Annotated in this window: 25 protein-coding genes and 4 pseudogenes; 15 read left to right on the top strand and 14 right to left on the bottom strand. The window is 68.3% G+C overall.

All coding sequences use genetic code 11. The features are described 5' to 3' along the window. The 5 genes and pseudogenes from ACIO5D_RS37705 to ACIO5D_RS37685 all read left to right on the top strand — a co-directional run. On the top strand, positions 1 to 192 hold a 192-nt coding region (locus tag ACIO5D_RS37705), incomplete at its 5' end, for a hypothetical protein (protein ID WP_400800784.1). 28 nt (positions 193 to 220) lie between these two features. Then, positions 221 to 1,795 carry an ISL3 family transposase gene (locus tag ACIO5D_RS37700; RefSeq protein ID WP_400800781.1) on the top strand — a complete coding sequence of 525 codons (1,575 nt, stop codon included), beginning with the start codon at positions 221 to 223 and terminating at the stop codon, positions 1,793 to 1,795. Positions 1,796 to 1,849: 54 nt separating this feature from the next. Continuing rightward, positions 1,850 to 2,209: pseudogene (locus tag ACIO5D_RS37695) on the top strand (transposase); the annotation flags it as partial. Positions 2,210 to 2,369: 160 nt separating this feature from the next. After that, positions 2,370 to 3,758 (top strand): IS4 family transposase, encoded by a 1,389-nt coding sequence (locus ACIO5D_RS37690; RefSeq protein WP_400800778.1) that lies wholly within the window; start codon positions 2,370 to 2,372, stop codon positions 3,756 to 3,758. A gap of 285 nt (positions 3,759 to 4,043) precedes the next feature. Continuing rightward, positions 4,044 to 4,826 carry an IS5 family transposase gene (locus tag ACIO5D_RS37685; RefSeq protein WP_400763962.1) on the top strand — a complete coding sequence of 261 codons (783 nt, stop codon included), beginning with the start codon at positions 4,044 to 4,046 and terminating at the stop codon, positions 4,824 to 4,826. On the opposite strand, the gene ACIO5D_RS37680 is transcribed toward ACIO5D_RS37685, so the two are convergent. Both ACIO5D_RS37680 and ACIO5D_RS37675 read right to left on the bottom strand, forming a co-directional pair. Next, a complete protein-coding gene (locus tag ACIO5D_RS37680; protein WP_400763961.1) occupies positions 4,792 to 5,343 on the bottom strand; it encodes a hypothetical protein in 552 nt (183 codons plus the stop codon). The genes ACIO5D_RS37685 and ACIO5D_RS37680 overlap by 35 nt on opposite strands. Positions 5,344 to 5,773: 430 nt before the next feature. After that, complete coding sequence (locus tag ACIO5D_RS37675; RefSeq protein WP_400763959.1) at positions 5,774 to 10,006, bottom strand: ricin-type beta-trefoil lectin domain protein; 4,233 nt, start codon at positions 10,004 to 10,006, stop codon at positions 5,774 to 5,776. Positions 10,007 to 11,379: 1,373 nt separating this feature from the next. Between ACIO5D_RS37675 and ACIO5D_RS37670 the strand changes: the two genes are divergently transcribed. Then, a complete protein-coding gene (locus ACIO5D_RS37670) occupies positions 11,380 to 17,982 on the top strand; it encodes a polymorphic toxin-type HINT domain-containing protein (RefSeq protein WP_400763957.1) in 6,603 nt (2,200 codons plus the stop codon). Positions 17,983 to 18,317: 335 nt separating this feature from the next. Continuing rightward, positions 18,318 to 18,644: a hypothetical protein gene (locus ACIO5D_RS37665; RefSeq protein WP_400763956.1), complete on the top strand. Its 327-nt coding sequence runs from the start codon at positions 18,318 to 18,320 to the stop codon at positions 18,642 to 18,644. Between the two features lie 178 nt (positions 18,645 to 18,822). Here the strand turns inward: ACIO5D_RS37665 and ACIO5D_RS37660 are convergent. Then, a pseudogene (locus ACIO5D_RS37660) lies at positions 18,823 to 19,089 on the bottom strand (tyrosine-type recombinase/integrase); the annotation flags it as partial. Positions 19,090 to 19,723: 634 nt separating this feature from the next. Between ACIO5D_RS37660 and ACIO5D_RS37655 the strand changes: the two are divergent. The 3 genes and pseudogenes from ACIO5D_RS37655 to ACIO5D_RS37645 form a co-directional block, all read left to right on the top strand. Continuing rightward, positions 19,724 to 20,533 (top strand): annotated as a pseudogene (locus ACIO5D_RS37655) (reverse transcriptase domain-containing protein); the annotation flags it as partial. Between the two features lie 594 nt (positions 20,534 to 21,127). Continuing rightward, positions 21,128 to 22,423 carry a group II intron reverse transcriptase/maturase gene (gene ltrA / locus ACIO5D_RS37650; RefSeq protein ID WP_400800775.1) on the top strand — a complete coding sequence of 432 codons (1,296 nt, stop codon included), beginning with the start codon at positions 21,128 to 21,130 and terminating at the stop codon, positions 22,421 to 22,423. Further along, positions 22,420 to 22,860, top strand: a pseudogene (locus ACIO5D_RS37645) (group II intron maturase-specific domain-containing protein); the annotation flags it as partial. The gene ltrA and the pseudogene ACIO5D_RS37645, both read left to right, overlap by 4 nt. On the opposite strand, the gene ACIO5D_RS37640 reads toward ACIO5D_RS37645, so the two are convergent. From ACIO5D_RS37640 to ACIO5D_RS37630, 3 genes are read right to left on the bottom strand one after another with little or no spacing between them, the layout of a single operon-like run. After that, complete coding sequence (locus ACIO5D_RS37640; RefSeq protein WP_400800773.1) at positions 22,859 to 24,241, bottom strand: tyrosine-type recombinase/integrase; 1,383 nt, start codon at positions 24,239 to 24,241, stop codon at positions 22,859 to 22,861. The pseudogene ACIO5D_RS37645 and the gene ACIO5D_RS37640 overlap by 2 nt on opposite strands. Continuing rightward, on the bottom strand, positions 24,241 to 24,465 hold the full coding sequence (locus tag ACIO5D_RS37635) for a helix-turn-helix domain-containing protein (protein WP_400763758.1): 225 nt from the start codon (positions 24,463 to 24,465) through the stop codon (positions 24,241 to 24,243). The genes ACIO5D_RS37640 and ACIO5D_RS37635 overlap by 1 nt, the downstream gene beginning before the upstream one ends. Next, positions 24,465 to 24,803, bottom strand: a complete 339-nt coding sequence (locus ACIO5D_RS37630) for a replication initiator (RefSeq protein WP_400763760.1) — start codon at positions 24,801 to 24,803, stop codon at positions 24,465 to 24,467. Before ACIO5D_RS37630 ends, ACIO5D_RS37635 begins: the two co-directional genes overlap by 1 nt. On the opposite strand from ACIO5D_RS37630, the gene ACIO5D_RS37625 reads away from it, so the two are divergent. The 4 genes from ACIO5D_RS37625 to ACIO5D_RS37610 all read left to right on the top strand — a co-directional run bounded on the left by ACIO5D_RS37625 (position 24,793) and on the right by ACIO5D_RS37610 (position 30,192). Then, a complete protein-coding gene (locus ACIO5D_RS37625) occupies positions 24,793 to 26,361 on the top strand; it encodes a polymorphic toxin-type HINT domain-containing protein (protein ID WP_400763763.1) in 1,569 nt (522 codons plus the stop codon). The genes ACIO5D_RS37630 and ACIO5D_RS37625 overlap by 11 nt on opposite strands. Continuing rightward, positions 26,358 to 26,837, top strand: a complete 480-nt coding sequence (locus tag ACIO5D_RS37620) for a hypothetical protein (RefSeq protein WP_400763766.1) — start codon at positions 26,358 to 26,360, stop codon at positions 26,835 to 26,837. Before ACIO5D_RS37625 ends, ACIO5D_RS37620 begins: the two co-directional genes overlap by 4 nt. A gap of 1,896 nt (positions 26,838 to 28,733) precedes the next feature. After that, positions 28,734 to 29,210: a hypothetical protein gene (locus ACIO5D_RS37615; RefSeq protein WP_400763769.1), complete on the top strand. Its 477-nt coding sequence runs from the start codon at positions 28,734 to 28,736 to the stop codon at positions 29,208 to 29,210. A 178-nt stretch (positions 29,211 to 29,388) separates the two neighbouring features. After that, positions 29,389 to 30,192: an SAM-dependent methyltransferase gene (locus ACIO5D_RS37610; protein WP_400763772.1), complete on the top strand. Its 804-nt coding sequence runs from the start codon at positions 29,389 to 29,391 to the stop codon at positions 30,190 to 30,192. A 9-nt stretch (positions 30,193 to 30,201) separates the two neighbouring features. Here the strand turns inward: ACIO5D_RS37610 and ACIO5D_RS37605 are convergent, their stop codons facing one another. The 6 genes from ACIO5D_RS37605 to ACIO5D_RS37580 form a co-directional block, all read right to left on the bottom strand. After that, positions 30,202 to 31,095, bottom strand: coding sequence for a helix-turn-helix domain-containing protein (locus ACIO5D_RS37605; protein ID WP_400763775.1), 894 nt, complete (start codon positions 31,093 to 31,095; stop codon positions 30,202 to 30,204). Between the two features lie 148 nt (positions 31,096 to 31,243). After that, complete coding sequence (locus ACIO5D_RS37600; RefSeq protein ID WP_400763777.1) at positions 31,244 to 31,435, bottom strand: DUF397 domain-containing protein; 192 nt, start codon at positions 31,433 to 31,435, stop codon at positions 31,244 to 31,246. 527 nt (positions 31,436 to 31,962) lie between these two features. Continuing rightward, complete coding sequence (cas3, locus tag ACIO5D_RS37595) at positions 31,963 to 33,783, bottom strand: CRISPR-associated helicase Cas3' (protein WP_400763780.1); 1,821 nt, start codon at positions 33,781 to 33,783, stop codon at positions 31,963 to 31,965. Between the two features lie 887 nt (positions 33,784 to 34,670). After that, the gene (locus ACIO5D_RS37590; protein ID WP_400763782.1) at positions 34,671 to 35,195 is read right to left on the bottom strand and encodes a hypothetical protein; all 525 of its coding nucleotides are present in this window, start codon (positions 35,193 to 35,195) and stop codon (positions 34,671 to 34,673) included. Between the two features lie 141 nt (positions 35,196 to 35,336). Then, positions 35,337 to 35,666 carry a hypothetical protein gene (locus ACIO5D_RS37585; protein WP_400800770.1) on the bottom strand — a complete coding sequence of 110 codons (330 nt, stop codon included), beginning with the start codon at positions 35,664 to 35,666 and terminating at the stop codon, positions 35,337 to 35,339. A gap of 279 nt (positions 35,667 to 35,945) precedes the next feature. Beyond that, the gene (locus tag ACIO5D_RS37580) at positions 35,946 to 36,356 is read right to left on the bottom strand and encodes a DUF6924 domain-containing protein (RefSeq protein ID WP_400763785.1); all 411 of its coding nucleotides are present in this window, start codon (positions 36,354 to 36,356) and stop codon (positions 35,946 to 35,948) included. Between the two features lie 186 nt (positions 36,357 to 36,542). Between ACIO5D_RS37580 and ACIO5D_RS37575 the strand changes: the two genes are divergently transcribed. Beyond that, entirely contained in the window at positions 36,543 to 37,085 is a 543-nt protein-coding gene (locus ACIO5D_RS37575) for a hypothetical protein (protein ID WP_400800768.1), read from the top strand. Between the two features lie 1,078 nt (positions 37,086 to 38,163). Here ACIO5D_RS37575 and ACIO5D_RS37570 read toward each other — a convergent pair. Then, positions 38,164 to 39,108, bottom strand: a complete 945-nt coding sequence (locus ACIO5D_RS37570) for a C40 family peptidase (RefSeq protein ID WP_363610541.1) — start codon at positions 39,106 to 39,108, stop codon at positions 38,164 to 38,166. Positions 39,109 to 39,365: 257 nt separating this feature from the next. Then, a complete protein-coding gene (locus ACIO5D_RS37565) occupies positions 39,366 to 40,787 on the bottom strand; it encodes an acyl-CoA synthetase (RefSeq protein WP_400800765.1) in 1,422 nt (473 codons plus the stop codon). Between the last annotated feature and the right edge of the window lie 261 nt (positions 40,788 to 41,048).

Genomic DNA, 41,048 nt, shown 5'->3' with positions numbered 1-41,048 from the left:
TGCCGAGTACGAAGCCGCCTACTACAGCCAACAGCAGCCAAACCTGCAGGTCACAGCAACAATCTAGAGTCTCTGCAGAACCCGCAGCGGTTCACCTGGGGAATTACGGGCTCTGGCGCTGATCTTGTGATCGAGCCGGTGATGTCAGTGGCGGGTGTCATCGTATCCCGGGTGTACTTCGGGGAGTTTTGAGACGCTTCTGCCTCATCTGACCGGTGTCATGGTGGAGTTGGTCGAGCGGACCATCGGCGGGATCACGATGCATGCCCGCGCGCGGGCGGCCGATGCGGCGTGCCCGCACTGCGGCAGCGCCTCGGGGCGGGTGCACGGTCGGTACCTGCGGAGACTGTCCGACGCAGCGATCAGCGGGACGAGGGTGGTGATCGAGCTGCTGGTGCGCCGGTTCCGGTGTCTGGACACCTGTTGCCCGGCGGTGACGTTCGTCGAGCAGGTCGCCGGGCTGACCAGCCCGCACGCCCGCTTCACCCCGCTGCTGCGCGGGATGCTGACTTCGATCGCGGTGGCGCTGGCCGGGCGACCTGGCAGCCGCCTCTCGGTGGCACTGGGAGTCCCGGTGGCGAAGGACACCCTGTTACGCCTGCTCAGGGCACTTCCTGAGAAACCCGCAGGGCCCGTCAGGGTGCTCGGTGTTGACGATTTCGCTCTGAAGAAGGGCGACTCGTACTCGACGATCTTGGTGGACCTGGAACGGCGATGCCCGGTCGATGTACTGCCCGGACGCGACGCGGAACCGCTGGCCGCCTGGCTCAGAGACCACCCCGAGGTGGAGATTATTTGCAGGGACCGCGGCGGCGCCTACGCCGAGGGTGCCCGCGCCGGCGCCCCGCAAGCGGTCCAGATCGCCGATGGCTGGCATTTGTGGAAGAACCTCGGCGAGGCGGTGGAGAAGACCGTCGGAGCCCATCATGCCTGCATCCGGACCGCGTTCGCGACCACCACGCCGGTGATCCCGCCGCCCGGGAACGACATCTGGCAGCTGGCGCCGCCCACCACTGACACGATGCTCGATGTGTGCGGACGAGAACGCCGCCTGGTGGCCCGCACCAAAGAGCGGTATGCCGCTGTGCAGCAGCTCCTGGGCGACGGCGGCACACTGGAGCACATCTGCCGCACCCTGCGACTGGACCGCTCCACCGTGCGCCGCTTCGCCCGTGCCTCCGGCATCGACGAACTGCTGGTCAACGCAACGAACCGGGTCAGCATCCTTGACCCGTACACCACCCACCTCCACCAGCGGTGGAACGAAGGCTGCCGCGACAGCGCGCAACTCCACCAGGAAATCCGGGCCTTGGGCTTCCAGGGCAGCATCCAGACCACCCGGCGCTACCTGCGCCCCTTCAAGTCCTCCACCACTGCCGCACCGGCGGCGCCCCGTCCGGCTCCGCGCCCCCGCCGCACCGTCCGCTGGATCATGACCAACCCCGACAACCTCCCGGACGAGGACGCCCTGGCCCTCAAGGAGATCCGGGCCGGCTGCCCCGAACTCGACGCGGCCACCCGCCACGTCCGCGACTTCGCCACGATGATGCGCGACCGCAGCGGCCACCAACTCCCCGCGTGGATGGAGCGCGTCGAACACGATGCCCTGCCTGCACTGCACTCCCTGGTCAACGGCCTTCGCCGCGACCAAGACGCCGTCATCGCCGGCTTGTCCAGCCCCTGGAGCTCCGGCCAGGTCGAGGGCCAGAACACCAGAGTCAAACGGATCAAAAGGGACGGATACGGCCGCGCGAACTTCGACCTCCTCCGCACCCGCATCCTGTGCCGGACCTGACCGGCTCGATCACAAGATCAGCGACAGAGCCGAAATCGCTGACCGTCCACACTCAAGGGCACCCTGGGCTGGACCGCGCCGCACTTCCGCGCACCGGACACCGCCGACCTGTGGACCTGGCTGGTCATTGTTGCCCACACCCAGCTCCGCCTGGCCCGCCCGCTGGCCGCCGACTTGCGCCGTCCCTGGGAACGCCCCTTGCCCACAGCAAAGTTGACCCCGGCCCGGGTCCGCCGCGGGTTCCGCAACATCCGCGCGAAGGTCCTCACTCCGGCTGGCGTGCCGAAACCCTCCCGGCCGGGCCCAAGACGGCCACCAGGTTCGAAGAACCGCAAGCCGGCACCCCGCCACGACGTCGGCAAGACCGTCAAACGCGAACCCACGCTCCAAGCCCACCTCGCCGCGCGAGGTTAAAGAGCAAGATGAGAAGCTGTTCAACGCTGCTGCGTTATGGCGTGAGCGTGCTGGTCAAGGGGGTTGAACGAGGCAACGGGACTCCTGTAGATCAACGATCGGCGAAGAAAGTCGATCAAGCACAGGGGTCCCGTTGCAGGAGAAGTCTGTCATCACACGGGTGGTCACGGTAGCGGCGGGAGTGTTCGCGCCGGGCCATCTGGGCGAGCTGACGCAGTTGGTGGACTTCGCGCTGGTGGACGCGGTGCTTGAGGAGAGCAGGACGGTACAGCGGCGGATCCGGCTGCTGCCCGCGCGAGTGGTCGTGTACTTCGTCCTCGCGCTGGCGCTGTTCGGGGACTGCTCGTACCGCGCGGTGTGGGACAAGCTCACCGCCGGTCTGGGTGCGCTCGTTCCGGTGCGCCCGCATTCCTCCTCGCTGTCGCGGGCCCGCCGGCGGCCGGGGCCGGAACCTCTGCGGCTCGTGTTCGAGTCCCTGGCCGGGGCGGTGGCCTGGACGGACAGGCCGGGGGCGTTCTGGTCCGGGATGCGAACGGTCGCCGTGGACGGCACCAGCCTGCGGCTGCCCGACCGCGACCCGGTCACCGCCCGCTTCCCCAAACGGCACGGGCCCCAGTACGAGTTCGCCTACCCCGTGCTGCGGCTGGTCACCCTGGTCGAGACCGGCACCCGCGCGGTGATCGCAGCCGCGTTCGGCCCCGAAGCCGAGGGCGAACTCGCCTACACCACAAGACTACTGAGCTGCCTGAGTGCCCGGATGCTGCTGCTCGCGGACGCCGGCTACGACGCGGTCGCCTTCCTGCGCGACGTCCACGCGACTGGCGCCCAGTTCCTGGTGCGCTCTTCGGCCAGCCGTCGCCCGACCATCGGGCAGCGCCTGCCGGACGGCTCCTACCTGACGCGTCTGGCCGGCCCCTACCGGGCCGGCCAGGGCTACGGAACCCTGACGGTACGCGTGGTCGAGGCCTGGATCACCGTCACGCTGGAGGACGGCACTACCAGGCGCGAACCCTGGCGACTGCTCACCAGCCTCACCGATCCCGAACTCCACCCGGCCGACCGACTCGTGGCCCTCTACCACGAGAGGTGGCAGGCGGAGACGACATACGCGAGCCTGAAGGCCACCCTGCTGGACGGCCGGGTCCTGCGCTCCGGGCACCCCGCCGACCTGGAGCAAGAGATCTGGGGCCTCCTGGCCGTCTACCAGGCGCTGATCCGCACCGCCGCAGACGCCACCGCCAACCTGCCGGGACTGGACATGGACCGGCTCAGCTTCACCATCGCCCTCCACACCGCCCGCGACCAGGTCACCACCGCCAGCGACGTTCTGCCCGACGGGCCGGTCCGCCTGGTCGGAGCGATCGGCCTCGCCCTGCTCGGCGGCCTCCACCCCGCACGCCGACGGCAACGACTCAAGGCCCGCAGCCTCAAGAGCGCCAGCAAGTACGTCCCCAACACCGGCAAGCACCCCGCCACCGCCCAGGAGTACACCCTCCACACCGAGATATCGATCATGGAAGACGGGCTTGCATCCCGCTCGCCACGCTAAACGCAGCAGCGTTGGAGAAGCTGTTGTCATACCGATCATGGTGGACATCGGTTCGAGTGTGGCGACTCTGTCGGGTGATCTCTCGCTTGTGCGCGCATGAAGGCAGGGCCTCCGGTTCAGCTCATGGTTGTCGAAGCCGGAGCGCACCAGGAGGCCCTGTTGTTGCAGTCTTACGCTCTCGTGCGGGTGGAGTCCAACTGGGCTGCCCCATCGTGTGATTGCCTCGCTCACCGGTTCGGGAACGCGGGTGATCGCCCTGGACGTGCACCGCGCTATCCGTCGGACATGACGGACGCGGAATGGGCCCTCGTGCGCGACTGTCTGCCGGTGCCACTGTGGCTGGAGGGGCGGGGCGGGCAGCCGGAGGCGTACTGCCACCGACAGATGTTGGACGCTGTTCGCTATCTGGTGGCGGGCGGCATCACCTGGCGAGCGATGCCGGGCGACTTCCCGGCGTGGGACCGCGTCTACGCCTTCGCGCGGCGGTGGCGTGTGAAGGGCTTGCTCGCGGAACTGCACGACCGGTTGCGCGGCCTGGTCCGCGAGGAGGCCGGCCGCGATCCGGAGCCGACCGCGGCGGTGATTGACGCGCAGTCACTGCGGGCGGCGGCCACGGTGCCGGCGGCCACCCGCGGCTACGACGGGGCCAAGAAGGTGCCGGGGCGCAAGCGGCACATCGTGGTCGACTGCCTGGGGCTGCTTCTGGCCGTGATGGTCACCGCGGCGAACGTGACGGACCGGGACGCCGCGATGCCGCTGCTGGAACGTGTCCGGGCCCGCTGTCGCAGGATCGTCCTGGTGTGGGCCGACGGCGGCTACGCGGGTCGTCTGGTCGGCTGGGCGAAGCAGCAACTGGGGCTCGCTCTGGAGATCGTCAAGCGCAGCGACGACGCCTCGGGGTTCGTGGTGCTGCCCAGACGCTGGGTGGTGGAACGCGCGCTGAGCTGGCTGATGCGCTCGCGGCGCCTGGTGCGCGACTGCGAGAGGCTGTCCGCCGTGCATGAGCGGATGGTGCTGTGGTCGATGACGATGCTCATGAGCCGCCGGCTGGCCCGGCGGCGAGCGTGAACCGTCCCGGGGTGGGCTCGTCGGCCCAGCCCCGGTCGGCCAGCCGCTTCATCTTCGATCGAACTCCTTCCACATTAGCCGGAACCGGCTCCAGTCCGAGTACGGCAGTGATCTCCTGACAGGACATCACTGGCTTCCCGCCGGATGCTTGTTCGGTGAGCGTGGCGAGGATGCGCTGGTAGTGGGGAGCGAGCGCGTCCGTGGAAAGCGCGGGACGCCACACCGGGACGATCGAGCCCGATCGCGCGGCCCTCGGCAGGGGAACCTCGGCGGGCGCGTTCGTCGCGGGCTCCGACCCGGAAGACTCACCGGCTTCCGGGCCAGCTTCACCTGCCTGTCCGGGCCGCGGCCCGGACAGAACCTCGCCAACGCGCTGCCGGGCGATCAGCCACTCGTGCCAGGCCGTCTCCGCTTCGGCGAGCTCAGCGAGTACCCGGTCCGCCACCTCCCGAAGCTCCTCCACGCGCTCACGCGCGGCCAGCTCCCGCTCCTCCAGGAGACCCACCACCGACGCCATCCCGGCACCTCCACCAACGAGACAACCCAACGGCCCGAGCATGCCTCGCCATGCCGGCATCATGCCTGAACTGCGGAAACCCGCCGATCAAGTTCGGTACGACAACGGCTTCTGAACCCCTCAACTGGGGCGTTCGGGGGTCCTCGTTTCACCCGTTGCCGACACGGTCTTGAACTTCGGAGTGAACGAACGGTGAGGGCACGGCTCCTTCCTTTCCATGCTCTCCACGATGGACATCATTCTTCCGGGCGCCGAAGCCCTTGATCTCAGGTGTCCGTGAAAGCGGATCAGGCTCAGGCGAGGCTGACTCTCTCTGGCGGCGCCTTGCCTCAAAATGATCACACGATCGGGTGGCGAACATCTGCATGATCAGGCGGGCGGGGCCCACAGCGCACTTCGCGCTGTGGGCCCCAGTGGGTTGTTCGGCAGGTCAGGGGTTGACGGGGAGGGCGGGGGTCTTCAGGGCGGGGATGCTCCAGGTCTGGGCGGGGGTGGCGTTGCAGTTGAAAGCGATGAGGCGGGTGCCTGGGGTGATGTCGTTGCCGGGCAGGTCGAGGCAGTGGTTGGAGCCGGGGTTGTAGAGGCTGCCGTCGGCGCGGGGGATCCAGACCTGGTTCCAGGATCCGGGGGTGCAGTTCCAGAGGCCGACGGCGGCGCCGTTGGCGGTGCTGGCTCCGCCGATGTCCAGGCACATGCCGCGCAGGCTGACGGTGGCGTTGGCGGGGTTGACGGTGAGGCTCTGGGCGGGGCCGTTGTTACAGGTCCAGATGGCGATGCCCTGGCCGGTGTCGTTGTTGGGGACGTCGAGGCAGCGGTCGCTGGCGGCGTGCCGGACGGCGGTGGCGGTGGCGGGGGGGTTGACGGCGGTGTTGTAGGCGGCGAAGTTGCTGACGCTGCCGTTGAAGCTGGTGGTCTGCTGGCCCTGGTACTGGTAGCGGCCGAGGACGAGGTTTCCGCTGGGGGCGGGGCTCTTGGCGGCGTCGTGGTAGGCGCTGCCGGCGAGGGTGCCGTTGACGTAGAGGCTCATCTGGCCGGTGGCGGCGTTGTAGCTGGCGGTGAGCTGGGTCCAGACGTCGGACTTGACGAGTGCGGCGCTGTTGGTGACGGTGGTGTAGTCGTAGGGCCAGTTGTTGTCGTCGGCGTGGGCGAGGGCGAAGCGCCAGGCGCCGCCGTTGCCTTCGCTCCAGAGGAGGAAGCTGCTGGCGCGGGTGGTGTTCTGGCTGGCGATGACGTTGCCGGTGCCGGTGGACTTGGCCCAGGTGCTGAGGGTGAAGCTCTGGCGGGTGTCGACGACGGGCTTGTCGGTGGTGGCGGAGGTGGTGCCGTTGAAGACGGCGACCTTGGTGGCGCGGCCGTCGACGGTGTCGTTCGCGAAGGTGAGGTTGCTGGGCGTGGCGTTGTAGGTGGTGGGGTTGGCGGTGGTGTCGCCCTGGAGCTTCCACTGGGCCTGCGGGGCCTGGGTGTTGCCGCGGTAATGGTCGCCGTTGAAGCCGGTGACGACCTTGTTGGTGACGCTGCCGGGCCAGGTGCGCAGGTTGCCGGAGCTGTCGAGGGCCCACAGGTCGGGCACGCCGTCGCCGGTCACGTCGCCGTCTGCGCCGACGGTCGGGAAGTCGGTGGTGGTGACGCCGGCGCCGATCTTGGGTGTGCCGGCGGGGGTGACGGCGGTGACGGTGGTGTACTCGCCGAGGCCGTCGGTGCGGGTCTGGGTGGTGAGGGCGTACTGGAGGATGTCGCCGGCGGTGCGGCCGCCCGTGGTGGTGCGGGCGCGGGCCCACAGGGCAGGGGTGACCGGGGTGGTGCCGGCGGGGTCGACGGCCAGGGTGTTGCCCGGGACCATGAGGTCGAGGGTGTCCCAGCCGCCGGTGGCGACGAGGTTCGGCGCGCGCAGCGTGTGGTTGGGCTTGACCGGGTAGTACCAGAGGTTGCCGGACTCCACGGCGAGGAAGCCGGTGGCGTCCTTGACCTCGCGGTTGGGGGTGCGGGTGTCCTTGGCCGAGCCGATCGGGGTGATCTGGCTGGTGTTGTGCCAGTCCTCGTCCTGCCGGTAGCCGGGGCAGGCGGTGCTGTCGCCGACGCAGTTCGGCCGGTCGAGGGTGGCTGCGGTGCCCAGGGTGAAGCGGCCCGGGTCGGACTCCGAGTTGGCGTAGTAGTAGAGCTGGTCGCCGCCGTCGCGGTGGACGAACAGGTCGTCGGTGTTCTTGCCCGGGTCACGGGAGCCGCGGTGGGTGACGTGGAAGTCCTTCCACGTCCGGCCGGTGCTGACTTCGGGGGCCTGGTTGGCGGGGGCGGCGGTGCCGGTGGGCGGGACGCTGGTGTTGCCCGGGTCGGTGGCGCGGCCGTGGGTGATCAGGTTGCCGGCGCTGTCCGGGACGAGGATGTCCGGGTTGGCGTCGCCGGTGGTGTCGCCGAAGGCGACCGGACCGGGGGCCCAGGGGACGTAGAAGGAGTACGACATCGTCTGGGAGGCGTTCCCGGCGCCGTCGAAGACCTGGGCGTACAGGATGTTGGTGCCCCAGTGGGTGGGCCTGGTCCTGATCTCGCTGAGGTTCAGCGTGCGGCTGCCCGGGTCCGGGCACTTCTGCATATAGGTGGCCAGCTGCGGGTCGTAGCCGTAGCGGACGCAGACCACGCCCGAAGCCAGCAGGCCGGAGGGGTTGGGGTCGTAGGCCGTGAAGGGGATCGAGCCCTCCTCGCCGAGGCGCAGGTTGGTGGTCTGGCCGTTGCCCGACGGGGGGAACTGGGTGGCCGGGTTGGTGAAGGTGCCGAACGCGGCGACCGGCGGGGTGGTGTCAACGGCGAAGTGGCAGACGGCGGTCGCCGGCCCGCGGACCAGGCCGTCGTCGCCCTGGGCGGCCCAGCCGTAGGCATGGCCGTCCTTGAGCGTGGTACGCGGGACGGTGTAGGAGGCGCGGCTGCCGTTGGGCACGAAGCCCGACCAGCCGTTGCTGACACTCGGGGCACCCGGGGAGGAGTCGTCCCAGATGTTGACGTACTCGGTCAGCTGGGACTGGTTGTGGCTGCTGACCACCGAGGTGAGGTTGACGGTGGTGTCGGTGATCCAGCGGTAGGAGGAGACCGGCACGTTGCCGCAGCTGTCGCTCTCACCGTCGAGGACGCTGCGCGGGGCGGGGGAGGTGCGCGGGTCACCCGGCTGCAGGGGGACGTGGTCGTACTCGGTGGACAGGACGGCGTCGTAGCCGAAGCGCTTGAAGCCCATCTTGTCGCCGCTGCCCTCGCTGCCGACCAGGGCGAACGCCAGCGGCGTCCCGGTGTCGGCGAGCGCGTTGCGCATCGGGGCGGTGACGTTGAAATCGACGGGGATGTCCGGCTTGCACGCGGCGTTCGTCCCGTTCCCGGGAACGTTCTTGCCGTCGACCCATTCGTAGGTCTTGTGGCTGTTCCAGGAGATGGAGCCGTCGAAGGCCCCGGCCCGGTAGAGGTTCACCGGGTACGTGGTGGTGCAGGAGTAGTCGGCCGACACGTACTGCGACACCCGCAGGTTCGCGTAGTTGATGACCGTGTTGGGCAGGTAACCGTTGAGGTTGAACTCGTACAGCGCCCGCTCGACACCCTTGGTGGTCTCCCAGCCCTGGTAACCGACACCCGGGCGGTCACGGTCCGCCGGGCCGGTGCGGTCGAAGTTACCCACCCCCGGGTAGCCGGACTGCACCCAGGCGTGGTGGCTCTTGCCCCGGGCGTCGTTCGACCACGACGGGTCAACGTAGATCGGATAGCTCGTGTTGGCGCCGTCCAGCAGTTCCGGGCTGGGCGACAGCCGGATCGCCCCGACACCCTTCGCGTCGGTGGCCGCGGTCACCGGGACGTCGGCGACGGTGGCCTTCGGACCGGGCCCGTCCGCGCTGCTCGGCGCATCCGGCTCCTGGCGGGTCGCACCAGCGCCCTCGCCCGACGCAGACGGCGCGGGAGCCGCCTCCCGTGCGGTGAAGGAGGCCTTCGCGGCAGCCCCGTTCGCCGCGGGGGCCGCGGCGGACCACATCTGCGGCTTCGGCGCCGTGAACACCTCCTGACCGCCGCTGACAGCCTTCAGACTGCCGTCCGCGTTGGCCGACAGCTCCACCCCATTGGCCGTGGCGGGGAAGTTCAGCGAACGCACCGCCGGGTTAGCAGCGGCGGCCGGGGTGTGCAGCACCAGCACGGTGCTGTACCCACCGAACCGGTCCGCCGTCACCTTCAGGTCCGTGTCCGGCGCCACCGACGCGAACAAAGCACTGTTGCCACTCACCACCGGAACCGGCAGCGCACCACCGAACGGCGACCCCACCGCCAGCTGCTTGCCGTCCCCGGTGGTCATCGTCGCCAGCGGACCACCGCCACCGCCCGAGATCACCAGGCCCTCACTCGCCGCCGCAGGCACGAACGACCCGTCAGCACGCTGAACCAGCATGTCGTCCAGCGCCGTCCACGACCCGTCAGCCCGCTTCACCCGCTGCGCGTCCATGTGCTGCTCCTGGCGGAGCCGGCCGGCGGGCGTGGCAACGGTGGTGCTGAACTCGTCGGTCAGCGACGGGATCGGCACGTCCTTGCCGGTCCGCTTCGCCTCCGCGATCGCCAGCTCGGCCGGCCGCGGGTCCAGAAGCTCACCCGCGTGCTTGGCGTCCCCGGCGTCGACCATCGCCTGAGGATCGACTGGATCGCCCATTGCCGAAAGTGGAGCCGCCGCGAGCAGGCCTGCCGTCAGGGCCAGTACGGCGGCGGAGGACTTCGCGCGCCTACCTCTCGCGCCCCTCTCGATTGTTCTCCGCGAGACCGGATTGTTATTCAGCCACGTTGATCTGATATGCACGCGAGTTCCTGAATTTATGCCTCGTTGCGCGGGTATGCGCAGAGATCAGAGCCACGCTTCCAGGTGGGGGACAAGGCGGTCAAGAGATTTCGGGAGGGCGGAGGGGCCAAGCGGGGATAAGTCACCCATAGGGGGCGGTGTGATGTGTGACACATGGATTGCTGCGCCCCTACCCATAGGCCCTCATGATTCGTGGCCAGTAGAATCCTCCAGCCCATGGCATGCTCTTGTGCTGGTAATGATTCGTCAACTAGGATGAAACATTGATAGTTAATAAAACTGCCAGACCGTCTGTAGGTGGTCTCCGGCGAGCAGCGAGCGTTGTCGCCCTGGCGGTGGTGGCCTCGCTGCTTGCCCCTGTGGCGGCTCAGGCTGTCGCCGAGGACCCAGACTTCTCACGAGTGTGGTTGCCGCCGGACACCCCGCTGCCGACGACGCCGTCGGTCAAGGCAATTCAGGCTGACCGGCCTTCGGAGGTGGCGCCGCACTATCCCGTTCCCAGCCGGACGAACGACCCTGCTCCGCAGGTCGCCGTCAAGGAGGAGAGCGAGACTATTGCGCTCTCTGAAACAGCGACCCGAGCGGGAGCTCTGCCCGTCTGGGTCAGTGCCGTTGGTCAAAGTAGCCAGACCTCGGGCTCGGTGACGGTGGTACAGGCCGATAGCCGCACTGCGGTAGCCGCCGGTGTGAACGGCGTTCTCCTGTCCCTCAGCACTGACGTGCCTGACGGCAAGACCGAGGTCAGGGTCGCCCTCGACGCTGACGCGCTCAGCGCCCGGATGGGAGCAGACTTCGCTTCGCGTGGCCGTCTGGTGACCATGCCAGCGTGCGCCCTCCAGACACCGGAAATACCTGCTTGCCTCACCCGCACCCCCCTCGCGGCCACCTACGATCCGGGCAGCAAGCAACTCGTCGCGAGCGTTGACCTGCCAACAACAGGATCCATCACTGGACCGACTTCGTCGGCAGGCATCACAAACGCGTCATTCTCAACCGCTTCCCCCTCTGCAGCTGTTTCAGCGTCAAGCCAATCAGTGCCCGTCGTTCTGGCCTCGGAGACCGGTGCGTCCGGTGGAGGGGGGACGTACAGTGCTACGAGCCTGTCCAGTTCCTCGGGGTGGGCCTCCGGGGGTTCCTCCGGGGGGCTGACCTACAGCTACGGGATCCAGGTCCCGCCCGCGCTGGGCGGCTCCGCCCCCGGTGTCTCCCTGGGCTACAACTCCTCGTCGGTGGACGGCAAGACATCGTCGACCAATGCGCAGGCGTCCTGGATCGGGGACGGCTGGGACTTCAATCCCGGTTTTATCGAGCGCAGTTACCAGCGGTGTGACAAGGCGGGGATCACCGGCTCCAGTGACCTGTGCTGGGGCGGTTTCAACGCCACCCTGTCGCTGGGTTCGCACTCCGGGCCACTCGTTCGGGTGTCGAAGAACGCGGTGTCCTCGGACGACGCCACCGGCGTGTGGCGGCTGAAGGAAGATGACGGGACGAAGGTCGAGTTCGGCACCGGTGCGGCCAACGGCACCGACAACGGCGCCTACGCCAAGGTCACCGATACCTCCGGGACGGTCTACTACTTCGGGCTGAACCACCTGCCCGGTGGTGACAAGAGCGACCCGGCCACCAACTCCGCCTCCACCGTGCCGGTCTACGCGCCGAACAGCGGGGACCGGTGCTACGACGCGGCCAAGGGCAAGGCGTCCTGGTGCCAGATGTGGCAGGGTCTCTCGCTGGACTACGTGGTCGACGCCCACGGCAACCTGACCACCTACACCTGGGCGCCGGAGACCAACTACTACTCCCGCGGCGGCGTCCAGAACAACGGCACCGGCACGCCGACTGCCTACACCCGGGCCAACACCGTCACGCGGATCGACTACGGCCAGCGCCTCAGCGAGCAGGTCGCGGCGAAGGGCGCCCTCCAGCCCGCAGCCCGGGTCAGCTTCACCACCGCCGAGCGCTGCCTGGAAGCCGGATCCGCCTGCGATCCTGCCAACCGCACGGTCGCGAACAAGAACAACTGGCCCGACGTCCCCGTCGACCAGGAATGCAAGGCCACGGGCACCTGCACCACCGCCGGCCCCACCTACTTCACCACCAAGCGGCTGACCTCCATCAGCACCCAGGTACGGGTCAACAACGCCTGGCAGGACGTCGACGCCTACGAACTCAAGCACTCCTTCCCCGACCCCAGCCGCTCCGCGAACCAACAGCCCCCGCCGGACCCTGTCGAAACCACGAGCCAGAAGGCGCTGTGGCTGGACTCGGTGCAGCGCACCGGCAAGACCGCCAGCCCCAGTGTCAGCACCCCGCCGGTCACCTTCACCCCGGTGATGCTGCCCAACCGGGTCGACGGCACCGACCTCGTGCCGGCGCCGCCGCGGATGAACCGCGCGCGCATCCAGCAGATCCGCAACGAGACCGGCGGCGTCCTCAACGTCGACTACAACCTGCGCGACTGTTCCCGTATCAACCACGTGATGCCGACCGCCGAGGACGACAACACCCGCGCCTGCTACCCCGTCCGCTGGTCCCCGCCCAACTCGGTCGCCGAAGCGGACCCCGTCCTCGACTGGTTCAACCACTACACCGTCGCCTCGCTCACCGAGAACGACTTCGCCACTGGCTCCCCCGCCAAGATCACCAGCTACACCTACGGCCCGGCCGCCTGGCACCGCGACGACAACCAGTTCACCGACGCCAAGGCCCGCACCTGGGGCGACTTCCGCGGCTTCGCCACCGTCACCACCACCGTGGGAAGCGGCAACGACGGCCCCAAGACCCAGACCCGCACCACCTACCGTCAGGGCATGGACGGCGACATCCGCAAGAACGGCAACCCCCGCAGCGTCCCCCAGCTCACGGACGCCCTCGGCCGTAATGTCACCGATGTCGACTGGCTCTCCGGACAGACCCTGCAGACCGAGACCGTCGATCTGACCAACGGGACAGTCGCAGCGCAAGCCGTCAACAGCTCCAGCGGCGAGTTCGAGACCGCCAGACAGCCGCGAGGCAGCGGACTGCCCGACCTTGTTGCGCGATACGCAGCCACCACCACCAGCACCGTGTTGCGTGCGCGTAAATCCGACAACAGCTGGCGCACGGTCACCAAGACCATAGAGAGCGACCTGTACTACGCCAACAGAGTAAAGGCGTCACTCGATCAGGCCGACGATCTGCCGGACCTCTGCACCCGGACCAAGTACGCCGCCGGCCCCGACCCGCAACGCACCGATCAGGTTGCCGAAACCCTCACCGTCTCTGGTCCTGGCGCCTGCACCACCACGCCCACCTCGGCAAATACCGTCTCGTGGGACCGCGTACTTTACGACGGGCTGCCTTACGGCCAGACCGGTGCGACCGCTGACAGGACCGGCGCGCAAACCCTCGACCGCTTCGACAGCGTCGGCGCCCCCGTCTTCGTGACCGTTTCCGCCGCCGGCTACGACACCTACGGGCGTGCCGTGGCAGCGACCGACCCGAACAGCACCGACGCTCAGCACCCAGTCGGTGCCACCACCACGACCACGTACGGTTCAGCCACGCCCGGCGAACTCCCCTCAACCGTCACGGTCTCCGCGCCGATCCCCGGAAATGCGAACGGGACGTGGGACTCTGTCACCACACTGGACACCCGCCGGTCCCTGCCTCTCAGCGCCACCGACATCAACGGGAAGACCACTGCCCAAACCTATGACGCCCTCGGCCGGCTGACCGGGGTGTGGCTGCCGGGCCGCACACCAGCCAGCAAGCCCAACCCGAACCTCGGCTTCGCCTACACCGTCTCCAATACCACCGGTGTTCCGTCGACGATCACCTCATCGACCCTCACCGTGGACAGCGACACACCCGTCTACACGCGCTCAGTGGCCTTGCTCGACGGCTTCACCCGCACCCGCCAGACCCAGTCCTCACCCGCTGGCCCGGGCTATACCGGCCGCCTGATCACCGACACTCAATACGACTCCCAAGGACGCACCTGGGCCGCCAACGCTGCCTGGTACAACAAGGACTCCGGCCCGTCGACCACGCTGGTCACGGCTCCTGACAGCACCATCCCCTCCCAGATCCGAACCACCTTCGACGGTCTGGGCCGCCCGGTCACCTCGGCGTTCTGGTCCCTCGGCGCTCTTCAGAACCAGACCACCACCGCCTACCCCGGCGCCGACCGCACCGACGTGGTCCCGCCGCAGGGCGCCTGGCCCACCAGCACCCTGACCGACGCCCGAGGCCGTACCACCGAGCTGTGGCAGTACCGCACAGCCACCGCCACCGGACAAGCGCCGGACGCCACCGTCACCCGCTACGCCTACACCCCCGTCGGCCAACTGGCCAGCCTGGTGGACAGCTCAGGAAACACCTGGAGCTACGGCTACGACCTGCGCGGCCGTCAGACCAGTGCCAGTGACCCGGACACCGGCACCAGCAGCCGCACCTACGACGTGGCGTCACGACTCGCCACCACCACAGACAGCAAGGGGCAGGTTCTCAGCTACAGCTACGACATCGCCGGTCGCAAGACCGGCGTGTACGAGGGGCCGGTGACACCCGTCACACAGTTGGCCGGGTGGACGTTCGACACTGTGATGAAGGGCAAGTCCGCCAGCTCCACCCGCTACGTGGGCGGAAGTAGCGGCCAGGCGTACACCACCACTCTCACCGGTTACGACAACGGCTACCGCCCCACCGGCAGTACCATCACCATCCCAGGTACGGAGGCCGGCCTCACCTCCGGCACGTACACCTACACCACCACCGCGCAGTACGACCAGATCACCGGAAACCCGAAGCAGAGCACCGTGCCTGCCATCGGAAGCCTGCCGTACGAGGAGCTCGCGTTCTCGTACAACAGCTACGGTCAGATGTTCTCCTATGCTGGCGCGACGACGTATGACGTGCAGAGCGAGTACGACGCGTTCGGCTGGCCCCTGCGTTCGACCGTGAACCCCTGGGGCAGCCAGGTGGTGACCACCACCGACTATGACCAGGCCACCGGCCGGGTCCGCGCCCAGTTCCTCGACAAGCAGATCGCGACCCGCGGCGCGGTGCAGCAGACCAACTACACCTACAACCCCGCCGGTTCGATCACCTCGATCACCAACATCCCCGACAACACCCCGTCCGCGACCGACCGGCAGTGCTTCACCTACGACTACCTCGGCCGCCTCACCACCGCCTGGACCGACACCGGCGGCATCACCACCCCCGATCCGCTCCAGCACAAGACCCTCGACCAGGGGGCCTGCGCCAACACCACCCCCACCAGCGGCGCCGTCGCACCCGCCAAGACCACCGTGGGTGGCGGCAACCCCTACTGGCAGGACTACACCTACGACCTGACCGGCAACCGCACCTCACTGATCCAGCACGACCAGTTCGGTGACACCAGCAAGGACGTCACCACCACCCAGCAGTTCCCGGCACCTGGCACCGTCAACACACCGACCACCGCGGCCAACACCGGCGGGGGCACCGGCGGCGCCCACGCTCTGCTCACCTCCACCGTCAAGACCGGCACCACCACGACCGCCAACGGCGCCACCCAGTACGACGCGGTCGGCAACACCACCGCCATTCGTACCGGTGTCTCCGGTACCGGCACCGCCGCCCTCACCTGGAACAGCGAAGGCAAACTCGCCGCCTACACGGCGGCCGGGCAGATCACCGGCAACGGCGGCAAGTGCATCGCCACCGCCGGCGGCAGCAACGCCAACGGCACCAACCTGCAGATCAACGCCTGCACCAGCGGCGGCAGCCAGCTCTACACCGTCGCCAACAACCGCCTCGTCGTCCTCGGCAAGTGCGTCCAGGCCATGGGCACCACCGCCGGCTCGGCCGTCCAGACCCAGAACTGCGACAACTCCGCCGCACAGACCTGGACCCCGCGCGCCGACGGCACCCTCCACAACCCCGCCGCCAACCGCTGCCTCGCCATCCCCGGCGACGTCACCACCAGCAACACCGCCCTCGTCATCGGCGACTGCGTGAGCACCGTTCCGGCCGGGCAGAAGTGGACCGTCCCCAACACCACCACCACCTACCTCTACGACGCCGACGGCAACCAGCTCATCCGCCGCAACCCCGGCACCAACACCATCAACCTCGGCGGTGACGAACTCACCGTCGACACCACCACCAAGGCCCAGACCGGCACCCGCTACTACCCCGTCCCCGGCGGACTCACCATCGTCCGCAAGGGCGCGGGCACCGCCCCCGGCAGCTTCGTCGTCCAGGCCGCCGACCACCACGGCACCGGCGCCGTGAGCATCGACCTCACCACCTCCGCCACCACCCGCCGCCCCACCGACCCGTTCGGCAACCCCCGCGGCAACCAGCCCGCACCTGGCACCTGGCTCGGTGACAAGGGTTACGTCGGCGGCACCAAGGACGACACCACCGGCCTCACCAACCTCGGCGCACGGCAGTACCAGCCGACCACCGGCCGCTTCATCAGCCCCGACCCCGTCCTCGACCAGTCGAGCCCACAACAGTGGAACGGCTACGCATACAGTAATAACAACCCGGCCAATCTCAGCGACCCCTCCGGACTTGCACCCTGCGCGAAGGGGCTCTTCGACCGTGCAGACTGCGGAAACGGAGATGGACTTACCCGTACAGAATGCCACGGATTCGAAATCCATGGGTGCTGGTCAAAGAATTCCAGGGGTGAGATCTGCATAGGAACCGATGGCCCATGCGCACCCAAAGGCGTCGGGCTTGGCGGCGGAGGATCCGGGTTGTCATCATCCGAAAGGCCCGGGGGGCTGTCAGACTATTTCTGGGGCGCGGGAACCGAGGTTAGCCACGATTTGATTAACCTTGGCGGCGATATGATGAATAGCACCATTCCGGGATCGGGGAACCTTTTCAAGGGGTTCGGAAATGGCGCACTAAATCACGTAATAAATATCAATGGCGTCAAAACCAAGTCGACGAACTTCAAGCGTGGAGGAATTGTTGGATTTACTCTCGGGTTTCTCGTTGGCGGAAAGAAATCTGGCATAGGGAAGGCCGAGGCTAAGATCCTTCCGAAGCTGGAGTCGCCGCGGTCGAATATCTTCGATCGCCTATTCCCGACTTGCAGTTTCAGTCCTGAGACGCCAGTACTCATGGCAGATGGAAGTTCGAAGTCCATAGCTAATATCGTTGTTGGCGACTCGGTTCTGGCTGCCGATCAAGACGACGTCGAATCAAAGGGGCCCGAACGGGTCATCGCTCGCTGGGTCCACGACGACGAAGACCTGATCGATCTTTCCGTTCATACCGAAGCGGATGGCGAAGCCGTTATTCACACTACGGCCAACCATCCGTTCTGGGACGACACGATCCAGCAGTGGACTCAAGCCGAGGATCTCCAGGTCGGCCACCATCTGAAAGCGGCGTCTGGGCGTACTGTCGAAGTTGCGAGCCTCCATGCGATCCCCGGCCCGCGGAACATGTACAACCTGACCATCGACCACCGCCACACGTACTATGTGCTGGCGGGCGAGACTCCGGTGCTGGTGCATAACGCTGGCGGCGATGACCCGGCAATTCCGAACATTGTCCAGCAGCGAATTCAGGAAATCCTGGCTGGGCAAGCGCAACCAAGGCCGAATGGTGATGGCACCGGTCCTGACAGGTTCGAGGTCAGAACAGGAAATAACCCCACCCCTGGCGCGCACGCGCGAAAGTGGGGACCTTCGGCGCCCGGGGCTAACGACTCGGCGTTGATCTACGACATGGGTGATGGGAAAAATAAGTATCGGATTCTCGTGAACAGGTATGGTGATATTGGCTGGGTGGACAATCACAACTACAAGAACATAAAGCTATACACGCCGGGATGCTAGCGCAAAGAGATCCCGCGCGGCCTGACCGAGTGAATGAATCGTCGTAATCTTGCATGAGGCCGGCCGGGTGATTCCGGTCGGCCTCATGCGCGGCGGTAATTCAAGGGCCCTCGGGCGACTTGCTCTCAGGGCGCGGCGGCCGTCATGTTTTCTGATGCGTGGTGACGGGTTGATATTATCCAGTAGCGGTTGGGCGATCACGGGTTGCAGCCGCAAATCTGATGGTCACTCAGATTTCCTGCGAGTGCCGCGTTTCAGCTGCTGCGACCCTGCGGGTTGATGGTGGGGGAGCTAGTTGTTATTTTCGTGCAAAATCGAGTGCTTGAGAGGCTGAAATGGAGCGGATTACTGATGAGCAGATTTCGCAACTGGTCAAGTTTGTATATGCTCGAATCCTCGGTGCCGATTCACTTCGAGAAGATGAAGCCCACCGCACGGCCACTGCGCTCCGTCTGATTACAGACAAGCAGGTTGCGGCTATTCGCTACTACCGCGCCTCTCCGCCTGAAACTGCTGCGGTATCTGAGGTTCACGCGACTGCCTCATGGAACCTTCTGGTCTCTGTCGCTAAAATCTGGCGAGACCATTCGGAGTTTCCGATCGGCGCCGCGATAGAAACGTTTGAATTTGAGGCCGAGAATCCTCTTATGCCGGCAAGCTGAACATGGATCGGTCGGTGGGGTGGCCTGAATGGGTAATCGCCAGCGATTCGGCTATCCGGAGAATTGCCTCGGCGTCCCAGTCTTAAGTTCAGTCGAACTAGATCCCATGCTAGAAGCCCCGCCGAAAAATCATCGGCGGGGCTTCTGGGCGTCTTGACGGCAGTAGTTGACGGCAACGTCAGCGGACGGGTGCTGCACAAAGCGGCGGTTCGTCGCCGTCGTCGGGCCGGGTGGCGGGGGCGCGGAGGGCGTTGCCGAGGAGGTCGATGGCGTCGCGCTGGAGGCGGAGTCGGACGTGGGCGTACACGGTGGCGGTCACACCGATGTGGGCGTGGCCGAGGAGCTCCTTGATGACGACGAGTTCGACGCCCTGTTCCAGGAGGAGCGTGGCCGCCGAGTGCCTCAGGTCGTGGGTGCGCCGTGAGGCGCTGTGGTTCGAGTGGAGGTGAGAGGCCTTCGCCGCTGATCCTGTCGCAGCAGGACGGTGGAGCTGAGGGCAGCCTGATCCGGGTGACGCCGGGGAGGGTGGGAGCGGCCCTGACAAAGCCGGGACGGGCCGGTACTGCCAGATGGTTCGGGTCCGGCGAGCGGGACGGAGAGGAGTACGCGAGGAACCGGCGTGTGACACCCCCTTGATTAGGCACCGGCTCGAATCTGGCGGATCTGGGCCGGGAGCGGTGCGTATCCCGTCGAGCAGGTGGGCGGGTAACTCCCAGGACGGTGGGCACGAGCCGTCCGGGAGGCCACGAGGAAGGTCTGCGGCGTACTCGTGGCGATGCCGCAGGGGCATAGTCGGGCTCCTACTTCGTCGAGCGAACCACAGTGAACACGGGAACCGTCCCGGGTCTTGCCCTCCGCGTCGTATCCAGCGGCGAGGGTGGGGTTGGGCGCGTCGACCGCCGATCGGTTCGGGACGGGGCGGAGCCGCCGTAGTACTCCGAGGTCGGGAAAGCCGGCCGCATGGGGAAGGGCGGCAGCGGTTTCGAGGAGGGAGGGTCGCTGCAATGCCGGAAGACGCGTCGCCGAATGGCGGTGCTCCTCGTTCTGGTCCGGCCGGGCTGGGAGCGAGGGTATCGGAGATGCAGGCCAAGCTTCACCGTTGGGCGGTGGCCGATCCTGGCCGCCGGTTCGATGACTTGTTCAACTTCGTGTGTGACCCGGCGACGCTGATCGTGGCGTTCGACCGGGTCGCGGGGAACCAAGGCGCGCGCACCGCTGGCGTCGACGGCCTGACGGTCGCCGACGTCGCGGAGCAGGTGGGCGTGCCCAGGTTCCTGGACGACCTGCGGGCCGCTCTCAAGGACGGCTCGTTCCGGCCGTTGCCGGTGCGGGAGCGCAAGATCCCGAAACCGGGTGGGTCGGGGAAGGTCCGCAAGCTCGGGATTCCGACGGTCGCGGACCGGGTCGTCCAGGCGGCGCTGAAACTGGTGCTGGAGCCGATCTTCGAGGCGGATTTCCTGCCGTGCTCGTATGGCTTCCGGCCCAAGCGGCGTGCCCAGGACGCGATCGCCGAGATCCACCACTTCGGCTCCCGCGGCTACCGCTGGGTGCTGGACGCGGACATCGAGGCGTGCTTCGACTCGATCGACCACACGGCTCTGATGGACCGGGTGCGTCGGCGGGTGAAGGACAAACGCGTCCTGGCGCTGGTCAAGGCGTTCCTGAAGGCCGGGATCCTCACGGAACTCGGCGAACACCGGGACACGATGACCGGCACGCCGCAGGGCGGCATCCTGTCTCCGTTGCTGGCCAACATCGCCTTGAGCGTGCTCGACGAGCGCGTGATGGGGCCGTGGAAGCCGGGCGGGGCGATGTCGACCCCCGGCAAGCGCGACTACCGGCGTTCCAAGGGGCGGCCGACGTGGCGGCTGGTCCGCTACGCGGACGACTGTGCGCCACGAACACTGAGGGAGGTTCCGGTGTAGAGACGGAAACTTCCGACGTGATGCTGCACTGGTGATGGAGGTAGGCCCTCCGGGACCGCCCACGCAGGGGGAGGTCTCAAACCACCGCAGGCTGCTCCGGTGAATGAGCCGGGGTGGTGAGCACTGCGGACAAGGCGCACTTGATGCGTCAGGTGTGAACCGAGAAGGCGAACGTGAGTGAACCACCGTCGAAGTGTCGAAAGCGTATGGATGGTTACCGAAACCGGGGTCCAGTTGTTGCCCCGGGATGAATCTGGCGGGTTCCTGTATTCCTGGCCAGGTGGTGCCCGGCATGAAGGTGGCGCGAGCTCGGTTCAGGCGTCGGTGCGGAACGTGGGAACCCCTCGCCGCGATGCTGCCGACGGCCGTGTTGACGGCTTGCCGGTGTCAAGGGAGAACCTCAAGCAGCTGAAACTGCAAGGGGGAGAGTACCGATGCGCGGCAGGGGGACGGACCGCCTCGTAGTAGTGCTGAAGCCCCTGTAATGGGGGTGGAGCGAAGGGGGCGGGTCGTCCTGGTCCTGTTTGGTGGTCAACCGGAGTTCCCGGGAGGAGCCAGGTGAACGGATCGAGGCCGCAGGCCGAGACCAAGGTCAAGTCGTTTGACATCCCCAAGTGGATGGTGTGGGAGGCATATCAGCGGGTCAAAGCCAACAAGGGTGCACCCGGGACGGACGGGGTGACGATCGAACGGTTCGAACAGGACCTGCAAGGCAACTTGTTCAAGCTGTGGAATCGCATGTCGTCCGGCTCGTACTTCCCTCCGGCCGTCAGAGCCGTGGAGATCCCCAAGGCGGGCGGACGAGGTGTCCGCGTGCTCGGGGTGCCCACCGTGGCCGACCGGATCGCTCAGACGGTGGCCGCAATGTATCTGGAGCGTCGGGTGGAGCCTGTGTTTCACCCAGACTCCTACGGCTATCGCCCCCGGCGGTCCGCGCTGGACGCGGTGGAGCAGTGCCGGCAGCGCTGCTGGAGAAGCGACTGGGTGGTCGATCTCGACATCCGGGCGTTCTTCGACAGCGTCGACCACGAGCTGATGCTCAAGGCGGTCGAACGGCACGTCGACGAGGACGGGAAGTGGGTTCTGCTCTACGTCCGGCGGTGGCTCATCGCGCCGCTGGCGAAGGCGGACGGGACGGTGCAGCAGCGGGATCGTGGGACTCCGCAGGGGTCGGCGATCTCGCCCGTGCTGGCGAATCTGTATCTGCACTACGCGTTCGATGTGTGGCTGACGCGGGAGTTCCCGCAGGTCGCGTTCGAACGGTACTGCGATGATGCGGTGATCCACTGTCGCAGCGAGTGGCAGGCCCGCAAGGTGCGGGACGCCCTCGCGGCCAGGTTGGCGCAGGTCGGTCTGGAACTGCATCCGGACAAGACGCGCATCGTGTACTGCAAGGACGCCGACCGGCGGGGCTCGTACGAGCACACGTCGTTCACGTTCCTCGGGTACACGTTCCGGCCCAGGCTGGCCAAGAACCGGTTCGGGAAGCACTTCGTGAACTTCCTGCCCGCGGTCAGCAAGGAGGCGATCAAGGCGATGGGCAAGGAGATCCGTTCCTGGCACATCGCCCGGCGCAGCGACAAGTCACTGATGGACCTTGCGCGGATGTTCAACAGCATCGTGCAGGGCTGGATCAACTACTACGGGCGCTTCTACAAGTCCATGTTGTATCCGCTCCTGAGGCGCCTCAACGAACTGCTGGTTCGCTGGGCGTGCCGGAAGTACAAACGACTGCACCGCCGGGAGAAACGGGCCCGGGAACTGATGGCGGGCGCGGCCCGCCGCTACCCGAACCTGTTCGCCCACTGGCGGTTCGGACTCAAGCCTGACGGCTGGACGATGGGAGCCGTGTGAGCCGAGAGGCTCCCGCACGGTTCTGCGAGCGGCGGCGGGTGCAATTCCCGCCGCCGACTCACCTCGTCATCTTGGTACACGGTTCGCGCGAGCACGTCGAAGCGCTACGCGAAGACGTCGCCGTCGCATTGGCTCCGCTCGGGTTGCGGCTGTCACCGGCCAAGACCCAAGTGGTCCACCTGGGCGACGGGTTCGACTTCCTCGGCTTCCGCATCCGGTGGAAGCGCAAGAGGGGGACGGACAAGTGGTACGTCTACACCTTCATCGCGGTCCGGCCCGTCCGGTCGCTGAAGGCGAAGATCCGTGCCCTGACACACAGGACATCGCAGCAGGACTTCGCGTCCGTGCTGGTCAGGCTTGCCCAGATCATGCGCGGATGGGCCAACTACTTCCGACATGCCGTGGCGAAGTGGACCTTCAGTAAACTGGACGCTTTCACCTGGTGGAGGCTGGTCCACATGCTGAGGGCGCGTCACGGCTGGAATTGGGGACAGGTCCGCCGACACCTCGCCGCCTCCGGGCGATGGGTGATCGCGGCCGACGGGGTGGAGTACTTCCGGATCCAGGGTGTGACGGTCTCCCGCTACACCTTCCGGGGGAACAAGATCCCGTCCCCATGGCCTCCTGCGAACCCCGCCTGACGGCAGGAACCGTGGAGAGCCCGTTGCGCTGAGAGGCGCACGGCGGGTTCGGAGAGCGGTCCGGGGAAACGGACCGGGAGCAATCCCGGCACCGCGCCCCGGGCCGACTCACCAAACGGATGCGGCGGAGCCTGGCCCGGCGGAGCAGGGCGGTGAAGTGCCGGGTGAGCGTGGCCCCTTCGATGGGGGCGCCATTGGGCCGGGTGAAGACGTAGCCGCTGTCCTTCCAGCCCGCGCCCGCCGCATCGCGTTCCTGGCGCTGCTGGTCGCGGTGCTGTTCGAGTGAGCGCAGGCACGGCGTGGGCAGGGCGATCCGCCGCTCGGAACTCTGGGTCTTGGTCGGCAGTGCGGTCAGGCCGCCGGAGTTGGTGCGTTGGAGGGTGCGCCGGATGCTGGCCGTTCCGCCGGCCAGGTCGAGGTCTTCCCAGCGCAGGCCGAGGAGTTCGCCCTTGCGCAGTCCGGTACGCAGGGCGAGTTCGAACAGCGCGCTCAGTCGGTGGCCGCTGGTCGCGGTGAGGAACGCGCGTGTCTCCTCGGTGGTGAGGGGTTCGAAGCGACGGGGGCGGGGTGTGCCCATGCGGACGTTGCGGGCGACGTTGCGGGGGATCTCCTCCTCACGGACGGCATGCTCCAGGGCCGACTTGAGTACGGAGTGCACGTAGGCCAGGGTCAGCGGGGAGAGGCGCTTGGAGCAGCACTTCCCGACGGCGCAGCACTGCGGCTGGTCGCGGGTGGTGTCGAGGCCGCGTGCACAGCACTGGCAGGTGGTGCGGAGCTGGTCGAGCCAGGTGCGGACGTCCTTGGCAGTGAGCTTGGCGAGCTTCTTCCTGCCGAGGCCGGGAATGAGGTAGAGGCGGGTGCAGGCGGTGTAGCGGGTGTGGGTGTTCTCGCGGAGGCGGTGGATGGCGACGGTCTCCAGCCAGTAGGTGAGGAAGGCTGCGACGCTGCCCTGGGCGGAGGCGGCGGGGACTCCGCGGTTGCTGGTGGCGATCTTCTCGGTGAGCTTCGTCAATGCCTCCTTGCGGGTGCTCCCGTAGACGCGGACGCGCTTGCGGGTGTCGCCGACGGCCAGCACGTAGCCAGCGGCTTCCCAGCGGCCGTCCTTTCGCTGGTAGACGGTGCCGTCCCCGTTGGCGCGGATGCGGCGGGAGGCGGGGGTGTCGCGGGGCGCGGTCATCAGGCGGCTTCCTGTTCGAGTCGGGCGCGGATGAAATCGGTGAGGGCGCGGGTGGGGATGCGGCGGGAGCGGCCGAGGGTGATCGAGCCGAGTTGCCGGGTGCGGAGCAGGTCGTAGACGGCCGAGCGGCCGAGCTGGAGGCGGGCCATGACCTGGGGGACCGTCAGCAGTTCCTCGGCAGTGTTCGGCCGCGGCGGGAATGCGGCGGGCGCGTGCGGCGTCATCAGCAGCCCCCTTCCGCCGTGAACTGGCGTTCCAGTTCTCTGCTGTGCCGGACGGCGGCGGCGAGGAGTTGCGCGCCGGGGGTGTAGCCGGAGCCGTGGTAGGTCCAGTGGCCGATGAGGAGGGTCGTGTTCGGGTCGAGGTCGGGCAGGTCGGCGTGTGTGCGGGCTTGTTCGGTGCGCCAGGTGCGGCGTTCGTCGCGCAGTTGGCCGAGGGTGACGGAGTAGCAGCGGGACTTGGTGGAGAAGTGGCCCCGGAAGCCGAGCATGTGTGCCCTCTTCCAGAGCTTGAGGTCGGTGAACTCCGGCCGCTGGCCCAGGTCCCAGCAGGTGCGGATCATCTGCCGTACGTGCCGCTCGACGGCCAGGCGGGGCAGTGGGCGGGACTGGCCGGTACCCGATCCCGTCACCGACGCGGGTGACCCGCAGCAGTGGAATGCCTACGCGTACGCCAACAACAGCCCCGTCAACAAGTCCGACGCCAATGGCCTGAAGGTCGGTTGTGACTTCGCGGCCGAGTGCAGTAACAACCACGATTACGTCCGTAGCAACGGCCAGGCTGTTGATGCGGTGTTCATCTACAGTCCTCCGGCCTCGACGGCGCCCACCCCTCCGCCTACCGCAGACCAGCAGAAGGCCCAGGAGCAGAAGGCCGGGGCGGAGAAGGTCAGGAACGAGGGAAAGCGCAAGCGCGACGAGATCGTGCACCAGGTCGTCGACCTGATCGGTGACCTGATCGGCTTCAACGACGCCCGTGACTGCTTCACCAAGGGCGACGTGATGGCCTGCGTCAACACGGCTCTGAACGCGGTTCCCTGGGGCAAGCTCTTCAAGGCCGTCAAGGTCGGTATCAAGGCCTTCAAGATCTACAAGGAGATCGACAAGGCCTACGACATGATCCGCTCCGGCGAACGCGCCATGGCGGACGCCGAGAAGGCCATCGTCCGGGCCAATACGGCTGCAGCCGAAGCGCGGGCAGCGGAGAGAGCCGCCGCCAAGGCCGCCGAAGAAAAGGCGGCCAAGGAAACCGCCACAGACGCCGCGGGCACAGAAGGCAAAGCCGTCGCGGCCGAAGCAGACGAAGCGGCCGGCACCAGCTGCCCCCTGCGCAGGAACAGCTTCCCCACCGGCACCCAGGTCCTGATGGGCGACGGCACACTCAAGCCGATCGAGGAAATCCACGACGGCGACGTCGTCATGGCCACCGACCCCCAGACCGGTGAGACCCGCCCCGAGACCGTCACCGCGACCATCACCACCCCCGACGACAAGGACTTCACCGACCTCACCCTCACCGACGAAGCGAGCCCCCGCGGCCCGCCCGCCGACAACCCGGCGAAGATCACCTCGACCTACCACCACCCCTACTGGAGCGAGACCCGCCAGCAGTGGGTCGACGCCGGCGAACTCACCCCCGGCGAGCACCTCCGCCGACCCGACGGCACCACCCTCACCATCCAGTCCGTCCGCAACTACCCCTACGCCGTCACCACCCACAACCTCACCGTCAGCCTGCTCCACACGTACTATGTACTGGTTGGTTCCACGTCAGTACTGGTTCACAATTGTGCAGCGCCCACTATCAGAATTTCTCCGGCCGCATCTGACTGGGCCACGAAGGGCGCGCACATGCATGTCGGAAGTTCCGAGGTTCGGATCTTCCCAACAGGTGACGGCGGGGTCGGATTTGAGGGACTTCGCATGAGTAATGGAATGGCCAGTGCGCGTGATGTGGCAGCCGCACGAAATGCCATCATGAGCAACCCTGAAATGAGAGCCGATCTCATTGATAAGGCGCGATCTGCTATGGCAGATATGAATGATCACAACTGGGGAAACTCGGTCAATCGAGCACCAGAAATGAACTTCCTTATCAAAGCACTGGAGAAGATCGAGTGACGGTCATCAGCTTCCTTGCGAGCGCAGCAGTGACAGGAACTGTCGCAGGCTTGGGCCTTGGCGCCTCGCCGGGACAGATCCGCGATGCACTGGGGGGCCAGTGCATCGCGGATCGGAGGAAGAAGTCTCTGCGTCTGGATTACGGGCTTCTGGAATTCAACTTGTTTGAAGGATCCTGCGAGACTATCGCGATGCAGGTTCATCGGCTGGCGAACGGGACTGAGGGTCTAGTTCCCTCTGTCTTGAGCGCCTACTTTCAGGGGCTCTCGCGAGGGATTCCATTTCAAGCTCTTCGCGATGAAATCGAGAGAGATGGCACCTGCTTGTTGGAGGAACTTCAAAGGCAGCATGGGTATCGGTGCTATCGCGTCGCCAAATCTCATGTGAATCTCTACGTTGTCGATGAAGTCGCGCCGAAGGGGGAGCCCCTCGCTCCCGGTGATCTGTGGTCGATCATGATCTCTGGGCGCGGTTGACGGCAACACCGCCGGACGCCGCAGCCCCCACGAGGTTCTCGTGGGGGCTGCGGCGTGTCAGACCGCAGTTCAGCGGACAGCTGTCGCGGCAAGGGGTGGACCGTCAGGTCCGTCGTTGTTGCCGAGGACGCTGCTCAGGGTTTTGATGGCCTGGCGCTGGAGGCGGAGTCGGACCGTCGACCCGGCCGAGCTCCAGGCTCGCCAGGTGGGCCCGGACCCTACCGCAGGCGGTAGGGTCCGGAGGTGCCGCGACGGTGCAGGGGCCGGGTCGGTCCGCTCACGGGCGTTGCCAGGGGTGGGGCGGCCGAGTCGGGATCACCGAAGCCATGCTCGGCGCCGCGCCCGCAGGGATAGTCCCCTTCCCAGACGCGCGCGGCACGGACACGGGGTCAGCCCCGCACGCTCGGAGACATCAGAGCAGGCCGGTTGATATCGGCGCCCTGCGGAGGGGCAGCCGGCAGGGTGGCGTGAAGTTGCCTTGGCGGCTTAAGCGTTGGTGCGGGAGGGGACCGCGTGCCGTGTACCGGGAAATGGCCTGACGAGGCGACCGCCTCCGGCGATGCGCCAAAGAGGTGGATGGGCTTGTCCGCTGGTGGTCAGCATCCGAGAATCCCGCCGATCAGCTCGCCGAGGAGCCGGACGGCGGCCCGGGTGCCTTCCCGCCGGCGGTGGTTGCGTCCAGGGTCGAGCCGGCGCGGCGGCGCGGGGCGGTGCACCCGCGGGCGTCCGGTTCGTCGCGTGGCCCTGGTGCGCATTGCTCGGTTCATCTTGTCCAGCCCTTCCATGTGGCCGCTGGGGGGGGGGCGGCGCGTGGCTGAACTGTGCCCGGTGCCCGGCGTGTTCGTGGCTGATCCGCTGTTTCCTGTGGATAAGTACCCGCCTGTGGACAAGGACCATCCCTCGAACGGGTGCCTGTGGCAGCGGGGCCGCCCGCTGGGGGAGGGGGGCGGTAGCGGATGTGCCAGCAGTCCGAGACTAACGGTTGAGCGTTCAGCGTGCGGGCCTGGTGGATCCGCGGGCGCGGTGTGACCATCTCGATCTCTTCACGCCGGTGGTCGAACGGTCGTGTCGAAGCTGCGATCCGGAGCAGGACGCGCCGGTCGCGGAGATGACGATCTGATCCTCGCCCCGGGTCTTCCGGCGGCAGTGGGAGAGCCGGCGTGAGGTTCTCGCGGTTGGCGGGCACATGGGGGGCGTGTGTGTCGGCGCTCCGGGCCCGGCAGGGGCGCGCAGCGCTGGTGAACGCGCTGTCGCGGCAGATCGAATTTGTCCGGAGGCTGATCGAGTGTGGCCGGTCCTGCTGTCGTTGGCGGGTGCTGCCGGTGCTGCGGGCCCTGTTCATCAACGTGGTTTTCCACGGTGTGAGTTGAGGGTGCTTGGCGGTGCGTTGGAGCCGTTCGCGGGCGGTAGCGTTTTCGGTGGCTCCGATGCGGAGCTGCCCCGGACGGTGTGCGACCACTGTCCGGGGCGTTGGTCGTTCGATCACGAGAAGGTTGGCACCCATGCATGAGCGAACTGCCCGAGGGCGGGCTTACCCGCCCTCGCGGGCCCCTCAATCTAGCAGCGGTCCGCGGAGGCCCGTGGGATTGCGCGCGGCCGCCCTGGTCGCGTCCGGGTTGCTGTGCGGCAGCACGGCGCCCGTGCTCGTCGTGGCAGGGATGGCGTTGGGGGGCCTGCGGGTTGAAGCCGAGCAGGCCCTGCTGGTCGCGCTGTTGATGCAGGCCGGCGCCCCGCGGAGCGGGAGCGGAAGCTCGGACTTGCGGCACTGACGGAGCCGCCGGTGCGGCCCGCCCGTGAAGGGGCGGGCCGCGCCCGGGGCGCGTGCCGCTTCCTTTGCGGTCCGCCGCCCGAGGCACCTGTCCGTGTTCACGACCGAGTTGACGTGGGGAGGCCGCGATGCCTGCTGACCGAAGCCGACTCTCCCGGCGCCGGTGCCGTTCCGGCATCGGCTTCACCGCCTTCGTGGCCCTTCAGGAAGAGGGCTACCTGCGATACGCGCGGGCGCGGCTGGGCGACCGGGCTCTGAGCCAGGTCGCCGTCGAGATGGCGTTCGAGCGTGTGGAAGTCCATTGGGACCGGGTGCTGTTGGACAGGCGTCCGGGGGCGTATGCCTGGTGCATTCTGCGGGCCGCTGTCGTCGCGGTCCTGGGGGCCTGTCCTTCGGCGGCTGAAGGGGACAGGCTGCACGCCTGTCTGCCGCCGGCGCCGGCCGACGCCGCTCTCCTGCACCACGGGCTCGGCATGCCGGTCGGGAAGGCCGCGCAGCTGATGGGAGTCGACGAGCCCGACGTGCGCGCCGGTCTGCTGACGGCCCGGCGCCTGCTGGGCGCCAACGCCGTCATGCCTGAGGAGGTGTACTTCTCGAAGTTCTAATCGCATACCGAACGGACCGGCGCGCGCTCCGGGGCGTGATCGCCCAGGTCGCGCGAAGGTTCGTCATGAATGCACCACGTCACCCGATCCAGCGGTGGTGTGCTTCGTGCTGCCCCTCTACGATGGATGGATCAAGCCGCCGGGACCGGACCGGGGTTGCCGGACACGGAGGGGTACCGTGGGCGAGTCCGATCTGACGAGCCGGGTGAACGTGGAGATCCCGGCCGCAGCGAGGATGTTCGACTTCCTGGGAGGCGGGACCAACAACTTCCCCGCCGACCGCCGGAGCGTCGAGGACCTGCTCGCCCTCGCCCCCAGCAGCCGCGAACTCGTCATCCAGAGCAGGGCTTTTCTGCTGCGGGCGGTAGAGAGTGTCGTGTGCGACCACGGGATCACCCAGATCCTGGATCACGGGTCCGGGTTCCCGGCCGAGCGCAATGTCCATCAGGTGGCCCAGGCCGTCGACCGGAACTGCAGGGTCGTCTACATCGACAACGACCCGACCGTGATCCTCCACAGCCGGGCACTGCTCGACGAGAACGAGAACGTGCGGATCCTCGGTGCCGACATCGCCGATCCGGCAGCCATCCGCCAGGGCACCGAGGGGTTCATCGACTTCGACAAGCCGGTCGCGATGCTGTTCGTGTCGGTCCTGCACTGCTTCGCCGACGACCTCCAGGCGGCCGCGATCGTCCGTGAGAGCGTCCGGGGCCTGCCGCCCGGAAGCGTCGTCGTCCTGTGCCAACTGGCCAGCGATCGAGCGGACTTCCGCCGGCAGGTGACCGGCTTCATGAGGGAGCGCACCGGCGGCAGGTGGGGGCGGGTGCGAAGCCGGGACGATGTCGCCGATTTCTTCGACGGCCTCGACGTCCAGGAGCCCGGGCTTGTGGACGTCAGCGACTGGCGCCCTGACACCGAAGTGCTCGCACGTCAGCGCAGCCTTGAGTGGATCACCTACGGAGGGCTCGCCGTGGTGCGGTGAACACCGTCCTCAGAGCTGCTCCAGGTACCCGGCCTGCGCCTTCAGCAGCAGCTCCTGGCTGCCGGTGCGGTCCAGGGAATGCCCCATCAGGCGCCACAGCATCTCCTTGGCGTAGGTGAACTGCGACGGCCCCTTGGACTGCGCGTCCTCGTCGTCGGTCGGCACCAGGTAGTCCGCGGCCATCAGGCCCTCGTTGTAGATGAGTTCGGGCAGACCGGTGGTGCGGAAGTCGAGGTGGGTGATGCTGGTGATGCTGGAGGCGGCCGTGCAGTCCCGGGGGACGACGCGGATGCCGTAGCCGGGGGTCTGGGTGAGGCGGATCAGCCGTTCCATCTGCTCGACCATCACCTGCGGTGAGCCCACGGTGCGGGTGAGGACCCCCTCGTCGATGTAGTGGACGGTGCGGACCTCGGCATCGCGCACCCGGTGCTGGCGCTGCAGCCGCAGCGCCACCCGCCGGTCGATCTCGGAGTCCATGGATCCGGGGAGGTCGCCGGCGATGAGCGCACGGGCGTACGCCTCGGTCTGGAGGAGGCCGGGGAACACGACACGCTCGTAGCCGTAGAGCTTCCAGGCCTTCGCCTCCAGGGCGATGAGCCGTTCGACGAAGCGCGGCAGCAGGTCCCGGTAGGGGGCCGTCCACTCGGGCTGCATCGCATGGCGCGCCAGCTGCTCGAACTCGCGCAGGACCTCCTGGGGGACCTTGTACGTGCGCATCAGCGCCCGTACGTCCTTGAGCGTGACCGGGTTGTTGCCGGTCTCGAAGCGGCTGAGCTTCGAGGCTGAGAACCCGGCGGTCCTGGCCGCGGCCTCCTTCAGCGTGGTCTTGTCGCGCAGAAGACGAAGGCCGGTGCCGAGCAGAATGCGGGAGGCGGTCGGACTGTCCGCCCCGGAAGCCGCCATGCGGGCGAACCCGAACACATTTTCGGCGAAATTCTGGCCCTGATTACCGGCCGACACGCGGGACCTCCCCAATAGCGAGCATCGACACTCGATTGTGGCACAGCGCGGTCCCGCGTGTCGCGTGGCGAATTACCCGACTAGCGGGTCATCAGGGGCACGTGTGATCGAATTCTCCGGCCTTTGACCCTCCGAGGAATGTCCTGAACTCGTCAGGCGTGAAGATGAGCGCCGGTCCGTCCTTGTGCCGGCTGTTCCGCAGCGCGATATCACCCCCCGGCAGGGCGGCGACCTCGACGCACTGTCCGACGCCGTTGCTCGCCGCCGCCTTGATCCACTTCACACCCGGGATCGTGTCCGCCCGAACCCCATTGGCAATCATGTCTCACTGTCCTTTCTGTCGTGGAGGAGAAAAGGTTTCCGCAGGGCCCCTTTCCGCGCTGGAAGCCGCAGGTCAAAGGCCCAATGCAATCCCACCGCGCAATTGCGAAGGGCTGCGTGAATCCTAGGGCGCACAAAATCGAACGCGCCTGCCGCCGATCGGGTGAAGAGCGGAAACTCTCAAAGGATGGTAATTTTGGCTTTCTTTACCAATTTATGATCGCTCCTGAATGAGCCGGCATCGGTCGAAGGACTTCAGCGGGCCGGTGGCCTCAGGGATATTGGGCAGAGCCCCGGACGGATCGCCTCATCCCCTGGCCGAATCCACCGCGACTGCCGACAGGAAAGCGACGGCCCGCACCGCGAGGAGCGGGCGGGCCGCCACCTGTATGAGCTCCAGGCCGTGCTCGCCCGATGCGCATCAGACGACGTTCCGGACGGCTGGTAGCAGTTGCCCCCTGAAGACGTTCAGCCGCAGCAGGCCCCGGGCTACAGGACGAATGCTGTGCTGTCTTCCTTCTCGGAGGGGTCCAGTCCCCGGTTCGGGTGGTATGCGCCGTGCCAGAGCAGAAGGTCGCCGATGACCGGTTCGGCGAGCCCGGCGGCGAGTGCGGCTCTGGCTTCGTGGCGGGGGAGTGAGGCGGTGTGCGGCTGGAGGCGTCGCAGGGGTTCGGGGCCGCAGGGGTAGGGGGAGCGCAGGGCGGCGATGTCGGCCTCGATGCCGTCCCTGTCGGCCTCGTGCCGGATGACGACGACGGGCTGGCTGTACTCGTCGTCGATCATTCGGAAGGCCTTGTCGACGGCGGGGAACTCCAGTCGTGTCCGCAGGTCGTCGATCCCTCCGCCCATGGTGGCGGGGCTGCTGCCGTGGAGGCTGTAGCGGAGCTGGTAGTACCGGCTGAGGGCGTCGAGGTCGTCGGGTGCCGCGAGGTCGGGGCCGATGTGTGCCGCGGTGGCCTTGAGTGCCGCTTCGTAGATGGTGTCGCGGGGCTGGCCCGCGTCGTGGATCTGAAAGACGACGACGGTGCCCTCCGGCAGCCGGCCGTCGCGGTTGCAGCGTCCTGCGGCCTGCTGCAGGGATTCCGCGGGTGCCCAGGCCCGGAAGACCCGGGGGAAGTCGAGGTCGACGCCGGCCTCGATGAGCTGCGTCGACACCACGTGGACGTCGTCGCCGGCATCGAGCACGGCCCGGATCTGCTCGATGGTCGCACGGCGGTGTTCCGCCGTCATCCGCGTCGACAGGTGGAGGACCGGGCCCTGCGCGCGGTCCTCCAGGAGACGGTGCAGGCGCGCGGCGTCCTTGGTGGTGTTCACCACCGTCAGCGTCTGGCTGCCGCTGTGGCAGGAGATCTCCTCGGCCATCGACTCCCAGGTGACGTGCGGGCCGCTGCGCCAGTCGTACGCGACGCGCCGCAGTGCGGTGAACAGGTCGGCGGGGTTGTCGATGAGCTGGTGGCGGGGCAGACCGTGGAGCTGGGCCAGGGACCAGAAGTCCGGCTGGGTCGCCGAGACGAGGACGACGGTGGTGCCGAAGCGCTCGACCAGCCCGCGCAGGCCGCTGAGGATCGGGACCAGGAGGTGGTCCGGCAGGGCCTGGACCTCGTCCAGGACGATGACCGACTTCGCCAGGCGGTGGAGCTTGCGCATGGCGGCGGGCTTGTGGGAGAAGAGCGATTCGAAGAGCTGGACGGTGGTGGTCACGACGAACGGGGCGTCCCAGTTCTCGGCGGCCGTGCGTGCCCAGCAGGCGTCCTGGTCGTCCAGGTCCACGGAGCTGTGGTGCTCCAGTACCGTCGGGGGAAGGTCCGGGTCGTCCGGGTTGAGCAGGTCCCGGTAGACCTGGGCGTTCTGCTGGGTGATGCTCACGTAGGGCACGGCGACCACGACCCGCCGCAGGCCGTGCGCGGCCGCGTGGTGCAGTGCGAATCCCGCCGACGCGAGGGTCTTCCCGCCACCGGTCGGTACGTGGAGCACGTACATGCCGGGCTCGTTCACGGCGGAGGCCACCGTCTGCTCGTAGACGCGGCGGCGGATGCCGTCGACCGGCGACGGCGGGCGCACCGCGAGGGCCCGCCGCCGGCGTTCCTCGAACACGCCGGCCAGGGCGGCCATATCGGTTTCCTCACGGACGGCGGCAGGCAGGCCGGTGAAGTGCGCGCTGGTGTCGAGGAAGTCGGCGTCCACCACGCAGCTGAACAGCATCCGCAGCAGCAGGTCCCGCGCGAGCGCGGCATCCGGGGTCGACGGGCCCGCGAGCCACTGCGGCAGTCTAGTCGTACTTTTCCAGAACTCCACAGGCCAGCGACCCATGCAATCCCACGTGCAATTTGCCCCGGGCGAGCGAAATGAATCATTGCGCCTGAAAATCGAACGGCGCCACTCCCCAATCGGGTGACACTGAAGCGAAAATTGATTAATGATGATCATCCGCTGGTCGGACTCATTTCACATGCGTCGGGAATAGTCCACAGATTTGCTGGCGCAGGAGAAGGCGCAGATCAGCCCGATGGTCTCCTGGCCTTCGACGGCATAGGGCTTCCGGATGCCGGCTACCAGCCACCGGTCATATCCACCGGCTGCTACGAGGCGAGGCGCGCGGCACAGCCCTGAGCCGGCCCGTGTTCACGGGCCGCGACGCTCCGCACCAACTCGGCCATAGTCAAGAGAACTTCGCGCTTCCCGCCGACTCGGCACATCACCGCCGAATGCCCGAGCCATCAGTACGCTCCCACACGCTCCGCTCCCCTCCAGTGCCTGGCCAGGTGCACGGGGCGCTCGTCGAGTAGGTGGATCGTCCACGGCGCCCAGGACAGGCCTGTCAGGTCAGGCGTTCCATGGCGACCAGGTAGCCGCAGGTGTTCGGCGAGCCCTCCGGGGCCGGGTCGGACGGCAAGAACCGGCCGGTGGTCGAGTCGTACAGGCGGCGTACCGGTCGCAGGACGGAGGGCTGCTGCTTCCCGGCCCGGTCGGCGGAGGCCCCCGGGATCGCCGATCTCCGAGATGGGACGGCGCCGGGTTCTGCGCCGGCTTGAGGCCGGAACCGGCTCCCGCTGGGCCTGGCGGCGTACCGCGCCCCGGTGCTGGACGCCCTCGCCGTGGTGCGTGCAGGTCCGCATCCACCGCTCTGGGCCCAAACGGCACCACGCTGGCAACCGGGCAGGCGGCAACCGGGCCGAGCAGCGACTCGGCGCGCCGGGCTACGGCCGGTGGTAGCGGCCCGGGTCCACCTGGCAGGCCTGGAGGCCCGCAGCGTTGACCGGGCGCGCCTCGATGGGGGTGGGCCGGCCCAGGCCTCGCCCCGCGTCAATCTCGTGCGCGAGGGGTGTTGCGGGGAGGGCGGGGAAGTCGGGCTGTGGCCGATGCCGGGGACCCGCGGGGAACACAGGGCGGGTCGTACCGATCACGCGGACGATGTCCGCAAGTCGTCGCGTAGCCTCGTCGGGCATCGGCAGCTCCCGGCGGCGGGCCTTGCCCGGATCCAGTTCGACGGCTTCGCCGCCGGCATCCGCGGCCTTCAGTCCTGCGATCTCCTGCGTGCGCACACCCTGCAGGACCAGACCGAGGACGCGGTCGGTCGAGGTGCGGGAGGCCCGGTCGACCGTCGCCTTCGCCGCCCCGGCCGGGAGGATCAGCGGGTCCCGCTCGGCCTCGGCCTCGTCCCGGCGTCGCACCCGGCCTCGAAGTGCCTCTTCCGCCCGCCGCCACGCGTCCTGGCCCGTCATGCAGTACACGCTACCCGTATCGCGTGCTGCATGACACTGGGTCCGGTCCGCGCGGCACTGCGGCCGGTCACCCGGGTCGCCTTCTGTTGTGACGCGGGCCGCGCGGCCCGCCAACTGCCCCGGGGCCGAGCGGGCTTCGGGTCACTCTCCGGCGGCGAGCCAGTGCAGCCGCCCGTCCCTGGCGTAGGTCCGGCACGTCAGGGCCACGCCCGCCGAGGACGTCACGGTGGCGCCGGCTTCCCGGCACTTACGGTGTGGCTCGTTGCAGCTGCCCTTCTTCTTCCCCACTGTCTGGGCGCAGTTCTCGGTGTCGTGTGCCTCCTGCCCGGCGGGCGAGAGGTTGTCGTAGTTGCTCCCGTCGTGCCGTCCGGGAGAATCGCTGCCCGCGGTGCCGGTTCCGGCCTCCGCCCCGCTTCCGGCACGCTTGGTCGGCGAGGCGGCCGGCCCGGGCGGGGTCGGCTCGGTTGTCACCGTCCTCGGTGCGGGCGGCGGGACCGGCACGGGCGGGGTCGGCGAGGTCGGCGGCAGAAGTGTGGGCGGCGCGGCCGAAGTCGCCGACCCGGTGAAGGAGACCGGCGCCGGAGACGATGCCGTGCCGGACGTACCGGGTCCGCAAGCCGTGGCCATGGCGAGGAGCAGAGCCACGGTGGCGACCGCCGCCGTCTTCGGCATGGTGCGTATGCTGATCTCGGAACGGGGCATCAGGCCAGTCTAGGCGACTGTTGATCTTGGCCCGCTGGGCGGCCTGGCTCAGAAGTCCCTGAACACCCCGTCCTCGTCGACGGCGCGGGCGAAGTCGTCGAAGTCCATGTTCGAGATCGACAGGTTGTTCTCGATCCCCCAAAGCTCTGCGGCGACAACCCGGATGGAACGCCCCGGCTCGCCCCACAGGTCCACCACGACGACCGGCAGTTCGGCCGAGCCCAGCGCCACCGTGTCCGCCAGGACGAGCAGTGGGCGCCGGTAGTCGCCCGGCAGCAGGCGCCTCGCCTCGGCGCAGGTCACGCCCGCGAAGCAGGGATTGTCCACAAGTTCGACGTCGGAAAGGAACCCGTCCTCGTTCGGGGTGGCCAGGGCCTCACGCAGACGCTCCCACGACGCGGGGCTAGAGAAGTCGGTACGCACCACCAACGTGGCCAAGCTGCTGGGAAGTTGAGTCACGAGACGACGGTACCGCGAGGCCGGCGAACCGTCCCGATCACGGTGTCACCAGTTCCCTGGGGCCCGGCGATGGGGGCGGTGCACGATGCGAGGATGGCACCCATGACGACGATGCCGACGGGCTGGCGCCAGGTCCCGATGCCCACCGAGGTAAAGCCTCTGCCACGGGACCCGCGCGGATACCCCGTGGGTTGGACGACCCTGTGGGAGAGCGGCACACGGACGCTCCGCAAGGTCGCCGGCACCGGCCCCACCCTGGTCTGTACCTGCGTGCCCGGCCGTGGCCGACCCCTGCTCGGGCAGGTGTGCCCACAGCGTCAGCGCGCCTGCATGAACGAGCGGCGGTGCCAGCTGTGCGGCCTGCGCATCAAGCACCGCTTCCGGGCAGTGTTCGTAGCGGGAGCGCCCAAGGGCGACGGCCCGGGCTTCGTCATCGAACCTCCCCTCCATCGCTCCTGCGCCGCCTACGCGATCCAGGTATGCCCGCACCTGATCACCGGCCACCGCGGCGGCGACCTGCACGTCGCCGAGGTCCAGGAGTACCACCTGCTGGAGCAACGGGTCCGCCCCCAGGGCCGGGACCTGTCCGCCGGCCTCCTGCCCCAGGTCTTCGCCCCCGGAGACACCGACGCCCACGCGTTCGGAGCCCTGGACAACCTCGTGGCCGCACCCCAGGGCCCGTGGACGCCCGCGGCCGACTGGCTGAAACACACCCGGACGACCGCATAGGCCATGTGCCGGCCGCCCCGGCAGCGGATCGACCACCCGATCGCCTGGCTCAGCGTCGGCACGACCGTCCTACCCGTCGGCTGCGTCGTGCGCGACGGCTGAACTCCTCTCCGCGGCGCTCTACTTCGCACCCGGGCCTGGGGTGACCCGCACCTGTGCCTCTGCCTCCCGTCGATCGGTCAGAATGAGGCTCGGCATTGCGACGGAGCACTGCGGCAGCCCTGGAGGTACGGATTCGTGACCCGCTATAGCATCGACCCCGACCGGCACTAGCGGGCTGAAGGTGCGCGGCGCGGACGAGCGCCGACCGTGACGCGAGGACGCAGAGACGCAGCCGCCTAAAGATTCGGTTGTATGTAGCGAGCAAGAGGCTGACCCTGATGGCGGCGGCCACCTGGGTGTGCCCGGCGGGCCCGAGTCCCCTCGTCGGCGATAGCTCACGGCGCCCCTGGTTGACCGAACGGTCCCGGATCTGGAGCTCCATCGCAGCCGTCTCCCATCCGTCCCCCATGGGAGACGGATGGGAGAAAGATCTTCCCAATCAAGACTAACTAAGGCTAGCTATAGCTAAGTAAGGCTAGGTTTCGGAGCGAATAAAAGCAGGCAGGACGCCGACCTGGCCTTATGTCGACACAGCCGTTGATCCAGACGATCACAACGTCCCCTGCCCTCGACTTCGCCCCGTGCGGTTCACACCGGGCGGCGCCCCCGTCAGCCGAACCAGCGCCACCCGAGGTGGTACCCCCGCCGCGCCGGTCCCCATGCCTCCCCGCCGGGCCTGGCCCGCACGGTCCGCCCCGCCCTTGACAGGGGCATGTGCCCTGGCCAGATGCCTCGCGGTTCGACCAGGCGGACCGGTCGGTACGGCGGCTCCCGACGTCAGGAGAACCGGCCCGCCCGCCCAAAGTCCTACGGTCCCACCGGCCGCCGCCACCCCGATAGGCGCTTGCACCAATCTGCGCGCTCCCACCACACCCCACACGCCCAGCGCACGGGACACCCCGCACGCCCCCGCCCCGTGACACGCCGGTGCCCGGACCGAGCGGCCCGGGCACTGGCATCACACCGGACACACGCCTCAGGGGCGGCCCATGTGGGTGGGGTAGTAGCCGCTGCTGATCCGGGACACCCGGACCTTGGTTCCGGGCCGGGCGGCCTCCACGTACTGGTTGTCGCCGAGATAGATCGCCGTGTGGTGGATGCCCCGCGCGCTGCCGTCGTCGGACCAGTAGAGCAGGTCGCCCCGCTGCAACTGGCCGGCGCGGACCGGGGTGGTCGCCGCGTACTGGTCGTTGGCCACCCGGGGCAGGGAGATGCCGCCGTGCCGGAACGCCTGCTGCACCAAGCCGGAGCAGTCGTAGCCGTCCGGACCGTTTCCGCCCGTCCTGAACGGCTTTCCCACCTGCGCGAGCGCGTACTGCACGGCCGCCTCCACGTCCCCGTTCGCCGCCGGGGCCGAAGTCGTCGGCGCCCCCGACGGAGCCGGGGCCGAGTCGGCCGGACCGGTGGAGCCCGAGGAGGAGCCGCCACCTCCGGTCCTGGCCTGGTAGACGTCGGCGTGGGTGGTCCAGCGCCACTGGCCCTGACTGTTCTTGAACCAGTACCGCGAGCCGTCCCAGCCCTGGGTGATCCCCCCGGACGAGGAGCCGGCCGTGGTCGCGCCGGACGAGGAACCGCCGGAGCCGGAACTGGAGCCGGAGCCGGAGCCGCCCGTCCTGGCCTGGTAGACGTCGGCGTGGGTGGTCCAGCGCCACTGGCCCTGACTGTTCTTGAACCAGTACCGCGAGCCGTCCCAGCCCGCATGGGCCGGTGCCGGGTCGGCAGCCGCGCTGCCCACCCCGGTCCCGAGGCCGAGCACGCCGGCTCCGGCCGCGATCACGGCCACCGAGGCCATCCCCCGCCGGACCCGCGCCGCCCGGGAGGTTCGGGCGGAACGGGCCGCTGCCCGCTGGTCGTTGGTGGCTACGGGCTGCCCGGTCGGATCGCCGGTGATGCCCGGTGCGCCGGTGTTGACGGTCGTCATCCTGTCTGTCTTCCTTTGCTGAGCTTCGCTGAGCCTTACGGAACACGACTGATCCAGCGAGCGGCCCCACCGGGGTGCGAACGCTCTCCGGGCGACATGCCGCGGCTTCCGGCCCTGCGGCCGGAAGCCGCGGCGTGTCGCCCAGTGATTCAGTTCTGCCTGCGTGTCACGTTAAGCACACGTTCTCTCACGGTGCGCAGTGGAGTGGGCCAAAGGGGTTCACGGAAGATGAGTGACCGTCAGCGGGTGACTTCCCGTCACCCTTGCGCCGACTCCGCCATCAGCTGCTTCTTCAGCACCTTTCCCATGGCGTTCCTGGGCAGGTCGGCCACCAGCACCACCCGCCGGGGCCGCTTGTGCACCGAGAGCCGCTCGGCCACAAAGGCCGTCAGCTGTTCCCCCGTCACCGCACCGTCCGGGATGACGTAGGCGACCACCGCCTGGCCGAGGTCCTCGTCGGGCGCGCCGACCACGGCGGCGTCCACGACCGCCGGGTGGTCACGGAGGGCGGCCTCCACCTCACCCGCGCCGATCCGGTAGCCGCCGCTCTTGATGAGGTCCACCGAGGCCCGGCCGACGATCCGGTGGAAGCCGTCCTCACCGATCACCGCGACGTCCCCGGTGCGGAACCAGCCGTCCGCCGTCCAGGACTCCGCGTTGGCGTCCGGCCGGTCGAGGTACCCGGAGAACAGGGTCGGGCCGGCCACCTGCAGCTCGCCGACGCTCTCGCCGTCGGACGGAACGGGCCCGCCGTCCTCGCCGACCAGCCTGGTCCGGACGCCCTCCAGCGGCAGGCCGACGCTGCCGGGGCGGCGCTCGCCGTCCGCCCGGGTGCTGACGGTGATCAGCGTCTCGGTCATCCCGTACCGCTCGACCGGGGCATGGCCGGTCAGCGCGGCGAGCTTCTCGAAGACCGGGACGGGCAGCGGAGCGCTGCCGGAGACCAGCAGCCGGGCCGAGGCCAGGCGCCCGGCCGCCTCCGGGTCGGCGGCGAGCCGGGACCAGACCGTCGGCACCCCGAAGAACAGGCTGCCGCCGGAGGCCGCGTACCCGGCCGGGGTGGGCCGTCCGGTGTGGACCAGCCGGCTGCCGGTGCGCAGGGCGCCGAGGACGCCGAGCACCAGACCGTGCACATGGAACAGCGGCAGGCCGTGCGCCAGCGTGTCCTCGGCGGTCCACCGCCACGCGGCGGCGAGCGCGTCCAGATCGGCGGCGACGGCGGCGCGGCGGATCATCGCCCCCTTCGGCGCTCCGGTGGTGCCCGAGGTGTAGAGCACGAACGCGGTGGCGTCCGCGGCGGGCTCGGCGTACGTGGTGGCGGAACGCTCCGTCAGGTCCACCGGCAGCGCGTCCGTTCCGGCGGCCGACGGCACGTCGTCCCCGGCGGCGTGCGCGAGCAGGGCGGCGCCCGAGTCACGGAGGATGTGCGCGCGCTCCTTGGGCCCGGAGTCGGGCGGCAGCGGCACCACGGGTACGCCGGCCAGCAGCCCGCCGACCACGGCGACGACGGTCTCGGCGGTGGGCCGGGCGTGCACCGCCACCGCGGGGGCACCGGCCACCCGGTCGGCGACGGCGGTCGCCGCGGCGAGCAACTCCTCGCGGGAGAGCGCCCGCCCGTCGATCCTCAGCGCGTCGCCCGAATCGCCGTAGTGGCCGTGAAGTGCCGTCAACAGTGTCATGCGTCTGCCCTCGCCCTCGCTCGCGGTGTGGCGCCGTGCCGCCGGTCGTGCGCCGACTCTACGGGCCGTCGCACCGCCCGGTCCGCAGGCCGCCGGGCCCGGACACCCGCAGGTCACGACGGAGGGCGCACCCGGAAGTCTCCCGGGTGCGCCCTCCGTCGTACGGGCCGGGGCGGGTCAGCCCTTGCGGGCCTTCACCTCGCCGGTGAGCTGCGGGAGGACGGCGAAGAGGTCGCCGACCACGCCGTAGTCCGCCAGCTC

Origin of the sequence: Kitasatospora sp. NPDC087315, from assembly GCF_044744345.1 — a bacterium.
Classification (GTDB): domain Bacteria; phylum Actinomycetota; class Actinomycetes; order Streptomycetales; family Streptomycetaceae; genus Kitasatospora.
The sequence above is the reverse complement of the archived record's forward strand: the minus strand, read 5'-3'. Positions and strand labels throughout refer to the sequence as shown.

Excerpts from the sequence above, each read along its gene's own strand:
- ACIO5D_RS37700 (WP_400800781.1), top strand. The coding sequence starts at position 221 with ATGGTGGAGTTGGTCGAGCGGACCATCGGCGGGATCACGATGCATGCC.
- ACIO5D_RS37685 (WP_400763962.1), top strand. The coding sequence starts at position 4,044 with ATGACGGACGCGGAATGGGCCCTCGTGCGCGACTGTCTGCCGGTGCCA.
- ACIO5D_RS37680 (WP_400763961.1), bottom strand. The coding sequence starts at position 5,343 with ATGGCGTCGGTGGTGGGTCTCCTGGAGGAGCGGGAGCTGGCCGCGCGT.
- ACIO5D_RS37675 (WP_400763959.1), bottom strand. The coding sequence starts at position 10,006 with ATGGGCGATCCAGTCGATCCTCAGGCGATGGTCGACGCCGGGGACGCC.
- ACIO5D_RS37665 (WP_400763956.1), top strand. The coding sequence starts at position 18,318 with ATGGAGCGGATTACTGATGAGCAGATTTCGCAACTGGTCAAGTTTGTA.
- ACIO5D_RS37640 (WP_400800773.1), bottom strand. The coding sequence starts at position 24,241 with ATGACCGCGCCCCGCGACACCCCCGCCTCCCGCCGCATCCGCGCCAAC.
- ACIO5D_RS37635 (WP_400763758.1), bottom strand. The coding sequence starts at position 24,465 with ATGACGCCGCACGCGCCCGCCGCATTCCCGCCGCGGCCGAACACTGCC.
- ACIO5D_RS37630 (WP_400763760.1), bottom strand. The coding sequence starts at position 24,803 with ATGATCCGCACCTGCTGGGACCTGGGCCAGCGGCCGGAGTTCACCGAC.
- ACIO5D_RS37615 (WP_400763769.1), top strand. The coding sequence starts at position 28,734 with ATGCCTGCTGACCGAAGCCGACTCTCCCGGCGCCGGTGCCGTTCCGGC.
- ACIO5D_RS37605 (WP_400763775.1), bottom strand. The coding sequence starts at position 31,095 with ATGGCGGCTTCCGGGGCGGACAGTCCGACCGCCTCCCGCATTCTGCTC.
- cas3 (WP_400763780.1), bottom strand. The coding sequence starts at position 33,783 with ATGGGTCGCTGGCCTGTGGAGTTCTGGAAAAGTACGACTAGACTGCCG.
- ACIO5D_RS37590 (WP_400763782.1), bottom strand. The coding sequence starts at position 35,195 with ATGACGGGCCAGGACGCGTGGCGGCGGGCGGAAGAGGCACTTCGAGGC.
- ACIO5D_RS37570 (WP_363610541.1), bottom strand. The coding sequence starts at position 39,108 with ATGACGACCGTCAACACCGGCGCACCGGGCATCACCGGCGATCCGACC.
- ACIO5D_RS37565 (WP_400800765.1), bottom strand. The coding sequence starts at position 40,787 with ATGACACTGTTGACGGCACTTCACGGCCACTACGGCGATTCGGGCGAC.